This window comes from Massilia violaceinigra, from assembly GCF_002752675.1.
In the GTDB taxonomy this organism is placed as follows: domain Bacteria; phylum Pseudomonadota; class Gammaproteobacteria; order Burkholderiales; family Burkholderiaceae_D; genus Telluria_A; species Telluria_A violaceinigra.
Genome location: NZ_CP024608.1, coordinates 4194515 through 4252185 on the forward strand (window position 1 = coordinate 4194515; position 57671 = coordinate 4252185).

The following is a 57671-nucleotide window of genomic DNA, read 5'->3' on the forward strand; positions in this document are numbered from 1 at the left end:
ATGCCGCGCTCGTGCGACAGACGCACCAGGTCGGCGCCCGGATCGGCCACCGCCGGCACGCCCGCTTCCGAGATGAGGCCGGCGTCGCGCCCGGCCAGCAGCGGTTCCAGCAAGCCGGCCAGCGCTTGCGCCGGGGTGTTCACGTTCAGTTCAGCAATCTCGATTTCCTGCAATGTTTTCGCTAATGGATGCCGCTGCGCAATCAGCTTCAGGAAGCCGCGCGCGGTCTTGGCGTTTTCGGCGACAAAATAGTCGAGGCGCGCGGTCAGTGCCTGGACTTGCTCGGGAATGATGTGCGCGAGCGCGTCGGTGGCCGTGTCGGCGCCGAGGGTGTTGGGGATCAGATATAAAGTGCCGGACATGGTCTAAGTGCAGTGCTCACTGTTGAAAGAAGGAGAATCCGGCCTGGCGCAGCATGCCGGTCAGGGCGATCAGGGGCAGGCCGGTGAGGGCGGTCGGGTCGGTGCTGTCGATGCGTTCCAGGATGGCAATGCCGAGCGCTTCGTTCTTGGCGCTGCCGGCGCAGTCGTAGGGTTGCTCGATGCGCAGGTAGGCGTCGAGTTCGGCATCTGGCAGGTCGCGCACGGTGACGAACGTTTGCACGTTCTCCACCTGGGCCGTGCCGGTGCGGCCGTCCCACAGGCACAGCGCCGTGTGGAACACCACGCGCCGTCCGCGCATGGTCTGCAGCTGGGCCAGGGCATTGGCGTGGTTGCCCGGTTTGCCGATCTGCTCGCCGTCGAGCGTGGCGACCTGGTCGGAACCGATGACAACGCTGCCCGGCGCGCGCGCCGCGACCGCTTCGGCCTTGGCGCGCGCCAGGCGCAGCGCGGTCGCTTCGGGCAATTCGCCGGGCAGGGGCGTTTCATCGATATCGGGCACCAGCACGTCGAACGGCAGGCGCAGGCGTTCGAGCAATTCGCGCCGATACGCGGAACTCGATGCAAGAATTAGCCGCGGTGCGGTGGAAGTTGGTATCATGTCGTACCTTGGTCCGGTTGGCTGTCCCTGTTAGCGGGCGCAGCGGGATTCATCTGGCGGGCACGGCGTGGTCGCGCCAGCAACAGCGCGCGGGTCCATGCCCAAATAATCGCGCTTAGTCTTTGACTCCACAGCGAGAAGCCTGTTATTATCGCAGGTTTTCCGGGGAAAATTTCTGCAATGAGTGCTTTTGTCATCGACGCTTTTGAGTTTTGTCGAAGCAACGGCCATCGCGAGGGCGTCACGCCTGTCGCTGAAATGAGCCGGTTGAACAAGGATTGCGCCGACCAGTCGGGCCAGATCGCCTGGACCATCGATGGGTCGACCAGCAAGCAGGGCTATCCGCAAATGACCTTGTCGGTATCCGGCACGGTCCAGCTGGTATGCCAGCGTTGCCTGGCCCCGTTCGCTTACGAGATGGATTCGTCCACCGTGCTGATGCTCGGCAAGGATGACGAGCATGCGGACGAGATCGAGGAAGTATTGAACGACGAGAGCATCGACGTCATCGTCGGCAGCCGCGAATGCGATGTGCGCGATCTGTTCGAGGATGAGGCCTTGCTGGCCCTGCCGCAAGTGCCGAAGCACGACGCATGTCCGGACAGCAAGCTGCTCGACGCGGTCAAGTCCGACAAGCCGTCGCCGTTTGCGGGGCTCAAGAATCTCAAGCCGGAATAGTCGCTGTGCGGCTGGCGGCTGAAATACAGAACAAGCAAGTGTAATGAACGTGTCAAACGCGTGTTGTAGTCGAGTATGGCATTGGTAGTAAAGGTAGGACGGCGTTAAACATGTCGGTAAAGAAATTTTGCCGCTGGGATACTCGATTCGCATGTATTTGCTGATCGATTGTGTTAGAATTTTAGAACTTATGTATTAGGAGTCATCATGGCAGTTCAGCAAAACAAGAAATCCCCTTCGAAGCGCGGTATGCACCGTTCGCACGACTTCCTGGTCGCGCCACAACTGGGCATCGAGCCAACCACCGGTGAAACGCATCTGCGTCACCACATCAGCCCTAACGGCTTTTACCGTGGTCGCAAAGTTCTCAAAACCAAAAACGACGAGTAATCGACGTTTTAGTTTGAGTAAGATGAAAGCGGTGCAACGACTTTTTTGTGCGTCGCACCGCTTTTTCTTTGTCACCGGCTGCAAACCACCTTTGCACACCGTCATTTCGAATTACGCAGACTCTGCTTGGCGCTCGCCCACTTCCAGATCGCATCCTGCCGCCACACGCTGTTGAGTCGCGGTACGAATCCACAAAATGACAATTAAAATTTCCATTGACTGCATGGGCGGCGATCATGGCCCCTCAGTTACTATCCCCGCAGCACTCTCTTTCCTCAGCAGCGAACCCGAAGCAGAATTGATTCTGGTCGGCCTGCAGGACGAGTTGCGCGCAGAACTCAAAAAACACAAAGCCGACAGCCATCCGCGCCTGTCCATCCTGCATGCGTCCGAAGTGGTGACGATGGATGATCCCATCGAAATCGCCCTGCGCCGCAAGAAGGATTCGTCGATGCGCGTGGCGATCGAGCTGGTCAAGGACGGCAAGGCCCAGGCCTGTGTGTCCGCCGGCAATACCGGCGCCCTGATGGCGGTGTCGCGCTATGTGCTCAAGACCATGGCCGGGGTCGACCGTCCCGCCATTTGCTCGATCCTTCCCAACCAGAAAGACGGCCCGACCTATATGCTGGACCTGGGCGCGAACGTCGACTGCGAGCCGCATCACCTGCACCAGTTCGCCATCATGGGCTCGGTGCTGGTCTCGGCCATGGAAGGCATCAAGCGCCCCACCATCGGCTTGCTCAATGTCGGCACCGAAGAAATCAAGGGCAATGAAGTGGTCAAGGCCACCGGCAAGCTGCTGCGCGAAGACCATGAGCGCGGCGCCCTGAATTTCTACGGCAACGTCGAAGGCAACGATATTTTCAAGGGCACCACCGACATCGTGGTGTGCGACGGTTTCGTCGGCAACGTCACGCTCAAGGCGGCCGAGGGACTGGGCCGCTTCGTCAAGGATGCCCTGACCACCGAGTTCAAGCGCAATCCGCTGACCATGCTCGGGGCCATCATCGGACGCGGCGCCCTGAAGAAATTCTCCAACCGTTTCAATCCGTCGCGCTACAACGGCGCCAGCCTGCTCGGTTTGCGCGGCCTGGTGTTCAAGAGCCACGGCGGCGCCGATGCCTACTCGTATGAGTGGGCGATCAAACGCGCCTTCGACGCGGCAAAATACAATGTGCAGGAGCAGCTCTCGGCCATGATCGCCGAGTTGATGCCCCGTACGCCTGACCCGGAAGTGCCAGGAATAACCCACTCGTAGGACGGCTAGCAATGACCTTGTACAGCAAAATTATCGGCACCGGCAGCTATCTGCCGGCCAAGCGCGTCTCCAACGGCGACCTGACCGAGCAACTGGCGGCCAAGGGCATCGAAACGTCGGACGAGTGGATCGTCTCCCGCAGCGGTATTTCGAACCGGCATTACGCAGCGCCGGACGAGCTGTCGTCGGACCTGGCCGTGGCGGCCGCCCGCAAGGCGCTCGAGATGGCCGGCAAGCATCCCGAGGAAATCGACCTCGTCATCGTGGCCAGCTCGACCCCCGATTTCCATGGCAGTTTTCCCAGCACCGCCTGCATCGTCCAGCGCAAGCTCGGCATGCACAACAACAGCGCCGCCTTCGATGTGCAAGCCGTCTGCAGCGGCTTCGTGTATGCGGTGTCGGTGGCGGACGCCTTCATCAAGTCGGGCGCGCACAAGAACGTGCTGGTGATCGGCGCGGAAGTGTTTTCGCGCATTCTCGATTTCAACGACCGCACCACCTGCGTGCTGTTCGGCGATGGCGCCGGGGCCATTGTCCTGACCGCCTCGGAAGAGCCGGGCATTCTGGCATGCAAACTGCATGCCGATGGGCGCTATTCCGACATCCTCAGCGTGCCGGGCACCCTGGCCGGCGGCGCGATCGCCGGCAGCGCTTTCCTGTACATGGATGGCCCTGCAGTGTTCAAGCTGGCCGTCACCGTGCTCGAGCAGGTGGCCAATGAGGTGCTCGAACACGCGCACATGACCGCCGGCCAGCTCGACTGGCTGGTGCCGCACCAGGCCAATATCCGCATCATGAAAAGCACGGCGAAAAAGCTCGGCTTGCCGCTCGATAAAATGGTGGTCACGGTCGACCAGCATGGCAATACCTCGGCCGCCTCGATTCCGCTGGCGCTCGATATCGCCATGCGCGATGGCCGCATCAAGGCGGGCGACAACGTCATGATGGAAGGCGTCGGCGGCGGCTTCACCTGGGGCGCCGTGCTGGTGCGCATGTGATTGGTTCTGGCGCGGCGGCGCCCGGCGCGGCGGCGCCCGGCGCGGTGGCGCCCGCGAGCTCCGCCGTTGCCTTCGCCATTTCCTTTGCCGATTCTTTCGCCGTTTATTTAATTCTTGCCCGCATCAGTCCTTGATGCGGATGCCGCCATAAAAACAAAACAGGAGGACATCATTCCATGAGTAAATTCGCGTTCGTATTTCCCGGCCAGGGTTCGCAGGCCATCGGCATGCTGGGCGGCTTCGCCGGCAACCCCGTGGTCGCGCAAACCGTTGCCGAAGCCAACGAAGCGCTCGGCTTCGACCTGGGCAAACTGATCGCCGACGGTCCCAAGGAAGACCTGGACCTGACCACCAATACCCAGCCTGTCATGCTGACCGCCTCGGTCGCCGTTTACCGCGCCTGGATCGCGGCCGGCGGCGCCGTGCCGGCGGTGGTGGCCGGCCACAGCGTGGGCGAATATTCGGCCCTGGTGGCGGCCGGCGTGATCGCCTTCAAGGATGCGGTGCCGCTGGTGCGCTTCCGCGCCCAGGCCATGCAGGAAGCGGTGCCGGTGGGGCAGGGCGGCATGGCCGTCATCCTCGGCCTGCCGGCCGACGAGGTGCGCGCGATTTGCGCCGAAGCGGCAGCCGTAACGGACGCCGCCAATCCGGCCGAAGTGGTCGAGGCGGTGAATTTCAACGAGCTGACCCAGATCGTGATCGCCGGCCATAATGGCGCCGTCGAACGCGCCTGCGAACTGGCCAAGGCCAAGGGCGCCAAGCGCGCCATGAAGCTGGCGGTGTCGGCGCCGTTCCATTCCTCTTTGCTGAAACCGGCCTCGGACCGCCTGCGCGACTATCTGAAGGATGTGCCGTTCGCGGCGCCGCGGATCGACTTGATCAACAACGTCGACGTGGCTATCCTGAACGATCCCGAAGCGATCAAGGATGCGCTGGTGCGCCAGGCGGCCGGTGCGGTGCGCTGGGTCGAAACCATGCAGATGATGGCGGCCGGCGGCGTCACCCAGGTGATCGAATCGGCGCCGAGCAAGGTGCTGATCGGCATGGCCAAGCGCATCGATGCGCAACTGGTGGGCGAGGCGCTGGTGGACCAGGCTTCGCTGGAGCGCGTATTGAGCAGCCTCAATCAGGCGTAAGCCAGTTGGCGCAGTATCGCAGGGCATCGCAGAATATTAGAACAAAAGGACATCAATGAAACTGGAAAATCAAGTCGCCCTGGTCACGGGCGCGTCGCGCGGCATCGGCAAGGCCATCGCACTCGAACTGGCCCGCCAGGGCGCGAAAGTGGTCGGCACCGCCACCACCGAGAGCGGCGCAGAGGCGATTTCCGCCTATCTGGCCGAATTCGGCGGCAAGGGCGCGGTCCTGAACGTGACCGATGCGCCCGCCTGCAGCGCCGTCGTCGACGATGTGCAAAAGGGTTTCGGCAGCCTGTCGATCCTGGTCAACAATGCCGGCATCACGCAAGACCAGCTGGCCATGCGCATGAAGGACGAGGAATGGGACAGTGTCATCGCCACCAACCTGTCGGCGGTGGGGCGCCTGTCGCGCGCGGTCCTGCGCGGCATGATGAAAGCGAAGCATGGGCGTATTATTAACATCACCTCGGTGGTCGGTTCGGCCGGCAATGCGGGGCAGATGAATTACGCGGCCGCCAAGGCCGGCGTGGCCGGCATGAGCCGGGCGCTGGCGCGCGAGATCGGCAGCCGCAATATCACGGTCAACTGCATCGCTCCCGGTTTCATCGATACCGATATGACCAAGGCATTAAGTGCCGAGCAGCACACCGGCTTGCTGACGCAAATTCCGCTGGGGCGCCTGGGCGCGCCGGAAGACATCGCCCACGCCGTCGCCTTCCTGGCGGGGCCGCAAGCGGCGTACATCACGGGCACGACCCTGCACGTGAACGGCGGAATGTATATGAATTGATGTTGAGTGCCTTGCCTGATCCCATTTGCGGCCCTGCGCACGGATCAGATAAGGGGAATTCTCGTCATTTAGCAGTACGTTCGGTGGAATTTGCGGCAGACACCGAAATTAGTTTTTCACCGCGCAAACCTGATAAAATGCGCGCACTTTCCGTAACACACACAATGGAGCCATAACATGTCGGATATCGAACAACGCGTTAAAAAAATCGTCGCTGAGCAACTGGGCGTTGCAGAAGTAGACATCAAAATCGAATCTTCGTTCGTTGACGACCTCGGTGCGGATTCCCTCGACACCGTCGAACTGGTGATGGCACTGGAAGACGAATTCGAAATGGAAATCCCTGACGAACAAGCTGAAAAGATCACCACCGTGAAACAGGCAATCGACTACGCTACGGCGCACGTCAAGGCCTAAGTTTTACAATTTTTCTCGGGAGAATCGCTTGAGCCGTTCACGAAATCGTCGTGTCGTCATCACCGGGCTGGGCTGCGTTTCACCAATCGGCAACACGGTTGCCGAGACGTGGAGCGCGGCGCTGGCCGGCAAGTCGGGCATTGCCAACATCACCAAGTTTGATGCGCAGCCCTTTTCGACCCACTTCGCGGGCGAAGTCAAGGGTTTCAATATCGAGGATTACATCCCTGCCAAGGATGCCCGCCACATGGATACGTTTATCCATTACGGCATGGCGGCGGGTATCCAGGCAATGCAGGATTGCGGACTGGTCGTCACCGAAGACAATGCCGACCGCATCGGCGTGATCATCGGTTCCGGCATCGGCGGCTTGCCGCTGATCGAAGACACCAAGGAAGAATACGCCAAGCGCGGCCCGCGCCGCATTTCCCCCTTTTTCGTGCCGGCCTCGATCATTAATATGATTTCGGGCAACCTGTCGATCAAGTACGGCTTGCGCGGTCCGAACCTGGCCATCGTCACGGCCTGCACCACCGGCCTGCACAGCATCGGCGCGGCTGGCCGCCTGATCGAGTACGGCGACGCCGACGTGATGATTGCGGGCGGTGCCGAAGCGACCATTTCGCCGCTGGGCCTGGGCGGTTTCGCCTCGGCACGCGCGCTGTCTTCGCGCAACGACGATCCGGCCACCGCCTCGCGTCCGTGGGACGTCGACCGCGACGGCTTCGTGCTGGGCGAGGGTGCCGGCGTGATGGTGCTCGAAGAGTACGAGCACGCCAAGGCGCGCGGCGCCAGGATCTATGCCGAACTGCTGGGCTTCGGCATGAGTGCCGACGCCTACCACATGACGGCGCCGGTCGAAGACGGCAGTGGTGCGAGCCGCTGCATGCAATCGGCCCTGACCAATGCCGGCATCAATGCCGACCAGGTCAATTACGTCAACGCGCACGGTACCTCGACCCCGCAGGGCGATGTGGCCGAAGTGCAGGGATTGAAGAAGACCTTCGGCGCGCACGCCGGCAAGCTGGTGGTCAACTCGACCAAGTCGATGACCGGCCACCTGCTGGGCGGCGCCGGCGGCCTGGAAGCCGTGTTCACCGTGCTGGCGATGCATCACCAGATCTCGCCGCCGACGATCAACATCTTCAACCAGGACCCCGCTTGCGACCTGGACTTCTGCGCCAATACGGCGCGCGAGATGAAGATCGACATCGCGGTGAAGAACTCGTTCGGCTTCGGTGGCACCAACGGCACCTTGGTATTCGGCAAGGCATTCGGCAAGGCATTCGGCAAGGCCTGAACCCCGGCGTCGCTAAAACAATCCTTGGTGCAATGACGCGCAGGAAAAATTTTCGCGTCGCAGCATGAACTTTCGGCGTCCGCACTTGTCTCAAGTGTGGGCGTCGATGAAACGCCGGCGGCTCTCGCCGGGGTCCGATTTGCCCAGTGCACCATCACGCACTGGCGCCCCGCAGCACCTTTCCTACTGATTATGTCGATTGCGGTTTCCGCCTGCATCAGGCCGTCGCGTTCCTTGCGTCTGGTTCTGCTGTGCTATGCCGCGCTCAATCTGACCGTGGCTCTTGCGCTCGTCGGGCGCTGGGCTGCGGGCATTGGCGCGGCCAGCGTTTTGCCGGCATGGTGTGCTGGGGCTTGCGCCTTGGCAGCAATGCTTGCATGGAGGGCATCGGCACAGGGGGAAATGCGGCGCAGGATTGATATTTCTGGACTCGGCGAGATTCGCCTGACGGTACAACAGAGCTTGGGCGCAGTACCGGCCGAAGCAGATGTGCTGCAATTGCTTCCCGGATCGACTATCTGGCCGCACAGCCTGCTCCTGCTGCTGGGCTCATCCGGTGGCAAGCTCGTCAGTGTGCTGCTCATCTGGCCGGACAGTTTGGCTCGCGAGCAATTCCGGGGTTTGTCGGTGGCCCTCAGGGCCATTGCCGGGCGGGACAATAAATTTGTCGGAAATAACAAAATACTTTGAACTTATTGCAAGCGGCCAACTCTATAGACATAGGGACGGGCCGCTGCTGCAGCCAAGAGGGCAGGGTCAGTGACGACAGAACGCGAGTGTGATCAACTGCTGGTTGAGCGCGTCCAGGCTGGCGACAGGCAGGCGTTCGACCTGCTGGTCAGTAAATATCAGCGCAGGCTGATGCGGCTTGTTTCGCGCCTGGTGCATGATCCGGCCGAGGCCGAGGACGTGGTACAGGAAACATTCATCAAGGCGTATCGGGCCTTGCGGCATTTCAGGGGGGATTCCGCTTTCTATACGTGGCTCTACAGAATCGGGATCAATACGGCGAAGAATTTTCTCGTCACGCAGGGCAGGCGCGCACCGACCTCGACCGAGTCCGATGCGGAGCGCGCCGAAGCGTTTGACGATGCGGACAGCTTGCGTGACATCAACACCCCGGAATCGGTGTTGGCAAGCAAGCAGATCGCTTATACGGTCAATGCCGCGATGGAGGCGCTGCCGCACGAATTGCGCAACGCGATTGTCCTGCGCGAAATTGAAGGGTTGAGCTACGAAGAAATAGCGGAAGTGATGTCATGTCCCATCGGCACGGTGCGCAGCCGGATTTTCCGGGCGCGCGAAGTGATCGCCGAAAAGTTGAGGCCCTTGCTCGACATGCCAGTTGACAAACGACGCTAAAGGTAGCGATGATCGCTCTAATCGGTTAACTTTTGGTCACACTTACAGTGATGGAAATACTGATGGACACCCCGAAAAAAGTCCGGGAGCAGATCTCGGCGTTCAGCGACCACGAACTGTCGCCGTCCACGTTTCCTGACGCGGCCCTGCATTCGGCCGACGGCCAGCACGCGTGGGACCTGTACCACCGCATCCGCGACGCCATGCGCGACCCGGGCGGGCCCGACGTATCCGACGCATTCGCCGGCAAACTGGCGGCGCGCCTGGCGGCCGAGCCGCCGCCGGGCAAGCGCGTGCTGCGCGCATCGAGCGCGGCCCTGTCGCGGCGCGCGCCGCCCATTCCCCCGGCCGCCGTGGCCGCCGGCGCGGCCGGGCCGGTCACCGGCATCAGCGAGGCGGCGGTGACCGGCAGCGCCGGCCCCGTGAGCGGCAGCGATGCGCCCGATGCGCCGGACGCGATAGCCGTCGCCGAACCGGTGAACGAGGCCATCACCGAACCGCGGGCCGAGGGCGCGACCGGAAGCCGGGACGCCAAGGCCGATGGCGCGGCCGACAGCATCGCCGATGGCAGGGCCGATGGCATGGCCGATCCCAAGCCGGTCAGCATGGCCAAGCCGGCCATCGCCTCGATTTCCTGATCCACCCTCGTCATCCGCGCCGTGCTTGCCTGGCAGGCATGCCGTGGCCGCCCGCCGGGCGCCGCCCTGGCGCGGGGCGCCCCCGCCATTGACGGCGCCATCGCGCCGCGGCCGGGCCGGCGACGAGCGGCGCGACAAGGAGGGCGTTTTGGCTTACCATAACGTCAATCTTTATCCGATTCCCCCTACCCGATCACCATGACACTTTCCGTTGGCAGCAAGCTCTTCTCCGCTTTGTTCATCGCCGCTGCCGCCCTGGGCGCGGCCCCGCAGGCGGGGGCCGCCACACCGGTGGGCGCGCCGCTGGTCACCGGCCTGCCCGATTTCACCGACCTGATCGACAAGGTCGGGCCGGCGGTGGTCGATATCCGCACCACCGAAAAGCTCAAGCCGGGCGAGCGCGCGCCCACCGAGGAAGAAGTGCTGGACCTGCTGCGCCGCTTCTACGGCGCGCAGGACCCGCGCGGCAGGCGCGCTCCCCAGCCGCAGTTGCCGCCCCAGGCCCCGTCCCAGGAAGATGAGCTGCAGCGCGGCGTCGGGTCCGGCTTTCTGATTTCGGCCGACGGCTTCGTGCTCACCAACGCCCATGTCGTCGACGGCGCCGACGAAGTGCTGGTCACCCTGACCGACCGGCGCGAATTCAAGGCCCGCGTGCTCGGTTCCGACAAGCGCTCGGACGTGGCCCTGCTCAAGCTCGACGCCCAACAGTTGCCCAGCCTGACCATCGGCGACTCAGGCAAGATCCGCGTGGGCGAATGGGTGATCGCCATCGGCTCGCCCTTTAACCTGAACAATACGGTCACGGCCGGCATCATTTCGGCCAAGTCGCGCGATACCGGCGACTTCCTGCCGCTGATCCAGAGCGATGTGGCGGTCAATCCCGGCAACTCGGGCGGCCCCCTGATCAATATGCGCGGCGAAGTCATCGGCATCAATTCCCAGATCGCGACCCTCTCCGGCGGCTACAACGGCATTTCCTTTGCCGTGCCGATCGATGAAGTGATGCGCGTTGCCGACCAGCTCAAGAAGAGCGGCAAGGTCACGCGCGGGCGCCTCGGGGTCGAAATCGACGAACTGACCAAGGACGTGGCCGAGGCGCTGGGCCTGGGCCAGGCGCGCGGCGTCGAAGTGGTGCGGGTGGAGGCGGGCGGTCCGGCCGACAAGGATGGCATCAAGGTCGGCGACATCATCCTCAAGTTCAACGGCAAGGAAATCGAGCGCAGCGGCGATTTGCCGCGCCTGGTGGGCGCCACGGCCGTGGGCAGCAAGGCCGTGGTCACGGTCTGGCGCCAGGGCCAGCAGAAAGACATTACGGTCAACATCGTCACGCTCGACGACGACAAGGCCGCGCGCAAGCCGGGTCCCAAGAAGCCGGGCCCCGAGCAGCGTCCCAACGCGCTGGGCCTGCATGTGTCGGACCTGAGCGAGGTGCAGCGCAAGCAATTGCAGATCGACGGCGGCGTGCTGGTCGATGCCAGCGAAGCGCTGGCGGCACGTGCCGGCCTGCGTCCGGGCGACCTGATCCTGCAATTGAACAATATCGAAATCAAGGATGCCAAACAGTTCAACGCCCTGGTCGCCCGGCTCGATCCCCGCAAAAATGCCCTGGTGCTGGTGCGGCGCGACGACACCGCCCAATACGTGGTGATCCATCCCCAAACAAGGTAAGCCCTGAGCGGCAAACCAGCCATCGCCGGCGCCCCCTGGCCGCCGGCTTTTCCTTTTTGATAACGCGATGCCATGATCCGATTCACCCTGTATTCCCGCAGCTACTGCCACCTGTGCGACGACCTGCTCGACGCCCTCAATGCCCTGCAAACCGAGACCGTGCGCTTCGCCGTCGAGGTGATCGACGTCGATGCCGACCCGGCCCTGGTCGAGCGCTTCGACGAACTGGTGCCGGTGTTGTTCGGCGACCCGGCCGGCCCCGAGCTGTGCCACTACTTCCTCGACGAAGCGGCCGTGCGTGCCTACCTGGCGGCATCGCCTGTGTCGATTTAACAATGTTTACACGGAATTCGGCAATAGACCGGCTTTCTACCCTGAAATCCGGTAAAATGCGGGGGTCGGAATTAGCTTCTGTTCTGAGCTTGACAGCTTCTCTCGCTTGACAAGGCGCTCGCCTGGGGATAGCCATGCCCCCCACGGAGCGCTTTTTTCGTATGGGGGCGGCGTCGCCCCGATACGGCAAGCCGGCACAGCAAGCTGACGCAGCAAGCTGGAGCACCAAAGCCCGCGCGACCACCCCGAATGTCGTCCTTCCCTACTTGGTTTTGAATTGCATTAATGAACAACATACGTAACTTTTCCATCATCGCCCACATCGATCACGGCAAATCGACCCTCGCCGACCGTATCATCCAGATCTGCGGCGGCTTGTCCGACCGCGACATGGAAGCCCAGGTGCTCGATTCGATGGACCTGGAGCGCGAGCGCGGCATCACCATCAAGGCCCAGACCGCGGCCCTGCATTACAAGGCGCGCGACGGCCAGGTGTACAACCTGAACCTGATCGACACGCCCGGCCACGTCGACTTCAGCTATGAAGTGTCGCGTTCGCTGTCGGCGTGCGAAGGCGCGCTGCTGGTGGTCGATGCTTCCCAGGGCGTGGAAGCGCAGACGGTGGCGAACTGCTACACCGCGCTCGACCTGGGCGTGGAAGTGGTGCCGGTTCTTAACAAGATCGACTTGCCGCACGCCGATCCGGCCAACGCGATTGCCGAGATCGAAGACGTGATCGGGATCGATGCGACCGACGCCGTCAAGTGCTCGGCCAAGAGCGGCCTGGGCGTGGAAGACGTGCTCGAATCGCTGATCGCCCGGGTGCCGCCGCCAAAGGGCGATCCGGAGGCGCCGCTGCAGGCGCTGATCGTCGACTCGTGGTTCGATAACTACGTCGGCGTGGTGATGCTGGTGCGCGTGATCAACGGCACCCTGAAACCGAAAGAAAAAATCCTGCTGATGGCGTCCGAATCGGTGCAGCTGGTCGAGAGCGTGGGCGTGTTCAGCCCGAAATCGCAATCCCTGCCGCAGATTTCCGCCGGCCAGGTCGGCTTTGTCATCGCCGGCATCAAGGAACTCAAGGCCGCCAAGGTCGGCGACACGGTGACCCACGCGGCCAAGCCGGCTAGCGCGCCCCTGCCGGGCTTCAAGGAAGTCCAGCCGCAGGTGTTCGCCGGCCTGTTCCCGGTCGAAGCGAACCAGTACGATGCGCTGCGCGACTCGCTCGAAAAGCTCAAGCTCAACGACGCGGCCCTGATGTACGAGCCGGAAGTATCGCAGGCGCTGGGCTTTGGCTTTCGCTGCGGCTTCCTGGGCCTGCTGCACATGGAAATCGTGCAGGAACGCCTGGAGCGCGAATTCGACATGGACCTCATCACCACGGCGCCGACCGTGGTGTACGAAGTGATCATGCGCGACGGCTCCCTGATCCGGGTCGACAATCCATCCAAGATGCCCGATCCGTCCAAGATCGAGGAAGTGCGCGAGCCGATCGTCACGGTCAATCTGTACATGCCGCAGGAATACGTGGGCTCGGTCATCACCCTGTGCATCGGCAAGCGCGGCGTGCAGATGGACATGAGCTACCACGGCCGCCAGGTCAAGCTGATCTACGAAATGCCGATGGCCGAGATCGTTCTCGACTTCTTCGATCGCCTCAAGTCGACCTCGCGCGGCTACGCCTCGATGGATTACGAGTTCAAGGAATACCGGGCTGCGGACGTGGTCAAGGTCGACATGCTGATCAACAGCGAAAAAGTCGATGCGCTGGCCATCATCGTGCACCGCGCCAACAGCCAGTTCCGCGGCCGCCAGGTCGCCGCCAAGATGCGCGAACTGATTCCACGCCAGATGTTCGACGTGGCGATCCAGGCCGCCATCGGCGCCACCGTCATTTCGCGCGAAAACGTCAAGGCGCTGCGCAAGAACGTGCTGGCCAAGTGCTACGGTGGCGATATCAGCCGCAAGAAGAAATTGCTCGAGAAGCAGAAGGCCGGTAAGAAGCGCATGAAGCAGGTTGGCTCGGTGGAAATTCCACAAGAAGCATTCCTGGCAATTTTACAAGTGGACGATAAATGAACCTGCAGTTTATCTTAGGGAATTTTGCACTGATCCTGTTCGTGGCGATGGTCCTCACGGGCATCGTCTGGTGTCTGGATGTGTTTTATTTCGCGCGCCAGCGGCGTGCCGCGGCCGATGCGGCCCTGGCCGCCTTCGACGCGCGCAACGCCAAGCTGAGCACCGAGGGCATCAAGGTCGACAACACCAGCCGCCAGTCGATCGAAGCGGCCATCCTGCGCCAGCCGACCTGGATCGAGTACTCGGGCAGCTTCTTCCCGGTGATTGCGCTGGTGTTCATCCTGCGCTCCTTCCTGTACGAGCCGTTCAAGATTCCCTCGGGTTCGATGGTGCCGACCCTGGTCATCGGCGACCTGATCCTGGTGAACAAGTTCACCTACGGCATCCGCCTGCCGGTGCTGAACCAGAAAATCATCGACGTCAACGACCCCCAGCGCGGCGACGTGATGGTGTTCAAATATCCCGACGATATGGCGCAGGATTACATCAAACGGGTGGTCGGCATTCCCGGTGATAAAATCACGTATGAAAACAAGCGCCTGACCGTCAACGGCCAGGAAGTGAAGTACACGGCGCTCCCCGATTTCCTCGACGAGGAATCACCCGTGTACCATAAGCAATACATGGAAGGCCTGACCGGCGTGCCGCACCGCATCCTCAACGATGAGGGCAAGGCGGTGATCAACATCGACCAGGTCAAGAACTTCCCGCACCGGGAAGGTTGCACGTATACCGTCGATAAATTTACTTGTATCGTACCTCCGGGCAATTACTTTATGATGGGCGATAATCGGGACAACAGCTCCGACAGCCGTTATTGGGGCTTCGTCCCGAATAAGAATATCGTGGGCAAGGCGTTTTTTGTCTGGATGAACCTGGGTAGTCTTGGCCGCATCGGCAGCATTCATTAAAGTCAAAGGGATTTACTATGTACGGATCGAAACCCGTCAATCTGGCGAAACAGCAGGGTGTGTCCTTGTCAGGCCTGATTTTCTTGCTGGCAATCATTACCTTTATTGCCATGTTCGCCATGAAAGTCTTTCCGACCTTTCTCGAATACCGCTCGGTCAAGGCCGGCATCATCGCCGCCAAGAAGATCGACGGCACGGTGCGCGACATTCAGCTGTCCTTCGACAAGCACGCCGACATCAACAGCATTAAAACGATCAAGGGCACCGACCTGATCATCACCAAGGATACCGGCGAGACCCAGGTGGCATTCGCCTACACCTCGCGCATTCCGCTGATCACCAATGTCACGCTGCTGATCGACTACTCGGGTACCACCGACCCGAGCGGCGTCATTCCTGAAAAACCGGCAGACCCCATCCGTTAAGGCAGTCCAACCAAGAAATCCGACACATGAATCTTCAGTTATTGCAAACGCGCTTAGGGTATACGTTCCAGGATGCTGGCCTGTTGCAGCAAGCCTTGACGCACCGCAGCCACAGCAGTTTGCATAACGAGCGCCTGGAGTTTCTCGGCGATTCGGTCCTGAACTGCGTGGTGGCGTCGGTGCTGTACGAGCGTTTTACCGCCATCGACGAGGGCGACCTGTCGCGCCTGCGCGCCAACCTGGTCAAGCAGCAGTCGCTCTACGAGATCGCCCAGAAGCTGGAATTGTCGCAATTCCTGCGCCTGGGCGAGGGCGAGCTCAAGTCCGGCGGCTTTCGCCGGCCTTCGATCCTGGCCGACACGCTCGAAGCGCTGCTGGGCGCGATTTTCCTCGACGCCGGCTTCAATGCCGCGCGCGACGTGATCCGTGCCTTCTACATCCCGATTCTCGACTCGGTCGACCCGCGCACCCTCGGCAAGGATGCCAAGACCTTGCTCCAGGAATTTTTGCAAAGTAAGAAAATCTCGCTGCCGACCTATAACGTGGTGGCCACCCATGGCGCCGCGCACAGCCAGGAATTCGAGATCGAATGCCTGGTGCCCAAGCTCGGCATCCAGGTCTACGGCCGTGGCGGCAGCCGCCGCGCCGGCGAACAGGCCGCCGCCAAGCTCGCGCTCGAAGTGGCCGAGCAAGCCTTGCTGAAGACCCCGCCGGCCGGCCGCAAGGCCAAGCCGCGCGCCGCCCAGCTCAAGCTGGCCGGCATCGCTACCATCCAGAGCGACGCCGAGCCCGACGCCGACGACGACAGCACGCTGCCGGTCGACGCCAAAACCCCTAAACACCCGCCTCCAGAAACGAAATCTGCATGAACGCCACAACTACCCCAGAAAACTTCCGTTGTGGCTATATCGCCATCGTCGGCCGCCCCAACGTGGGCAAATCGACCCTGATGAACGTGCTGATCGGCGCCAAGGTCTCGATCACCTCGCGCAAGGCCCAGACCACGCGCCACCGCATCACCGGCATCCAGACCGTGGACGACGCCCAGTTCATCTACGTGGACACGCCGGGCTTCCAGACGCGCCACTCGAATGCGCTCAACAAGACGCTCAACAAGACCGTCACCAATACGCTCATTTCGGCCGACGTGATCCTGTACCTGATCGAAGCGGGCACCTTCGGCCCGGCCGACCAGCAGGTGATCGACCTGCTGCCCACGGACGTGCCGTGCATCCTGGTCATCAACAAGTCGGACCGGGTCAAGGACAAGGCGGCCCTGATGCCGTTCGCCCAGCAGATCGCGGCCAAGCATGATTTCGCCGCCATCGTGCCTGTCTCGGCCAAGCTCAAGTTTCAGCTCGACGGCCTGCAAAACGAGATCAAGCGCCTCCTGCCCGAGAACGCGCCCGTGTTCGGCCCGGACGACATCACCGACCGCAGCGAAAAATTCCTCGCTTCCGAAATCGTGCGCGAAAAGCTGTTCCGCCTCGTCGGTGACGAACTGCCGTACACCAGCACCGTCCTGATCGAAAAATTCGAGCAGGAAGGCGACCTGCGGCGCGTGTTCGCCGCCATCCTGGTCGAGCGCGACACGCACAAGTCGATGGTCATCGGGAACAAGGGCGCGCGTCTGAAGGAAGTATCGACCCAGTCGCGGCTCGACATGGAAAAGCTGTTCGGCGGTCCGGTGTACCTGGAGATCTGGGTCAAGGTCAAATCCGGCTGGGCCGACAATGAAGCGGGCCTGCGCGCCTACGGTTACGAGTAAGCGCGGAGCAGCGCCGCCACCCGCATGCCCACCAACGACGCCGACCTGACCGTCGCCGTAGCGGCCAGCGCGCCTGCCGCGGCGCAGGCACAGTCGGCACCCTCCTTGGAGGCCGCCTTGGCGCCCTCCCTGGCGTCCGCCCCGGCGCCAGCGAAGCGGCGCGTCCCCCAGCGCGGCGAGCGAGTCAGCGAGCAGCCATCGTTCGTGCTGCACAGTTATCCGTACAAGGAAACGAGCCTGATCGTCGACATGTTCACGCGCGACTTCGGCCGCGTGGGACTGGTCGCCAAGGGCGCCAAGCGGCCGCTGTCGAAGCTGCGCGGCGTGCTGCAGACCTTCCAGCCACTGCAGGCCGCGTGGAGCGGCAAGTCCGAACTGCGCACCCTGATCGACGCCGAGTGGGTGGGCGGCATGCTCCCCCTGGAGAAGACCGCGCTGCTGTGCGGCTTCTACCTCAACGAACTGCTGGTCAAGCTGATCGCGCGCGACGACCCGCACCCGGCCCTGTTCGACCACTACGTCTCGACCCTGAACCAGCTGGCCCACAACGAACCGGCGCCGATCGTCTTGCGAAAATTCGAACGGGCCTTACTTAAAGAGACAGGCGTGGCCGCCGACCTGACGCGCTGCACCAGCGCCCGCACGGCGGTCGAGCCGGATGGCCAGTACGTGGTCGACCCCGAGCGCGGCGCGCGCCCGGCACGCGACGCCGACAGCTGGCCGGCGGTGAGCGGCAAGACCCTGCTCGACATGGAACGCGAAGACTACAGCGACCCGGTGACCCAGGCGCAGAGCAAAGTGCTGATGCGCTTCCTGCTGGCCCACCAGCTGGGCGGATCGCCCCTGAACACGCGCCAGATCCTGATCGACCTGATGCAGTTATAAATTATCCACGCACCCGAGCAACCATCATGAGCTTCCTCCAACCGAATGGCCCGGTCATCGACCTGGGCGTGAATATCGACCATGTGGCGACCCTGCGCAATGCGCGCGGCACCGTGTATCCGGACCCGCTGCGCGCGGCCATGCTGGCCGAGCAGGCCGGCGCCGACGTGATCACCCTGCACCTGCGCGAAGACCGGCGCCACATCAAGGACGCCGACGTGATCGCCCTGCGCCCGCAGCTGATGACGCGCATGAACCTGGAAGCGGCCGTCACGCGCGAGATGATCGACTTCGCTTGTTCCGTGCGGCCCCAGGACGTATGCCTGGTGCCCGAGCGGCGCGAAGAAGTGACCACCGAAGGCGGCCTCGATGTGATCCGCTACTACAAGGAAGTCGAAGCGGCCGTCAAACAGCTGCAAGGGGAGGGCATTCGCGTGAGCCTGTTCATCGACGCCGACGAAGCGCAGATCGGCGCGGCCGCCGACTTGAACGTGCCGGTGATTGAACTGCACACCGGGCGCTATGCCGAAGCCGGCGAGGGCGAACTGGCGCATGAACTGGAGCGCATCCGGCTCGGGGCCCGCTTTGGCGTCTCGCGCGGCCTGAAGGTCAACGCCGGCCACGGCCTGCACTACCAGAACGTGCAGGCCATCGCGGCCATCGCCGATATCGGCGAACTCAATATCGGCCACGCAATCGTCGCCCATGCGCTGTTTGCCGGATTTGAAAACGCGGTGCGCGAGATGAAGGCCATCATGGTCGCCGCGCGCCTGGCCGCGCGCGTGTCGGCTTAACCGGCGCCGCGCCGATGATCTACGGGATCGGCACCGACATCGTGCAGATCGCGCGCATCGAGGCGGCGCTGGCGCGCAGCGAGCGCTTCGCAACGAAGATTTTGGGTGACGACGAACTGGCGGTGTTCCGCCAGCGCCGCGAGCAGAACGCGGTGCGCGGCATGCGCTACCTGGCCACGCGTTTCGCGGCCAAGGAAGCGTTCTCGAAAGCGATCGGCCTGGGCCTGTGCCTGCCGATGGCATGGCGCAGCGCGCAGATGCTCAACACGCCGGCCGGCCAGCCCGTCATGGTGTGCAGTGGCGCGCTTGACGCCTTTATGCGGCAAAATGGGCTCAGTGCCCAGGTGACGGTGAGCGATGAAGCCGAGTACGGCGTCGCCTTCGTGATCGTCACCCGGCAAGCCTGATTTAATTGACCCGGATTGATGCTGCAATGACCGATGTAATTTCCAACGCCAACCCCGACGCACAACCTGCCATCACGCCCGCGGCCGAGCGTGGCCCGGCCGATCGTGGCCCGGCCGATCGTGGCCCGGCCGATCGCGGCCCGGCCGATCCCGGCGCCGCCGCCGCGCGCGAACAGGTGCTCGCCACCGTTGCCAAGCTGCCCAACCTGCCGGGCGTGTACCGCTATTTCGACGAAGCCGATGCGGTCCTGTACGTGGGCAAGGCGCGCGACCTCAAGAAGCGCGTGTCGAGCTACTTCCAGAAGAACCTGGCCAGCCCGCGCATCGCCATGATGGTCGAGCGCATCGCGCGCCTCGAGACCACCGTCACGCACAGCGAGGCCGAAGCGCTGATCCTCGAAAATAACCTGATCAAGACGCTCAAGCCGCGTTTTAACATCCTGTTCCGCGACGATAAGTCGTATCCCTATCTGAAGATCACCGGGCAGGACGTGCCGCGCATGGCTTACTACCGCGGCGCGGTCGACAAGAAGAACCAGTATTTCGGGCCGTTCCCGAGCGCGTGGGCGGTCAAGGAATCGATGCAGATCCTGCAGAAGGTGTTCATGCTGCGCACCTGCGAGGACAGCGTGTTCTCGAACCGCACGCGCCCCTGCCTGCTGCACCAGATCGGCCGCTGCAGCGGTCCCTGCGTGGACCTGATCACGCGCGACGACTACAAGATTGACGTCGACAACGCCGCCAGGTTCCTGCGCGGGCGCCAGAGCGAGGTGATGGCCGACCTGGAAGCGAAGATGCACGCGTTCGCGGGCGAACTCAAATTCGAGCAGGCCGCCGCGGTGCGCAACCAGATCCAGTCGCTGGCGCGCGTGCTGCACCAGCAAAGCATGGAAACCGGCGGCGACGCCGACGTCGACATCATCGCCGTGGTGGTGCAGGGCGGGCGCGCCTGCGTCAACCTGGCGATGGTGCGCGGCGGGCGCCACCTGGGTGACCGTGCCTACTTTCCGACCCAGGTCAGCGACGCCGCAGCGATTGCCGAAGGCTCGATCGAAGTCGAAGTGCTGGCGGCCTTTCTGGCGCAGCACTACAGCGAAAAATTCATCCCCGGGGTGCTGATCCTGAATATCGAATTCGACCAGCCGGCGTTGATGGTGGCGCTCACCGAGCAGTGCGGACACCGCATCAACCTGATTTTCCAGCCGCAGGGGCAGCGCCGCCAGTGGCTGGAAATGGCGCACAAGGGCGCCGAGATTTCGCTGGCGCGCCTGCTGTCCGAACAGGGTTCGCAGCAATCGCGCACGCGCGCGCTGGCCGAAGCGCTGGCACTCGATGCGACCGACCTCGATGCCCTGCGCATCGAGTGCTTCGACATCAGCCACACGCAGGGCGAGGCGACCCAGGCCTCGTGCGTGGTATTCCATCACCACGCCATGCAGAACGGCGAATACCGGCGCTACAACATCAACGGCATCACGCCGGGCGACGATTACGCGGCCATGCGCCAGGTGCTGATGCGCCGTTACGAAAAGGTCGCCAATGGCGACGGTGTCATGCCCGACGTGGTGCTGATCGACGGCGGCAAGGGCCAGATCGAAATGGCGCGCCAGGTGTTCGCCGAACTGGGTCTGGATATCTCGCTGATCGTCGGCGTGGCCAAAGGGGAGGGGCGCCGGGTCGGCCTGGAGACGCTGATGTTCGTCGACGGGCGCGCCGCGCAGGAGCTGGGCAAGGAATCGGCGGCGCTGATGCTGGTCGCCCTGATCCGCGACGAAGCGCACCGCTTTGCGATCACCGGCATGCGCGCCAAGCGCGCCAAGACGCGCCAGACCTCGCGCCTGGAAGAGATCGAGGGCATCGGCGCCAAGCGCCGCCAGAAGCTGCTGGCGCGCTTCGGCGGCCTGCGTGGCGTGGTCGACGCCAGCGTCGAAGACCTGATGTCGGTGGAAGGTATTTCGACCCAGCTGGCCGAAGAGATTTACAAGCAGCTGCATTGACCGGCATGATGCGACCGTGTGTGCGGCATGCCCCGCGCACGGTCCAAACTGGTTAAAAGATCATTAGCAAGGTAGACTAGCGGCGCAAGCATCTATCAACGCTTAACCAGTGCGCCCGCCTCTATGCCCTTTAATATCCCGATTCTCCTGACCTGGTTACGTGTAGCCCTGATTCCCCTCGTTGTGGGCGTGTACTACCTGCCCGCCCACTGGCTGCCGCGCTCCGACCAGGACACGGCGGCCACCCTGGTGTTCGTCATCGCCGCCATCACCGACTGGTTCGACGGCTTCCTGGCGCGGCGCTGGAACCAGACCTCCGCCTTCGGCGCCTTTCTCGATCCGGTGGCCGACAAATTGATGGTGGCCGGCGCGCTGCTGGTGCTGGTGCACCTGGACCGGGTCGAACACTTCATCGCCTTCATCATCATCGGCCGCGAGATCGCCATTTCCGCGCTGCGCGAATGGATGGCGCAGATCGGCGCATCGCGTTCGGTGGCGGTCAGCTCGATCGGCAAGATCAAGACCGCCGCGCAGATGACCGCCATTCCGCTGCTGCTGTGGCACGACATGCTGTTCCGCGTCGTCGACACCCAGCGCCTGGGCGAATACCTGATGTACCTGGCCGCCGTGCTGACCGTCTGGTCGATGTTCTACTACATGCGCCTGGCCTGGCCCCTGATCAAGGAAAAGGGCGGCATGATGGATTGATGGAAGTAATGGCCTGTCGAACCTTGACAGGCTGTCCAGATCATCTATAATGCCGCCCTGTTGTGACGATGTTGTAACGATGTTGTAACCAAGCGGGAGTAGCTCAGTTGGTAGAGCGCAACCTTGCCAAGGTTGAGGTCGAGAGTTCGAGACTCTTCTCCCGCTCCAGATACTTGGAGAAAACGTCGTCAGGTTATCCTTGAAATGTTGCTTGGTTTCTGCGATAATCATGGTCTTGAAAAAATGCGGGAGTAGCTCAGTTGGTAGAGCGCAACCTTGCCAAGGTTGAGGTCGAGAGTTCGAGACTCTTCTCCCGCTCCAGTTTCTGGATCTGGCTTTAAGTGGCGGTAAGTAGTAGAATGCAGGACTCCAATGCGGGAGTAGCTCAGTTGGTAGAGCGCAACCTTGCCAAGGTTGAGGTCGAGAGTTCGAGACTCTTCTCCCGCTCCAGTTGTTGTGGATCCGGTTGTAGTAAATAGTAAGATGAAAGCTCCAATGCGGGAGTAGCTCAGTTGGTAGAGCGCAACCTTGCCAAGGTTGAGGTCGAGAGTTCGAGACTCTTCTCCCGCTCCAGAATTCGAAAGGGAAGCATCGCTTCCTTTTTTTGTAACCCTCCCGGGGGTTGCGCAGCAAGTCTCTGGCGAGGTAGCAAAGAGGTTATGCAGCGGCCTGCAAAGCCGTTTAGACGGGTTCGATTCCCGTCCTCGCCTCCAGAAAATCAAGGACTTAGTGGATGTTTCGCTAGTTCGAGCAAGCGTCGACCTCTTGAAAAAAGAGGTCGACCACACTTCAAAACGGCCTGCAAACGGCCTGCATTCCCTTGACACCCTGACCGACCATGCGCCCAAATGCGTGCATGGCTACGATCAAAGTCCTGGGGAGTGGGGCGTTCCAGATCCGTGTCGTCAACAAACTCCTTCCCAAACCGTTCTATGCGACCTTCGATACAAGGGAGCAGGCTGTTGCGTTCAGCGACCATTTGACGTCGCTTCTCGCGCAAGGGATCGTGCCCGCCACGCTGGCGCAAGATAAAGGCGTCGCGCGCACGCCTTGGACTGTTCAGCGATGCATCGCCGAGTACCTGCGTAGCGAGTCGGTCCCGGTCTCAGACGAGAAGCTTCTCGAGACCGTCAGGAGCCGCGTCGCCGATATCAACACCAACGACTTGTACTACGACTGGGCTGATGCGTGGGTCCGCGGCATGAAGCAAGTCGACAACCTGTCTCCGAGCACGATCGGGCACCGCCACGGCGCGCTTGCCAGGTGCCTCGACTGGGTATGCCGGCGACATCCACAGATCCTCCCGGCCACCCCTCCTACGGCTCCTGAAGCATGGCTTCGCGACATATACCAAGGAAGACGAAAAGCTTGCCGTGGCCAATGGGGGCAAAGCGAAGACCGACGTCGAACGCGACCGGCGTCTGGATGAAGATGAAGAGGAGCGCATTCTCGCCTGTCTGGTGGCGATGCCGGAGGCGCGCGCGTTCTTCGTGCTCGCGCTCGAAACAGCGATGCGGATGCGCGAGTGTTATACGCTGGAGCTCGAACAAGTCGGTCTTGCCAAAAAAACGATCCACCTCGACCGCAGCAAGAACGGCGATGGCCGCGAAGTGCCACTGTCGTCGACAATCGGGAAGCTCCTTGGTGAATATATCAAAGTACATGCTGACGATATCAAGGCCCGGGGAGGGCGGCTATTCTCGTTCTGGGAGGGAGATCGATCGGTGCGGGCGCTCGATGCCGCCACCGTCGACGTTTCCTTGATGTTCAAGGACATCTTCGCGTCGGCCGCGGTGAAGGACTTCTACCAGAGCCATGGCGATTCACCCATCCAAGGTCCTACGACGCATAGCTAAAGAGGCAACGGAAGGATATGCCAAAGAATTTCCATTCATTCTTTGAAGCTTTCGCAACCGATTGTGCTTACACCAAATTTTGTGATGCCACCTTTGCAAGCAAAATTTGTTCACACTTTTACTTCGCATTTTTCACAAATTTTCCTCGATTGAGGATTGAGGAAACTTGCTGCCACGTTTGCATTATGATATACTAGCTTAAAATTCAATCTTGGTTCTAAATTAAGTACAGGCTTGCGAGAGTCCTATGCTTTCCTCAGGCTTTTGCACCGGCGAATTATGATCGAATACATAGAGATTACGAAAGTTGTCGGATATGCCGCACCCTACAGCGGGATGCTACGTCGTTGGCGGCGCCGTGACAAGCCAGTGATCGCTCAAGCGGCTGGAGTGGCTATTCTCGGTGCAGGCTAGCGGAGTATATGCGCTGCGCAATTTCGAATCCCTTCGTGAAATTGGGCATGCCTAAGATGGTGGCGTGTGCTTGGAGTCCGTTCTGCACAAGGACAGTTCGATCCAACCTTGCGCTATCCAACAGATCACTTTAAAGACCACAATAGAAAGTATTAAGCAACTATGGACGTGTTTGCTCGTAAGACATTGGTGTCTGAATATCTATGCAAGGCTGCTGGCCAGCAAAATCTGAATGAGACAGTTGATATTTTTGAGGCCGGTCTGGTCAATTCTCTGGCGACTATCCAGCTGATCGCCTTTCTTGAGAAGAACTTCAAGATCAAGGTCGGGCTCGACGATCTGGATCGGGCCAACTTCAATAGCATTCAGGCCGTATGTGACTTTCTGGATAGGAAGGTCGCTGTAAGTGCTTAATCGTTTTCTGTCCCCCTTACAAAACGAGCGCTTCCAGGCGTTTGAGCAATTTGCCACCACCGAGGTCACTCCATATGCCGATGAATGGGACCTGCAGGAGGCCACGCCGCTTCCGATTGTACGCAAGCTGGCCCATAGTGGCTGGCTAGGTGGGCTGGCAAACCAAGACAGTGGCGGCCTAGGTTTTGATGCCACGACCTTCGGCCTTTTGAATTTGGCGATCGGCGCCGGCAGTGGATCATTGACCGGCCTGCTCAATGTTCATTCAATGGTGTTGAAAACCATTGAGGACTGGGGCACTCCCGATCAGAAGCAGCGTTTTCTGGCTCCACTGGTATGTGGAGACATCATCGGTGCCTTTGCGCAGACCGAAGTGTCTGCTGGAGGAGACTCGAAGAACCTGTCGACCAGGTTTGAAGAACATGGCGATGAACTAAGTGTCACGGGGCAAAAAACATGGATCACTTTCGCGCAGATTGCTGACTTGTTTTTGGTGTTCGGCAAGTTGCACGGTCTGGATACCGCCGTGCTGATCCCAAGGGATATACCGGGTTTCACCATCACGCCCAAGAAGAATATGCTTGGCTTTAAGAGCGCCTACCTTGGGGTGCTCGACTTTGCCGATTGTCGTATCCCCAAGGCGAACATCGTCGCTAAGCCCGGATTTGGACAAAGCCTGGTGTCGACCGGCGCACTGGACTATGGTCGCATTAGCGTAGCCTGGGCTGCGCTCGGCATCCAGCAGGCGGCCCTTGCAGCATCAGCCCGCAGAGCAAATTCCCGTTCGACTTTTGGCACCTTGCTGGCAGATCAGGGAATAGTTCGTGCCTATCTTGCCGAGATGTCCGGGAATTTGCTGGCATCGCAGCTGGTTTGTCTGTCAGCAACTATGGCTAAGGAAAGCAAGGAAGAAGATGCTCTAGAACAGATCCTCCAGGCTAAGTTGTTTGCTTCCCAGCATGCTGGGGATGCGGCAGCAAAGGCCGTGCAGATCCACGGCGGACATGGCTGCGACGAGGCGAATGGTGTCAGCCGGTTGTATCGGGATGCAAAGATTCTGCAAGTGGTAGAAGGCAGCAACGAACTGCAGAAAATGCTGATCGGTCGAGCCGTATGTGAGCGCTACTAATGCAGCACCGGAATCATCATTTCAAAAGTGTTTTTTCCAATCATTGCCCACATCTTGGGGCGCACCTCCCGCCCGGTCGCGCTGTTAGTGCTGGGCGTGGATGTCATCGCCATGCCGGACGTGGCTACGCCTGAGACGCTCAATACGCTCCCAGACTGCTGCGTACGTAGGTAATCGCCGGTAGGACACGGTCCTTTCGAGGGGCGTCGACTTGGCGCGATGTCGTGCCAGGGCGGAGGCTTGCCTGCCGTTTTCTCGCTATGCCAAATGCGGCGCCACTGCGGGGAACAATAAAGCTTGAACGAAGAGGACTGTAACGTCATGAGAATCAGCTCACCCATCATTACCGAATATTTCGAACGCACGGCTAAAGACAACCCAAATCCCGCGATACGTTGGGGCAAGGGGAATATCCTGTCGTGGCAGGCGCTATATACCAAAGCCCGACATCTTGCCCAGTACCTGGTGCATGAGCGTGATATCAGCCCTGGAGAATGTGTCGCTATTTGCATGGAGCGCAGCCCGGAGTTCCTCGTTGCCGCTTATGCCGTGTTGCTGGCTGGAGGTGTCTATTTTCCGGTCGATGCGAAAACGCCGGTGGCTCGCCTGGCTTCAATGCTGACAACGGCACGCTGCCGTCTTGCTTTCTGTAGCGAAGCACAGACAGGCACGCTACTGAAGGCGGGGATGGGCCTTGAATTGATTTTGCAGGAACAGCTCCACGAGATCGAGCGTTTGCATTCCGATGGCGCCACGGCTGAGTCGCTGCCCCCGGTTGTAGCAGCCGATCCAGCCTATCTGATTTTTACTTCTGGCAGCACGGGAGCTCCTAAGGGTGTGTTGGTCAACCACGGCGCCTTCATCAACCGGCTAGCCTGGCACCAGGCCCATAGTGCAATGACCGCGGTTGACATCATCTTGCAGAGAACGGCGCTGACATTCGATGTGTCGCTGTGGGAGCTTTTTCTGCCGACGCTCAACGGCGGTAGCCACTACCTCCTGCAGCCGCGGTTTGAGTCCTTTCCGAAAGCCGTTGCGGCTGCACTGGAGAGTGAAGGAATCACCCTAGTTCACTTCGTGCCCAGCCTGCTCAAACCGGTATTGCAGGAACTGCACAGTATCCCGTCATCCTCCCTGGCAGCCTTGCGCAAGGTTTATGTCAGCGGCGAGTCCCTGTCGGCCAGCCTGGTGCAGCAGTTCCAGCAGCAATTCGGCATGCGGTGCCTACTGACGAATCTATACGGCCCGACTGAAGCGGCCATCGACGTCAGCTACTACGACTGCCTCGAGCCAGCGCCAGCAGCTATTCCTATCGGTCAACCGCTGACCGGTTGCGATCTGTATATCGTCGATCCCGAGACCCGCACGCTGAAAGACGAGGGCGCGATCGGCGAGATCGCCATCGGCGGGATCTGTCTAGCCGAAGGCTACTACAACCGGCCCGACCTCACTGGCGAGGCATTCATCGTTCATCCCCAACTTGGCGAGCGCATCTATTTGACGGGTGATCTGGGCTGGTACCAGGAGGGGCGCGGGTTCTTCTGCCAAGGCCGCAAGGATACGCAAGTGAAGCTGCGCGGGCTGCGCATTGAGCTGGGCGAGATCGAGCATCATCTACTTAGCCACCCGGCCGTTACCGAAGCGGTAGCCTGTGTGGTCGAGGACGACGCGGCCGAGCAGTGGCTGGTTGCGGCCATCGTGGGTAGCGCGCCACTCGATCCGCAGGCGCTGCGGCAGTACCTGGCAGCCCAAATGCCGGTCTATATGCTGCCGGCGCGCTACTGGCAAACCGGGCAGCTACCAAGAAGCAGCTCAGGCAAGCTCGACCGCAAGACCATCGCCGCGACCATGCGGGCGCAGTTCTTTTCCGAGATGGTGGCGTGACCGATGGATAAGCAGAGGTTTGAGCTGTCGCGGTCCCAGCAGGCCGTCTTCACGATGGAAGCGTTCCAGCTGTCGGGTCATCACTTCTATCTTGGTGGCGTTGCCCGCCTGCGTGGCGCAGTAACGCTGGAGCAGCTTGCGCAGGCAGTTGCGCTCGTGCGCGACAGTCACGATGTTTTCCGCATCGGCTTTATCGTCGACGCCGTAGGCGCATGGCATGGCATCCGTCAAGACCGGCCGCACAGCCAGATTGAACAGGTGGACTTCAGCTGTCACGCCGATCCGGAGCAGGCGTTTTCTGGCTGGGCCGAGCGCCAGCTGTTGCTGGAAGAAGATCTGGAACTGGCCCCGATACGCATCTTTGTCGTGCGTTTCAACGGCGAACAGGCCGGCTGGTTTGTGAAGGCCCATCACGCGGCGGCAGATGGCGCAGCGCTGGCGTTGGTGATGGAGCATCTGTCCAGCGCGCTGGAATCGGGCCGTTGTGCGGCCTCGCCAGCATTCACCCTTCTTGCTTGTGGCGAGCGCGACTACGAAGGCTCGGATCGTTTCCGGCGTGACGCCCAATACTGGCGCCAGTTGTTCGGCGACGTGGCGCAGGCCGCCGGGCCATCGCTGCGCGCCAGGGCCCCTATTGGCGACTACCGTGCGCGATCGGCCCGCTCGATGCGCATCCGGTTCGCGTTGAGCGATGTCCAAAACGATACCTTGCACCGCTTTAAACAGGTTGGCGGCTCGGTATTCCGGCTCTTCTTTGCCGCGGTCGCGTACGCCCAGATGGTGGTGGAAGACAGCGATGGCGCCCTGCTGCAAGCGCCCATGCTCAACCGGTGGAGCGACGACGAGAAGCAGGCCGTGGCGATGGGGGTCGCCCCCGTGCTGGTGCCCGTGTCGCGCGCTGCCGGCGAGTCGGCGACAGAGTGTTATCGAACACTCAAGCAAGCATTGCAAAAGGCTGTTGTGCATTCGCGCTTTGCGCCCGGCGCCCGCTGGAGCGAATTCGCTTCGCCAGCCTGGAGAAAGGCGGTGCCCGCATTCGGGGTGTCCTACCAGACCGGCGTTTTTCGGGAAACCGTTTCTGGCGCCGAGGTGGATATCGACCATCTGCAGGCTGTCGAGGCTTTGTTCGCCACTATCCACATCCACGACCGCTTCGATGGCGGGCGTTTCCGTCTCGAAGCCGATTTTCGGCAGCAGTGGTCGGCTGCACAGTGCGAAGCCTTTCTTGCAGCGGTAGTCAATCATGCCATGGCGGTGGCGGCCGAGATACTGGAAGAGCCGAACGGTATGGCAGAGGCGCAGGCCGCCAGCTTGGTTGAACCGATTGGCGTCCATCTGCAAGCCGCCTTCGAACGCTATGCCGATCACTGCATGTTCAAGCACGCTCAATCGGCCAGTAGTGTGACCTATCGCGAGGGCTGGAACTGGATTCGCCATTTTGGCGAGCAACTGCGGCGCTACAGTAGACAGGCCGGCCCCAATGCGCCGGTCCTGATTCTGGGCCGGCGATTGCCCGAAACCACGCTGGCCTATCTGGCCTGCTTGATCGACAACGTGACCGTCGTGCCGGTGTGTCCGACCACGCCCGCCGCCAGGCTGCAGACAATCGTTCGCAATTCCGGCGCCGGGTTGTGCATTTTCTCCTCCACTGACCGGCAACTAGCCGAGTCGTTCGGACTGCCACTTCTGCAAGTAGCGCTCGATCGAGCGATGTTCCAGCGCCAGGCAGCTCCCGCGCCCGCAGTGGCGGACACGGGACGGCCGGCCTATATTCTTTACACATCCGGCTCGACCGGGGAACCCAAGGGCGTAGCGATTTCACCGGTCGCGCTCGCCCACTACGCGCTGGCGGCAACGGCTGCCTATTCCGGGGACGGCCCTTTCAGCACGCCCCTGTTCACATCCTTCGGCTTCGACCTGACCCAGACCAGCATTCTCGTGCCAGTGTTGTCGGGTGGCTTCATCCAGGCTTGGGATCAGGACCTCCGAGACGAGCCCGGAATGCTGCGGGCGCTGCTAACCGATGAAGCGCTGACGGCGGTCAAGTGCACGCCCTCGCATCTGTCGCTGCTGACCGAGCATGGCCAGCCCAGGCGCAACCCGCTGACCTTCGTGGTCGGTGGGGAAAACCTCTCTGCCGCGCTGGTGAACAAAGCGCTGTCCTTCTTCCCGCCGGGTAGCCGGGTGATCAATGAATACGGACCGACCGAAACCACGGTCGGGTGTTGCATCTATACCGTCAACCGGCCGAACGAAGACCGTACGCCAGCCGGAACGATTACGCCGATCGGCGAGGCGCTGGGCGCCGCCTGCATGTCGATCCGTGATAGTTGGGGAGAACTGGTCCCCTTGGGGTTCAAGGGAGAGATATGGATTGGCGGCCCGGTGCTGGCGGACGGTTATGTCGGCAATGCGACCCAGACAGCGGCCAAATTCGTGGCGGGACCTGATGGGCGCGGGCGCTGGTATCGCACCGGCGACTTGGGCGTGCAGGACGAACAGGGCCAGTTCCACTGTCTTGGCCGCGTTGACGACGAATTCAAGCTGCGAGGCCACCGGATTCATCCAGCCGAAATCGAGAAGGCGGTCGAAGGCGCGCTGGCTCGCTGCGGCGGCGTGTCCCAGCGCTGGGAATTGAAGGCGCTGAAACTGACGGTGGCAGGCGAGGATGCCATTGTCCTGTGCAGCAGTGAGCCGTTACCGGAGCACCACCCTCACTTCCAGGCCCACTTGAGTGCCGAGTTGCCCGAGGCTTGGCGGCCGAGCCGCTATTGCCCAGTGAAGCCTTGGCCCGTCAACGCCAACGGCAAGGTCGATTCGGCGGCGCTGGCCGCCGCCGTGGCATCGCAGGTGGCAGCTACCGACGCACTCGGCAGCGGCGCAGGTTCGGTCTCGACCCGCCACCGGACCTACCAGATGCCCGAATGGCTCGATGAGGCCTTTCTGCGGCCGATCTGGCCCCAGGTGGTGAACTGGCATGGCTCTTTTCTGGAGCAGGGAGGCGATTCGATCAAGGCAATCCGCTTGGCCGGATTGCTGGCCCGGCACGGTGTCAGGATTGGCGCGGCCGAACTGCTCACCAGCCGTGCGTTGGGCGCCGTGCTGGAAGCGGCGTGCGCCGCCGCCCAGACCACGACTGGCGCGAGCGAGGCAGCAGAGCAGGCCGTCGACGCCGGCTGGATCAGCCATCTGCCGGCCGCGCGCTGGTTCCATCAGCAAAGATTCGAACACGGCGACCGGTTGCAGCAAGGTATCGTACTGACCTTGCCGGCATCCCTGTCGGCCGAGCGCATCCACGCCGCCGTCGAAGCCGTCAAGGCCAGGCATGGCGTATTCTCGCTGCGAGTCGATCCTGTCAGCGGCGCCTGGCGCTTGGCGCCCGCGACCGCGCAAGCCTTGCGTGTGCACGCGCTGCCGCAAGACGGGCGGCTCGAAAGCCGGTTGCAAAACCTGCAGGCCGAAGTCAGCCTGGGCGAGCGGCCCAGCGTTCACGAGATCGTGACCGTGGCCGGCGCCGATAGCCGCCATCTGCTCTGGGTCTGCCATCACCTGTTATGCGATGTGCATTCCTGGATCTACCTGCTCGATGAACTGGACCAGGCGCTTGGCCAGACGCCGCTGGCGGCGGCCCGTGCCGAGCACGGCGTTTTTCTATGGGGGAAATGGCTGCATGAGCTTGGGGTGGTGCCGGCATCCGTGCCGCCAGCCGCGGCCGAGCCGCTGCCCACCGGGGCGACGGCCAGCCTGGCCCTGACGGCGAGCGCGGCGGACCTGCAATGGCTGACGCAACGCCTCAAGGCTGACCGTGCCGAGTTGATCGCAGCTGCCATGCTGGACCTGGCGCGCGAGGACGGAATGTTGCCGCCGCAGCCGCTCGTATTGTTTGAAAACCCCGGTCGTCCGTTTGCTGAAGCCGGGGTGCCGGCCGGCTGGCGAGGCATGTTGGATCAGGCCGTCGGCTGGTTTACCGGCTTCGAGCTGGTGCCCGTGGTTCCCGGGGCCGGAGTGGATTTTTTGCGTCTGCTAAAGACCGCTCGCAACGCCACAAGGCATGACTGGGGCAGCCGCCTGGGCCTGGAGAACGGCGGGGTGGCGCCGCTGCTTTGCATCAATGACATCGGACTCGGCCTTGGCGGCCGGACCGCCTGGCACCACTTCAGCCTGGATCCGGCCCTGTCTGGCGGTTATCGCCATCCAGCCGAAACCGGCGTCGCCAGCTTCGATCTGCAAGTGGGCGATAGCCATTGGGAAGGCAAAGAGCGGGTCACCGTGCTGCTAACGGTGGCAGGCGCCAGGGACGATATGGTTCGCCGCTACCTGTCCCGGCTGGACGTCAGGCTGCTGTCTCTAGGTAACGCCGTGCGCCAAGGCATGGACGACCCGCTCGCACGCCAGGCGCTGCTGCCTTCGGATTTCCCACTTTGTCAGCTCTCGCAGTTTGAGCTGGATCTCATCCTCAATGGAGCTACAGTATGAGCGCCTACATCGATTCTGCGAAAACCGCTTTCCTGTTTCCCGGCGTGGGAGCCCAGCAGCCGGACATGTTTGCCGCGTTCCGGACTTACCCCGAATACCGGGCCTGCCTGGAAGAGGTGTCGGATCTGTCCGGAGTCGATCTGGATGACGTCATCTACGGCGCGGGCCGCCACGCCCTGAATCAGGTGCGCATTGCCCAGCTGGCCTTGACGGCGACCACGGTGGCTATTGCTCGGATACTGCGCGATTACTGTGGACTAGTGCCCGACTTCGTGATGGGGCACAGTCTTGGCCAGTTTCCGGCGCTGTGCGCCGCCGGTTATCTGGATCTGGCGACAACCACCAAGGTGGTCAACCTGCGTTCGGAGGCAGTCGAAGCCTGTGCCCGTACTTACGAACAAGGCGAAATGTGCTGGGTATTGCATGTACCTGCAGAACTCGTGGCACGGCAGGTAGAGCAGACCCGGCAAGACGAAGGAGTGAAGGTATATGTGTCCGCCATCGACGCCTTCGATCAGGTCACGGTATCGGGCGAAATGTCCGAGATCCGCCGTTTCGCCCCCCGCATCGAAGCCCTGGGCGGACTGGTTTATCCTCTGAAGATCGGCGGTCCCTTCCATTCGCCCTTGATGGCGACGGCCCAGGCACAGCTTGTGGAGGCATTGCACTTCCTGCCCCAGCCCGACGATAGCCGGCTACTTTCCCGCCTCGTCTGTAACGTGAGCGCCGTTAAGTTGCCGGCGGCCGAATTGAAGACCTCTATTCTCCAGCATTTGATTTCGCCGGTGCAATGGCTGCGCAGCATGCAGTATCTAGCGGGGCAGGGCGTGACGCATTACCTCGAAATCTCGCCCAAGTCGGTCCTGGGCTACCTGGTGCAGCGGACCAGCCTGCCGCTGCAGCCACTGTACGAGCCGCAGGAATTGTTGGGTTGCGTGGAGTCTCTGAACACACCGGAACAGCGGCTGGAACGACTTTGGCGCCGCTGTTGCTTCCATCTTTACAGCGAGCCGCTGCCAGGCATTGACCGGGGCGCGGCCCTTCAGCAACTGCGTGAGATTCGCAACGAGATCCGGCAGCGGATGCCAGCGGCGCCGGTCGCACCATCCGAGCGTGACTTTCTCTACCAGCGCACCCGGCAATGGCTCGACATCATTGAAGTCGAGGGAGGTCAGTCCCTGTCAACGGCGCAGCTCAGGCTGCAGAGCCTGTACCAGGCGGCGGGGCGGTGAGCATGGCACAACGGAATTACATCGAAGAACTGCTGCAGGCAACACCCCAGGCGAGCGGGCTGCTGTTTCACGCCCTGAAGGATGGCAATAGCGCGTATCACATCGGCGTGGCGTTTCGCATGCGGGCGCAGGCGTCTCTGGACCGGATCCACGATACTTGGCATCGCATCCAGATGGCGCAGCCGGCCTTGCGCTCGGTTTTTGCTTGGCGGCGGCTGCGCACGCCCCACCAACTGATCCATGCCGTGCCGCGTATCGCGCTCGACTATGTCGCCACGACTTTGGATGCCGACATGGCGTCGGTCGGGCCGCGCTGCCTGGACTGGCTGGCGCAATCGAAAGCTGCGCCATTTGCGCTCGATCGTGAAGTTTTCCGCATCGTCTGCTTTCATGATGCCGATGCCGGCTTGCTCGATATTGCTTTTTCATTCCATCACATCCTGATGGATGGCTGGAGCAGCTCGCTACTGATCTCGCATTGGGTACAGGGATTGCGTGGACAACAGATTGCCGGACTCGAAGCACGGCAGTACCCGCAGCAGTTATGGCAAGGCTTGGACCCGCAATCGCTGCAGAAAAGCCGCGACCACTGGGAAGCGACTTTCCAGCGCATGTCCGATACCGGAGCGGCAGCGGGCACCCTGTTGCTGGTTGAACCCCTGTTCCGCCGCGCCGCCGACATCGATGCAAACCAGCGACCGCAGCCGGCCAGGGCCGGCAGTTGCTGGAATGTGGAACGCAAGCGGGGGGTCGAGGCCCTGTGCCACCAGGCCGGGGTGACGCCGGCCAGCTTCTTCTACTTGTGCTGGGCGCTGACACTGGCCAAACTCACCTTCCAGCAGAGTGTGACTTTCGGCTGCGCCTTTTCCGGGCGCGAGGCGGCGCTGGCGCACGATGCCGACCGGCAGCCGCTCGGCCTGTTCACCAATACAGTACCAATGATCGTCGAGCTGGACGGCAGTTGGAGCGTGCAGGCCGCGTTGCGCGCCGTGTTCCAGACCCTGCAGCAGACCCAGCACCATGAAAAAACCCCACCGCTAACCGTGCGTGAAGCGGCCGGTCAACGTGGCGAGCTGTACGATTCGCTCGTCGTATTCGACAACTACCCGATCGACTCCGGCTTGCAAGACGCCGCCGGCGGAGCCCACCTGTTGTCGCTGCACAGCGAGGAGAGCACCCACTTCGGCTTGACGCTGACGGTGTCCGGTATCGACAGCTGGCGCGTCGAGCTGGGGGCCGGCGAGCAGTATCAGGGCCGGCCAGAGGCCATCCAGGCGGCATTTCATGCCTTCGAAGGATTGGCGGCAGACCTTTTGGCAATGCCGGTCGCGGCGACGATCGGCGACATCAGCCTGAAACTAGCCTGTGCGGATCCGGCAGCGCCGGTCGTAGGGAGGACAAACTTGCAAGTGCCCGACATCAACGCCGTGTTGGCCGGCATGCATCGGCGCTTGATCGACTCGCCGGAAGCGGTTTTCCTCATCGACGGCGAACGACGCATCGTCAACGGCGAACTCGCCATCGGCATTTGCGCAATCCAGGCCAGGTTGCGGCAAGCCGGCTTCGTGGCCGGCGACCGGGTGGCCGTGCATCTGGAGAAGGGCTTGCTGTCGACCCAGGCAATCCTGGCCATCCTGTTTAACGGTGGCAGCTATGTCTATCTCAACCCGAAGGATCCGCCGCAACGCAAGCAGACGCTGCTGGCGTTGGCAAGGTGCGGTATCGTGCTCGACGGCGCATCGCTGCGCGATGAACTTGGCGCGGACGCAAACCGCTACCTGCTGCTCGATGCCGCGGTCGGCACTGCGCCGGCCCCGGCGACGGCAGAGCCGGTCTTGTGGCGTAGTCGCCGTCCGGCGGACGAGTTCTATTTCATCTTTACCTCGGGCACCACGGGTACGCCAAAGGGCATCTCGATCCGCAACGCGTCGGTGGCAAACCTGCTTGACTGGTTCGTCAACGAAACCGGCCTGACTCCGGCCGACCGGGTGCTAGGGCTGACCGACCTCAATTTCGACCCCAGCGTGGAAGACCTGTTCGGCAGCTTGGCCGCCGGCGCTACCTTGATCTATCCGCCGTCGCATGTCTTGCAGGAACGGCAGTCGTTCATCGAACTGATGCAGTGCGAGGCGGTGTCCATGGTCAACTTCATTCCCGGCGCCATTGCAGAGCTGATCCGGGGCGCCCCATTCCTGCCCGCCATGCGCATGTGGATTTTCGGCGGCGAGGAGCTGCCGCTGCGATTGCGCGACGAACTCCTGCAGCAGGGCTATGCAGTCCGCAACCACTATGGCCCCAGCGAAACCACGGTGGACTGCCTGTGTGCCGTTCAGTCGGTCGAACACGAGATCGCCATCGGTTGGCCGGTCCAGAATTCAGTGGCTTACTGCGCCGACGTGTTCGGTCAGCCCCTGCCTGCCGGCGTTCGCGGTGAACTGCGGGTCGGCGGCCTGCCGGTGGCGCACGGCTACGCCACCAATGCGGCCGAGTCGGCCCGCTGTTTCGTAGAGCGTAACGGCGATCTCTTCTACCGCACGGGCGATGCCGTGATCTTCTCGTCCGACCTGGGCTTCCGGTACTTGGGGCGGCTGGACGACCAGGCCAAGGTCAACGGTGTCCGCATCGAGCCGAGGGAATTGGAGCGGGTGATGGAGTTGCTGGCCGAGGTCAACACCAGCTGCCTGCTGCCGACCGTGACTGGCGCTGGCAAGCGCCAGTGGCAACTGTTCGTCGATAGCTCGGCCGCGTCCGACCAGTTGATGCCAAGGCTGCGAGAACACATTCGCCGGCATTTGCCCGAGGCATGGATGCCGGCACGAATCGTGGTCGTCGACGGCTTTCCCCGCACTGTCACCGGCAAGATAGACCGCAAGCGGCTGCTGGAGCTGGCCGCACAAGCGACCCAATCGCCGGCAAGCCAGCCGGTGGCGGCAGACGCGGTTCAAGCCAAGATACATGCCATCTGGAGCGAAGTGCTGGACGGCGCGATGGTGGCGACCAATGTCAACTTCTTCGATGCAGGCGGCAACTCGATCAAGATCATCGCGCTGCAGTCGCAGCTGCAGCAGGCATTTGGCCGGGAGATCGGCGTGGCCGTGCTATTCGAGCATTCGACCATCGCCGCCTTCGCCAACTGGGTCCGGCACGCTGACGGCATAGGCGCCAGCGCCGGTACGGCGCCGCACATAAAAATTTCCCAAGAACAACATCTGTCCTCAGCTAGAACCGGCAAGGACCGGCTGGCGAACAGGCGGCAGAAAGCACAAAGAGCTCAGTATCATGAATCGTGAATATACCGGCAGTGAAATTGCCATCATCGGCATCGCGTGCCGTTTTCCTCAAAGCCCGGACTGGCGCATTTTCTGGCGCAACCTGCTGCAAGGGCGCGAGTTAGTGTCGTTTTTCTCGCGGGATGCCCTGCTGGCCGCTGGTGTGCCGGCCGACATGGTGGACCGGCCCAACTATGTGCCGGCCAAGGCGGCGCTCGAAGATGCCGATCGCTTCGATTACGGATTTTTTGGCTACTCACAGCGCGAGGCCCAGAAGATGGACCCGCAACTAAGAGTGCTGCATGAAGTTTGCTACAACGCCTTGCTCGATGCGGGCATGAAACCCGGCCAGGAAATGCTGAACGCTGGCGTGTTTCTTGGCTCCACGCTTAACCTGGAGCGGCTGCAGCAATTTACGGGCGCGAGCAGCGATATTGCCGAGATGTTCGATGTCGGCAACTACAATGACCCGGCCGTGTTCGCCACTCAGATCGCCTACCGCATGAAGCTGAACGGGCCGGCCATCCATGTGCAGACGGCCTGCTCGACGTCGCTGGCAGCCGTGCATCTGGCGTGCAAGTCCCTGCTGGCAGGCGAGTGCCGGATGGCGCTGGCCGGAGGCGCCTGCATCACCGACCCGGTGGCGGGCGGCTATCTGTACCAGGACGGTATGATTCTGTCGCCAGACGGCCATTGCAAGACCTTCTCCGATCAAGGGCATGGCACTGTGAACGGTAACGGGGCCGGAGTAGTATTGCTCAAGCTGCTCGACGACGCACTGGCTGACGGCGACCCTATCCATGCCGTGATCGTCGAGTCGGGCATGAACAACGACGCGGACCGCAAGGTGAGCTTCGAGGCCCCGAGCGTGTTAGGGCAAGCCGAGGTGATTTCGCGGGTGTACCAGTTGGCCGGGGTGCCGTTTTCGTCGCTGGGCCTGATCGAAGCCCACGGCACCGCCACCGTACTTGGCGATCCCATCGAAATCGAGGCGCTGAACAAGGTCGCCACCGAGTTGCTGTCGCCCGAGGAATTGGACGGCTTCCGCTGTGCCATTGGCAGCGTCAAGTCGAACATGGGGCACCTCGACGCCGCTGCCGGCATCGCCGGACTGATCAAGGCCACGCTGAGCGTGCGTTTTGGCAAGATTCCACCTTCACTTCATTTTTCCCGACCCAACCCGCATCTTGCTCTGGACAAGACGCCGTTTTGGGTGCCGACCCAGGCCGAAGAGTGGCCTTCACGGCAGCCGGTTCGGCGTGCCGCCGTCAGTTCCTTCGGCATCGGCGGCACGAATGTCCATGTCCTGCTGGAGCAGGCGCCGGACCATGAGCCGGCCGCGTCCTCTGCCAGCCAGACGGCGCCGCAGGTCCTGCCGCTTTCCGCGGCCACCCCGGCGGCACTTGCCAGTCTGGTGGAAACCTGGTCGGCGCACCTGGATGTCGATCCGTCCGGCATGGCCGATTTGGCCACCGCTGCCGCTCAGCTGGCGCAGAACCGCGATGAATACCGCTGCCGCGCCGCCTTTGTCGCGGCCTCCAGCGCCAACTGGAAGCGGCAACTCGATGCGTGGGCGCTGCTGGACGGCGCCCGGCCAGTTCGCGACAGCCAGGTCTGGCTATTTCCCGGCCAGGGTTCGCAATCGCCAGAGATGGGTTTGCAACTGGCTGCCAGCTATCCGGAATTCGGCGAGCTGTATCAACGCCTGCTGGCACAGGCCGAACAACTGCTGGCGTTGGCGCCGGGCTATCTGACCGACTGCGTACGGCGTCCCGAGCAGCTGTCCACCCTCCATCTGCAGCCGATCCTGTATGCCTTGAACACGGCGCTTGGCATCTGGCTATCTCGCCTGGTCGGGCAGCCGGCGGGCGTATGCGGCTTCAGCCTTGGCGAGTTCGCGGCGGCCGCGGTCGCCGGGGTCTTCAGTCCCGAAACTGGCATGGAGCTGGTGGTGGCGCGCGCCCGGCTGATGGAAGCCATGCCCAGAGGCGCGGTCTTCGCAGCCAGCCGCAAGAAGGGTTTCGATGGCAACTTTCCACCGATGTTGTGGCGCGTTTCGGAACTCAGCCCCGGTACCTGGACGCTGGCATCGGCGCAAGAACACGCGGCCGAGGTCGAAGCTTGGCTGAACCGGGAAGGATTTGCCTTTAAACGTGTTGCCGTCTCCCACGCGTTCCATACCCCGCTGATCGAGCCCGCCGCGCGTGCGTTTGGCGAGCTGTTGCGCGGCTATGAACTGCGCGCCGCGCAGTGCGCGATCTACTCAACCGCCCTGGGCCGCAAGCTCTCGTCCGATGAAATGAGCGATCCGGATTACTGGGTCGGGCAGATGCTGTCCCCGGTCTTGCTCGGGCCGGCCCTGCAGCAAGCCGAAGCCGACCATCCGAGCGCGCTTTACCTGCAGGCCGGGGCCGGCGCCGACCTGCTGCAGCATGCACGCAAGTGGCTGGGGTTGGAGGCCAACCGGCTGGTCCCGACCTTGGGCAATGGCGGCGTCGGGCAGGAAGTGGACGCGATCCTGCAATGCCTGGCCACCGTCTGGGAGCACGGCGGCAAGCTGGAATGGCCGTTGCTGCAAGCAACTGCAGGGGTGAGCCCCGACCTGCCTCGAACCCATTTGCCAGGGCATGCCTTCAACCGTCGCGCCTGTCTGCCCTTGAACAACGGCCAGAGCGGCGCCGGCCAGACGGTGGCGTCACTGTTCTTCGGATCTCATATGTACAGCAAGGAGTGGGAGCAAGTCGATGCGCCGGTTGACGAAGACATGCGGCTGGAAGCCGCACCGGCGACTTGGATACTCTGTCGAGAGATAAGCGACCGGGAACGCGCACTGGCCGCCGCGCTCGGGCGCGAAGCGGATTGCCGCTTCATCGCGTGCGCGAACTGGGAGGGCGACTTCGATCGTATCGACGCCGAATTGCAGGACTGGCTCTCGCAGCAGGGGTTGCAGGCGTCCGCCGCGATGGATGTCATCGTTACCAGTCTGCTCGATGAGCTCGATGCGCGCCAGGCTCAGTTCTGGGCGTTCTGGTTGCCGGTCACTTTGGCGCGCTGGAGTTCAGCCCAGCAGCCGGCGCCTAGATTGCGCCTGCTGTTCCCCGCCACGCAAATGGCGGCAATACAGGGCAACGAGCCCTTGAATGCCGAGAAGAGCCTGCTGCAGGGGCCCTTACTGATCGCGCCCGAGGAATACACCGACATTGCCACACTATGCGTCGATCTGGACAGCGCCACAGTCGCCGACATCGCCGGCGCGTTGCAACCCTGGCTCGAACATGGCTGGCGTGGCGGCCAGTTCTGCGCTTTCCGGCAAGGGGCTTACTGGCGCCAGCGTGTGAGCGCGCAAGTACAAAAGCAGCCGCTCGAGCGCACGTTGCCGCAGATTGACCGCAACAGCTCGGTCTTGGTGACCGGCGCCAACGGCGGCATGGGGACGGCTATTGCGCGCCATCTTGCACACGTCTACCGTTGTAATCTGCTGCTGCAGGTACGCAAGCCACTGCCGCCACGAGCGGACTGGCCGGCGCACATCGCCGGCAATGGTCCTGACGCCGCTTTCCTGCGGCATGTGATCGCGCTGGAGGGTGAAGGTAGCCGGGTCAACGTGCTGGTGGCTGATCTTGGCGACGAAGCAGCGCTGTCAAAGGCGTTTGGGCCCGTTTTCCAGTTGGCGCAGTGCGGCGGCCGGATCGATTATGTGTTCCACACCGCTGGCCGGGGCGAGGGCGCCATGATGCAAATGCGCAGCGAAGCCGAGTCAATCCGCACACTGGCTCCCAAGGTCGCCGGCACGCGCTTCCTGTGCCGCAATCTGGACAAGCTCGGAAATCCGACTTTGCTACTGTTCTCCAGCCTTGGCAACCTGCTGCCCAAGGAGAAGGTTGGCCAGGTCGCCTATGTTGCCGCAAACGCCTGCCTCGAAGCCTATGCCGCGCTGGTTCGCAGCCAGGGAAGGCGGGCACTGGCCATTGCCTGGGATGACTGGGCCGAATCCGGCATGGCCACACGCTCGGCGCAGCAGCTGGACCAGGCGCTCGGCCAGCCGGGTGCGCTGTCCTCTGATGGCGTTATCTGGCGCAGCAGTCTCGATGCAAAGGGGGATTGGTGGCTGGACGAACACCGGATGGATGACTCGACCACCGTGATGCCGGCAATGGGCATGGTGGCGCTGGTACACAAGGCGCTGCGGGCGTCCCGCGGGGATGCCGGCGCCTTCTCACTGAAGAATATCGCGATCGAGCAGCCGCTGGTCGCCGTTGACGGGGCCGAGCCCGACGCGGTAGTGGCGTTTGCCGCCGACTTCAACGCGTTTGAACTGTTTTCAGGCACAGGCGAATTCTCCCGCGAGAGCTGGCGCCGGCATGCCACCGGCAAGATCCGTCCGGCCGATCAGGCACCTGCATCGCCGGGTGTGTCGGCCGCAGGCAGCAGCCTGTTCCGTGCGGTCGACGGCATCGGCGTTAGCCCCAAGGCAGCGTTGACCTTCGGCCCCCGCTGGCGCAACGTGGTCGCCGTCGACCGGTTGGCGCCGGATACGATCGTCAGCCAATTGCAGTTGCCTGACGCCTACCACGGCGAGGCAACGGCCAACGGACTGCATGTCGCTCTGCTCGACACCGCCAGCCTGATCGGCTCACCGCTGGAGGAAGACATCCAGCTCGCTCCCGTGTCGATCGGCGCGTTCACTGGCTTCGCGCCGATGACCGACCACGTCCGCAGCCACGTGCACATCACCGACCTTGGCGGCAGTAAGTTGCTGCAGGTTCGAATCTGTTCGGAAGCAGGTGAGTTGTTGGTGGCAATCGATGACCTGCTGCTGGTCGATGCGTCGGCGGCACTGCAGGACGGCGAAGTCAGACGTCACAGCGTGATGCGCCTTGCCGATGAGGCCACGCAGCGGGCCAACTTTGCCTTTGTCACCCGGATGGAGCCGCGCAAGGTCCCAGGTCCGCAAGAAGTCGAAATCGAAGTCAAGGCTGCCGGGCTCAATTTCAAGGATGTGCTCATTGCGTTGGGCGTCCTGCCGGCGCCGGCCGACCCGAGCATGACCTTCGGCCAGGAAGCGGCTGGCGTCGTAACCCGTGTTGGCAGCGAAGTGACGGAGATTAAGATCGGCGACCGGGTGATGTGCGCCGGCCATAGCTGCCTTGCCGAACATGTGATCATGCCGCAGCGCGTGGTGGCAAACATGCCGCCGACCCTGGGATTCCGGCAGGCAGCCGGGGTGCCGGTGGCCTTCACTACCGCCTGGATCGCCCTGCGCCACGCCGCCAATCTCAAGCGGGGCGAGCGCATCCTGATCCATTCCGCTGCGGGTGGCGTAGGGATGGCGGCGCTGCAGATCGCGCTTCACCTGGGCGCCGAGGTGTGGGTGACGGCCGGCACCGAGGAAAAGCGCCAGTTGCTGCTCGGTATGGGAGCCAAGGGAGCCGCCAATTCCCGGAGCCGTGAGTTCGGCGAGGCATTCCGCCGCGAGCTCGGCGATCGGCCTTTCGACGTGGTTCTCAACGCACTGGCCGGCGAACTGCTGGAGGAGAGCGTGTCGCTGCTGGCGCCGCAAGGCCGGTTTCTGGAGCTGGGCCTGCGCGACATTTTGCAGAACTGGAAGCTGGGGCTGTCGATCTTTGCCGAAGGCGGCAGTTTCCACGCCGTGCAAGCGGGGGCCGACCATCCGGCCTACCGCCAGGCTTGGGCGGAAGTGGTCGACCTGCTGGCGCAGGAGGCGCTCAGGCCCCTGCCGACCCGGACTTACCCGGCCAGCGAGATTGGCGAGGCATTCCGCTTCATGGCGCAGGGGCGGCATGTCGGCAAGATCGTGATCGCCATGGAAGAACGTGGCGAGGCACGCGGCTTTGCCGCCAAGTTGCGCGCAGAGGGCCTGTCCGATGCCGAGGGGGCGCGGATCGCAATGGCGATGGCGGCGCTCGCAAGGCAATCGCCAGCACCCTTTGTCGCTGTTTCCAAGCTGCCGATCGGGGTGGTGCTCGAGAAGCAGGCCAGTACCCAACAAATGCTGTTCAGTGCCGGCGCCCGGCTGGCTGGCGCGGAAACCGGCGCAACTCCGGCTGCCGATTCGCTGCAGGACGCCGACGCTGAGACCTTGCTGCAGGCAATGCGGGCGATGCTCGAGGGTTTTCTCGGTGTCGAGGGTTTGGATATTGATGCCAGTTTCTTCGCTTTGGGAGCGACCTCGCTCGATCTCATTCAGTTCGCCAAGCGGCTGGAGCACCGCATGGGCCGCGATATTCCGGTGGCATTGCTGTTCAAGGCCGCTTCCCTGCGCGAGTTGAGCCGGGAGTTGGCGCCGCAGCCGGCAGCCGGCACGGCAGCCCCGGGCGTCCAACCCATGCTCGATGATAAACGGCGCGCATTGCAGACCCGTCGCAAGCTGCGGGGTACCAGTGCAAGCTAGGAAAGCGAAATCAATGAATAAGGTCGGATTGTCGCGCTTTGTCGCAGTTGTCATCAGCCTGTGCCTCAACCTGAGCGTTTACGCCGCCCCGGCGGCCAACCCCCGGCCCAATCTGAACCAGATGATTGGCGAGCTACGCCAGCGCTGGGACTCATCGCAAGTACCCACCGGCGGCTTGAGTGTGGTGGTCGGCAACGAGGTACATACCCTGCGCTTGGGCAAGGCAGAGCCCGGTGCGTTTGAGCTGGCTTCGTGTTCAAAAGCCGTCACCGGCCTGCTGATCGCGATGCTGGAACGCGAAGGCCGCCTGAGCCGGGATGACGCGATCACCCGCTGGGTGCCGGAGCTGGCGGAAAATCCCAAGACCGGCTATGCGGCGGTACGCCTTAGCAACTTGCTGTCCCATACCAGCGGCTTGTCTGCGGACACGCTCGATCTCCTACGCCCCGACAGCGGGGGCGATGCGCTGGCACGCTTGCCCTTGTTACTCAAGGATGTGCCGCTCGCGCATGCGGTCGGCAGCCGGGAAGAGTACGCGACCTTGAACTACAGCCTGTTGGGCCTGGTGGCGGAGCGGGCAACCGGCAAGCCGTTCGCTGTCTTGCTGCGGGAAAGGATCTTTCAGCCGCTGGGCATGCGGCACACCTTTGTCGACGGCGATCCGGCACCCGAAGCGCTGGAACGCGTCCCTGGCTACAAGATCGGTTTTGCCAGCGCCCGGTCCTATGCGGCTCCGCGCTACCGTCAAAACACACCGGCCGGGTATGTGATCAGCACGCCGGAAGACATGGCCCGATGGTTGCAGTTCCTGCTCCGGCCGACGCCGGCGGCCGGAAGCGATGAGCGGCTGGCGGCGCTGTATGCCGCGAGGGAGGTGGCCAAACGGCCCAGTGCTGTCGGATATGCCTATGGCTGGGACGTGGAAACAGGCAAGACCACAAGCTGGAGTCATCCAGGCCAGAATCCGAACGGTTCGGCCTATGTGGCGTTCGATCCCCAGAGCGGGGTAGGCGTTTCGCTGCTCGGTAATAGCAACAGCCCGCAGGTCGTGGATCTTGGCCGGGCTGTATTCGAGCATCTGCGCAATACCACCCCCCGGCCACTGCCACACCGGCAGGTGGCTGACAGCGGGGATCTCGTTGCCAGTGGGCTGGCCGCGCTGTACTGGCTGGGCGGCTTGCTGCTGTTGCCGCTATGGCTACTGCGCGGCAGGTGGTCGGCGCCGACCGGCAGCAAAGACGGTGGCGAACTCGCCAGCCGGTTGGAAGCGACGATCATCCAGGAAAGCCTGGTGCAATCGGCCGAGAAAGAAAGCTGGCTTGCCTTTACCGGCCGGTTGCTAATCCGCAATCTAGCGCTGATCCTGATGCTGGTAACTGCGCCGACGCTCGCATTGGGGCTCAATTGGCCCAACCTGCTGGTATGGGGACCTCCGAGCCTGCCAATGGCGGCCGCCGGGTTGTTTTTTCTCGCCAATGCCATCAGTTTGTTTTTCTTCTTGGCAGCGCGCCACAGCGACAGTTTCGGCAGAAAAACTTTTTCGTCTCTCATGGTCGCTAAGGTCGTCGGGTTGACGGTGCTGTCCGGGCTTCTCAATTCCGCGCTGATCCTGTGCATCCTTCAGGCCATCGACGGCCGCTCTGCCGGCCTCCTGCCTAACGCCGGGCTGCTGCTGTGCTGCATCTACTTCTATATCGTTTCGCGCAAGGCTGCCGAGCAACAGATCATGCATTTTGGCCATGCCTTCGTCCAAGGTTGGCGGATGGAGATTATCCGCCGTCTGCTGGCAGCCGATTACCGTAGCTTGGAGCGGCTGTCGCCAGGCAAGATCCAGGCCGTGATTGGCGAGGACTCGCAGGAACTGGCCAAGAGCGTGCTGGCCTTTGTGCCGTTCTTCACCAACCTGTTGACCATCATCTTCCTGTTCGCCTATCTGATGGCGTTCAAGTCGATGGCGGCAACGGCGCTGCTGCTGGCCTGCACGCTGCCCATGATCGCCCTTTATTACTACGTTTCCGAACGGGCCGACCGCATCATGCCCCAGGCGCTGCAGAGCCGTAGCGAGTTCATGGATACCGTCGAAGACCTGCAGAAGGGCTACAAAGGGCTGCGGCGCGAAGTGGTAAGACGTGCCTTCTACCAGCATGCGCTAGCGGTGTCCGAGCGCTTCAAGCAGTTCCGGATCCGGTATGACCGCGGCTTCCTTGGCGCTTTCTTTGTCGGCGAGTCGCTGCTAACCACGCTGTTGGTCGCCGTGGCTCTGCTGTTCCCCTTTATGATCGCGGGCTTTGACAGCGTCATCGCCAAGGAGTACCTGATCATCCTGCTCTACCTGATCGGTCCGCTGAATGCGGTGATGGCGGCAGTGCCGGAACTTGTCCGGCTGCAAAGCTTGCGCCGCAGCATGGCCGAGTTCAGCCAGTCGATCCATCCCGCAGCGACCTCCCCGCTGGGGCCGATGCCAGCCAAGATAAGGACGCTGGAACTGTCGGCTGTGCGTTTTCGCTACCCGAGCGCGGGTAACGAGGGGGAGTGCTTTGGCATCGGCCCGGTTTCCCTGAAAGCGGAATGCGGCAAGGCGTACTTTCTGACCGGCGGCAACGGTTCAGGCAAGAGCACACTGGCCATGATCCTTGCTGGCCTGTATGCCCCTGAACAGGGAACGCTGAAGATCGATGGCGCCGTGGTGTCGTCGTGCCAGCTGCAGGAACTGACCAGGACCATCTTCAGTGACAACTGGCTATTGCGGCGGGTGTACGACCCGGCCTTGCTGCAGTTGCGGGCGGCGATCAATCACAACATCGCCGCACTGGGACTGGCCGACAAGACCGCGCTCAATGCCGACGGCACCTTCGACAACATCAGCCTCTCTACCGGCCAGCGCAAGCGCCTGTCTCTCGCCATGCTGCTGGCTGATCCAAGCCCGCTGGTGGTACTCGACGAGTGGGCTGCTGATCAGGACCCGCGCGCCAAGGCAGTCTTCTATCGCGAATGGCTTCCCCTGCTGCGAGCCCAGGGCCGCATCATTTTCGTGGTGACCCATGACGACGAGTATTTCGCCGAGGCCGATGCCCTGATCACCATGAAAAACGGACAACTGATTGAATCAAAAATAGGAAAAGTGGAAAGCCATGCGTATTGACTCTTTGCTGGAGAACCGTTTGGCCCATACGTGCCCTGACCGGACGACGCGGGACGCGGTGCCGGTGGCGGGGCGCTGGGTGCATGAGCAGATCGAGCTCCAGGCCGAAAAGGCCCCTGGCCGTGTCGCCGTTTCTTTCGGCGATCAAGTGCTTACCTACGGCGAGCTCAATGCGCGCAGCACCCGGCTGGCATCGCAGCTGCGTACGCTGGGTGTGAAGAAAAATGACCTCGTGGTCGTGCTGGCCGAGCGCTCGCTCGATATGGTGGTGGGCTTGCTCGGCGTGCTGAAGGCGGGCGCGGCCTATGTGCCGCTGGATCCCTCGCATCCTGCGGACAGGCTCGCATACGTGGTGCAGGACAGTGGCGCGCGCGTTCTTCTAACGCAGACAGCGTTGCGCAAACAGGCGCAGTCGCTTCTGGGTATGCCGAGTGACCCGGAACAGGCCGCCTCGGTGATGCTGATCGACGGCCCGATAGCGGCGTTGCACGAACCAGTGGAACCGGTGGCGATCGGCGGGGAAGACCTCGCTTACGTGATCTACACCTCTGGCAGCACGGGACGGCCCAAGGGCGTGATGGTTCCGCATCGAGCCCTGGCGAACTTCCTCCATTCCATAGCGCGCCGGCCCGGCTTCGATTCGAATGACGTGCTGCTGGCGGTGACGACGATCAGCTTCGACATCGCTGGCCTGGAGTTGTGGCTGCCGTTAGCGCAGGGCGCACGCTGCCACCTGGTCGCCCGAGCGACCGTACGTGATGCCGAACAGCTGATGCGCTGTATCGAACAAGTCAGGCCGACGGTCATGCAGGCGACGCCGGCATTATGGACCATGCTGTTCCTGGTTGGCTGGCGCAATGCCGAACGTTTGCGTGCATTGTGCGGCGGCGAGGCCATGCCGACATCGTTGAAGCAACACTTCGTCGAGACCGACACCCAGGCCTGGAACATGTACGGCCCTACCGAGACGACCATCTGGTCGACGGTTGCGCAAGTGCGCGCGGATCAGCCTGTATTCCTTGGCGATCCGATAGCCGAGACGAAGCTGCTCGTGCTCGACGAGCAGCTTCGCCCGGTGGCCGAGGGTAGCGAGGGCGAGCTGTGCATCGCTGGCGCCGGTGTAGCGCGAGGTTACTGGAACCGTCCGGAACTCACCGTGCAGAAGTTCATCGAGCACCCACTGGTCCCCGATGGCCGCGTGTATCGCACCGGCGACCGCGTGCGTCTGGGGCCAGGTAGTGCGTTGGAGTACATCGGGCGGATCGACTTTCAAGTCAAGATCAGGGGATACCGGGTGGAGCCGGGAGAGGTCGAAGCACTGCTGAAGCAACACCCGGCTGTACGCGATGCGGTCGTGGTGGCACAGGGCGAGGGCGCCGAGAACAAGCGCCTGGTTGCCTTTGTCATCGCGTTCGAGCAGGTGTTGCATCGCCAGACGGAAGGTAGCGTGCTGGACAGCATCCGGCGCTACATGCAGGAAAAGGCTCCTGATTACATGTGGCCGGCCGCCGTCGTTCTCGTCGATCACTTCCCCTTAACGGCCAACGGCAAGATCGATCGCCTGGCGTTTCCCGCGGTTGACTGCCAACTCTGGCAGGGACAGGACTTTGCACTGTCACAAACGCCGCAGGAACAGATGCTGGTCGACGTTTGGGCCGAGCAGCTCGGCATGACCGGCATCGGCCGAAACGCTCACTTCTTCAATTTGGGCGGACATTCGCTGCAGATCGTCAATGTCATGCTGGCCTTGCGGCGGCGCGGGATCGAGGTCGATGTGCATACCTTGTATCAATATCCGATCTTGTCCCAACTGGCCTTGCAATTGCCTCAGCTTGAACGGCTGCCGCAGGTGGCCGGGGCGCCCTCCATGCAAAGCGGCGATCCCGAGACATCCTTGGCGGCACTCGACTCGGCGCAGCGTGCGGTCTTGGCGGCGGCAGTACCGGGAGGGCTAGCCAATATCAAGGAGGTCGGACCGCTGGGGGGGGCGATTCAACAGGGCATGCTCTACCATATGCTTGCCCATCCAGAAGGCGATCCCTATGTGCTATGGCAAGTCATCCGCTTCGAGCGGGAAGATGTGCTGCATGCCTATCTCGATGCGCTGCGGGCCACGATTGCCCGTCACGACGCGTTGCGTGTCGGTATTGTGCACCAGGGGCTGACACAAGCGCTGCAGGTGCTCTGGCGCGAAGCCGAACTGGCGGTCGAAGCATTGACCGGCCATGAGCCGCTGGCCGAGCTCAAGCGGCGCTGCCGTCCCGATCGGCAAGGCTTCGACCTTGCGGTGGCGCCTCTGCAGCGTTGCACGTATTGCCAGGACAGTGCGACCGGCCAATGGGTATTGCTACACCAGTTGCATCATCTGACTGTGGATCACGTTTCCCTCGAGCGCATGCAGCGCGAGATCGAGGACAGGCTGCTTGGGCGCGAACCGGCGCCGCTCTTGCCCGTGTCGCCGTTGCAGATTCTGGCCAGCCTCGAACGCGGCCAGGACTTGGCGGGGCACAAGGCATTCTTCGATGCCATGCTGGTGGATTATGAGCCGGTCCCGGCCCCGCTGGGCATGGCACGGCCGCTGACCGGGAACACCGTCGTGGTCGATGCATGGCGTTCGCTGGCGGTGGATCTCGGCAGCCGGATACGACAGCAGGCGCGAGGACATGGTGTCAGCGTCGCCGCCATTTTCCATCTGGCTTGGGCCAAGGTCGTCGCTTGCCTCGGCGGGCGCGACGACGTGGTGTTCGGTACCGTGCTGGGGGGCCGCATGCAACTGGGCGAAGCCGCCCAGGAAGCGTTCGGTCTGTTCATCAATACCTTGCCGATCCGCCTGCGCATGGAGCAGCAATCGGTGCTCGAATGCTTGTGGCATACCCAAGACGCCCTGATGCAGCTGCTCAAGCACGAGCAGGCACCGCTGGCCTTGGCGCAGAAATCGGCGCAGCTGCCTGGCACGACGCCGCTGTTCACTACGCTGCTCAACTACCGCCACAGTAACATCAACCCCATGCCTTCGGCCGAGCCGTTCAAGGCCGACAAGCCGTCGGCCGTGGCTGGAATCGGCTACTCCGGCATCATCGAACGTACCACTTATCCGGTTGCCGTCAATGTCGACGACCTCGGCGACGGCTTCGCTTTCAATGCGCAGGTCGAGCAGGGCCAGGATCCCGAACGGATTTGCGATTATGTCGAGACGGCGCTGGAGGCCATCGTACGCGCCCTCGACACCGCGCCGAACAGCCGCGCCGGTCGTCTCATGGCGATGCCGATGGCTGAAAGGGAGCGCATCCTGCACCAGTGGAACCGGACGGATGCCGCCTTTCCCGACCAGGCTTGTCTCCATGAACTGATTGAAGCCCAGGTAAGGCGTACGCCGAATGCTGTCGCCGTCGAATTCGGCGGCAATTGCTTGACTTACGCCGAACTCAACCGCCAGGCCAACCGGCTGGCTCGCCATCTGGTGACCAGCTTCGGCGTCAAGCCGGATGCCGTCGTCGGCGTCTGCGCCGAACGCAGCCTGGAGATGGTCGTGGCCCTGCTGGCGGTATTGAAGGCCGGAGGCGCCTATGTGCCGCTGGACCCGCATTATCCCGACGAGCGGCTGTGCTACATGCTGCAAGACTCGGCGCCGACCGCCGTCTTGTCGCATGCGGCGATCCCAGCGACTGTTGCCGCTCTGCTGGCCGGCTATGCTGCCAAAACCGGCGCCACCGTGGTCGATCTTGAAGCCAGCCGGTCGCACTGGTCGGATGTCGACGAGGACGATCTGCCAGTGTCGGAAACCGGCGTGACCGCTTCCAGCCTTGCCTATGTGATCTATACCTCAGGCTCGACCGGCCGCCCGAAAGGGGTAATGAACGAGCATCGCGGCGTTGTCAACCGCTTGGTGTGGATGCAGAAAGCCTATCGGCTGACGGCAGACGACGCCGTGCTGCAGAAGACGCCGTTCAGCTTTGATGTGTCGGTCTGGGAGTTCTTCTGGCCGCTGATGTATGGCGCCCGACTCGTGGTGGCCAAGCCTGAAGGCCATAAGGACCCGCTCTACCTGAGCGGGCTGATCCAGACGTGCGGCATCACGACGATGCACTTCGTGCCGTCGATGCTGTCCGCCTTTCTCGACCACGCCGCGCCGCAAGCCGTTGACTGTTTGCGCCGGGTGTTCTGCAGTGGCGAGGCGTTGCCGGCTGCCAGCGTACGCCGCTTCCGCGAGCGCTTTCCCACGGTCGAATTGCACAATCTGTACGGGCCGACAGAGGCGGCGATCGACGTCACCGCCTGGGATTGTCGCGAAGAAACCGCTCGCGGAGTTATTCCGATCGGGCGGCCGATCGACAATATGCGTATCCACATACTCGATACCTACGGCCAACCCTGCCCGGTTGGCGTCGCGGGCGAGCTGCATATCGCCGGCGTCGGCGTGGCGCGCGGCTATTTAGGCCAGCCCGGCCTGACAGCGGAGAAATTTATCGAGGATTCTTTTCACGCGCAAGGCAGCAGGATGTACCGCACCGGAGATATTGCCCGCTATCTTCCCGCTGGCGAAATTGAGTATGTAGGCCGTAATGACTTCCAGGTGAAGCTGCGCGGCTTCCGGATCGAGCTGGGCGAGATCGAGGCGGCGCTGTCGTCCCACCCGGCCGTGAAGGAGTGTGTGGTGATGGTGCGCCAGGACGTCCCTGGAGATGCCCGGCTGGTGGCCTATCTCGTCGGGACCGCCACCGTTAGCGACGAAGCGTGCGCTCAGTCCCTGCGTGCGCACCTGCGGCGACGGCTGCCGGATTTCATGGCGTCGGCGAGCTTGGTATGGCTCGATGCCCTCCCACTGACCGCCAACGGCAAGCTCGATCGCAAGGCTCTGCCGTCGCCGGCCGATGTCAGCATGCCTATCCCCGCCGGCCAGCCGCTGGCCGATGGCACGCAAACCCGTCTGGCCCGTATTTGGTCGGTCCTGCTCAATCAGGCCGCAATTGGCCCCCAGACCCACTTCTACGAAGCCGGCGGCCATTCCCTGCTGGCGGTGACGCTGATGGCGCGCATCCGAGAGCAATTCGGTCTCAGCTTGCCGCTGAGCGCGATCGTTGCTCATCTCGACCTCGCATCGCAGGCGGCGCTCATCGATGCTGAGCTCGCACAGGGCTTGGCGTCCGCCGATTCGCCCGCACCCCTGCCGGCTGGCGGCCGGATTCGTGCGCTACCGGCACAGAAGGCTATCTATAAGGCAGTTCGGCTCAACCCATCCGACCTGAGCAACAACAGCTTCATCGCGCTGGCCTTCGATGCCGAACCAGACCTGAAGGTCCTGCGCAACCTGTTGCAGACGGTATGTGCTCGCCATGAGGCTCTGAGCGCACGCTTCGTGCTCGAAAACGACGACCTGTACCTGCAGCCGTCGCCCCGTGTCATGTTCCGGCTGGAGAAGCGGCAGACACTGGGTTCGCTCGAAGACGATCTGCGCGACTTTATGCGGCCGTTTTCGCTTGAAGACGGCATGAACGTGCGTGGCCGCTGGGTGACGGACGGGCCGAAACCCGTGCTGCTGCTGGATTTCTCCCACGCTGTTATTGATGGGGTGGGTTTGGCGCGCCTCATGGACGAACTGGCAGCCGGCAGCGACGACGCCCCGCTCAACACCAGCCTCGCTGTCTATTCCGAAGCATTCCACGGCGCCGAGTTTGCTGCCCTGCGCAATGATCACGCCGAGTACTGGCATCACCGGTTGCGGGGCTGGCTCCCGGCGCCGCAACCGGACACCGCTGCGGTTCAAACCCGCAGTTGGCAATTTGCCGTCGGCGCCGCGCAAAAGTCGCAGATCGAGGCACTGGCTGCGCAGCTCAGAATCAGCCTGCCCGAGTTCTTTATGGCGGTATTTCTCGGTCTCAAAGCCCAGCTGGAACGGCAACCCGATCAGCTCGTCTCGATGATCTTCCATGGCCGCGATCAGCTGGCACAGCAGGCGGTGATCGCGCCGCTGATGACCGTCCTGCCCGTACGGCTTGGGTTGCCCGCGGCAATGCTGAGTGCCGCCAGTCTGTGCGAAGTCAGCGCGGCAGTGCGTGCCGCGTGCCGGCATTACCTTTTCGAGGCCGACATGCTGGCCACCCGCTGGCCGGAATTGACGAGGCAGGCGCTGTTCGCGCCGGCTTTCTTCGGCTATTTCAAGCGCGAGGGCTTTACCGGCCGTATCGCCGGCCAGCCGTGCCTGCAACTCGAGACCCCGCTTATCGCCGGCGGCCAAGCGCACTGGAACCTCACTTGCGAGATCGCCGAGCATGCAACCGGCTTCGATGTACGGCTCGAAGCGCTTGCCTATCGCGCCGTGGATAGCACGGCCGATTGGGAGGCGCTGTTCAGGTCGCTACTCGAAGGCGCATTGACGGCAGAGCTCCCACAATCCTAGGCAGAAAAACGCACAAATGTTCATGAATGACCCTATTGCTCTGAATGCAAGAAAACAGGCGCTGAAAGACTACGTTCGCCAGCAGTCGGCAGCCGAGTATCGCGGCTGCCCCTTCTTCACCGTCAGCCGCCAGCCGGCTGGACTGGAACAGCCGGCAAGCCTGGTGTTCGCGCTGCCGCCAGCGCTCAACACGCGGATCTTTACGTTGGCGGCGGCATCCGCCATGCACCGGCAGGCACTGTTCTCGGCTTGCCTTAAGTATTTGGCCTATTTGCACTGCCGGGAGACGGAGGGCGTGCTGGCCTGGGCGCTGAATGTGCCAAGGAACGAAGGCACGCCGGCGGGGCAGCATTTGCTGCCCGCTCTTTGGCGCTTTGCCGAGACCGACTTGGCCCAGCCGGTCAAGTGCTTGTTCGGCGCCGAGCTGGCAGGCTGGAAGCAGGTGGCCGAGCTGACGGCCGACCTGCCGCCCGAGGCGGCGCAGGGAGAACTGTCGCCGTTATCCAAGGTGCTGGTCGCCTACTCCGAAACCGGTGACCCGTTCGATACAGTGGCGCCGACGGACTATCTGTTGGGTATTGGTATTCAGGCCAGGCCGGAAGGCACCAGCCTGCGGCTGCACTTTCCCGGCAAGCCGGTCGATGACGGACTGGCTGCTCTGCTGGCCGAGCGGTTCATGCTATTGCTGCAAAGCATGGTGTTCGAGCCCGGCGCTGCCCTGCGTTCGATGCCGTGGTTACCCGAGCTCGAGCAGCAGCGGATCGCAGCCTTGTCCGCTCCAGTGCCGGCCGGGCCTCTGCCGTTCCAGAATGTGGCGCAAGCCATTGCCGCGTCGTTGCGCGACAGACCCGCAAGGCCGTTCCTGGAGTGTGGTGAGCACGCTGTCACCTTTGCCGACCTCGCACACTACACTAACCGCCTGCTGAACGATTCTGCCTGGCCACAATGGGCCGACATGGGCCATTGCGTGCTGATCGTGGGCCTCAAGGGGGTGGAAACCACGCTAGCGGCCCTTGCTTGCATGCGCATAGGCAAACCATTCTGCCTGCAAGCGCACAACCAGCCCGAATCCCAACTCGACAGTGTGATGGCCTTGCACCAGACCAGGGTGGTCTTGCTGGAAGCGGACTGCCGTGACATGGCTGGCTTCTTTCAGGCCCGCGATTGCCAGGTAATCGTGTTGCCGAGGTATGACACATGCCTGCCAACCGAGGTACCGACGGCGCCGGCAGCCTGGCTGGAAAGCGGCGAAGCGTCCAAGCCCGATGACACCTTGTGCGTGGTAATGACATCGGGCAGTGAAGGCAAGCCCAAGGGTTGCATCGCCAGTCATCGTGCCCTGCTCAACCTGGCACAGGAAAAGCGTGCACTGTACGGTTCCGCCAGATCACGCGTCGCCTCGATGGCGAACCATGCTTTCGATTACTTTGTGCTGGAGTGTGTCGAGGCGATGATGCTCGACATTACACTGGTCCTGGTGCCGGAAGAAGCCCGCATCGATGCGCTCAAGTGTGTCCATTTCTTGAGCGAACACCAGATCGACCAGGTGTTTGTCACCACGGTGCTGGCCGAGGACATCATGGCGCAAGGCGACATTCTCAGCTTGAAGCAGCTGTTTTTCGGTGGCGAAAGTCTACGCAGCTTTCAGAAGCACAACTATCAACTGTTCCATGTGTATGGCCCCAGCGAGACCGGCGTGCTCACCACGTGGGCGCCGATTTACCACAACGGGCAGCGCATTAGCATCGGCAAGCCCTTCGGCGGCTATCAGTGCGCAGTGGTATTTTCTGGCACGGTCGAGCTTTGCCCCATCGGTGTGGCTGGAGAACTGCTGATCGGCGGAGTAGGGGTGGGTCTGGGTTATTTCAACCGACCAGACCTGACTGCAAAGGCGTTCATCGAACTCGACAACGGCAGTTTGCAAGGCCGCTTTTATCGCAGCGGCGATATCTGCTCCTGGAATGTCGACAGCGAGCTGGAAATCCAGGGGCGACGCGACCGGCAGCTGAAAGTGAACGGCTTTCGAGTCGAGCTCGACACTATCGAGAAGTGCCTGCGGGAGCTGCCCGGCATCGCCCAGGCCGCGGTGATCGGTCTGACCGACCAGCGCGGCCATGCCATTCTCGGCGCGCTCGTCGCCGCCGATGACGCCAGCCTGACCGAACAGGCCGTGCGGGATGCCTTGGTCAGCCGGATGCCAACCTATATGGTGCCCGGCCGGATCGCGCTGGTGGCTGCACTGCCGCTGACGCGCAACGGCAAGCTCGATCGCCGGCAGTTCAAGACCCTGCTCGATGACACAGTCGCCAGTGAGGTCGTGCCGCCGCAAGGCGCCACCCAACATTGGCTGGCGGCTTGCTGGGCACGTCACCTGGAACTCGATGCTGCAACCGTATCGGTGGACAGAAGCTTCTTTGCGCTAGGCGGGCACTCGTTGCGCGCGGCGCGCATGCTGGCCGACCTGCGGCAGGCATTGGGGGCGGAAGTGTCTTTACTGGAATTTTTCCGCCATGACAACATCGCGGGCCTGGCGCAACTGGTCGATTCCAGACTGGCTGATCCAGCCAGCGCCCACATTCTCAGCTTTCAGAGCCTGTTGACAACCCTGCCTGCAACCTCGCCAGCCCGAGGCCCGTTGTCGGCGCAGGAAGCGCGCTTGTATGCGCAGTACCGGCTATACCCGGAATCGCGGGCGTATCTGCTGGAGATGGACATTCCGTTGCCGGCCGGGGTGACGGACGAATCGGTGACGCGGGCATTGGAAGCGCTGCTGTCACGCCACGACATTTTACGCACCCGTTATCGGGTTGATCACGACGGCGACCCGTATGCAGAAGTGCTGCCATCCGTGCCGGTCGGGCAGGTGCTGCTGGCCCGTGATGACTGGCAGCGGCTGCGGACACGCGCCTTCATGCTGGAGCAAGGCCCATTGCTCAGGGCCTATTTTGAGGGCGATCCGGCCGACCGCTGCCTGCGACTGCAGATCCACCACATCCTGGTCGACGAACCGGCAACGGTTACCCTGCGCGATGAGTTCGAACGGCTGTTACGCCAGGAGCCTTTGCCGCCCGTCGACCGCGGCTACCGCCACTATGCCGCTGCCTTGGCTGAAGCCCGCCGGCTACCGCTGTGGACCTCGGCCCAGGCGTTCTGGATGGCGTATCTGGAAGGATTGGAGTTCGATCCTTTCGGACATGGCGCCGTGGAAGCCGGTGGCACCATGGCCAGTATCGATTGGCAGCTCACGTCCGACGAACTTGCCGGCGCTACACGGCTGTGTGCCATGCTGAACCTGTCTCCGGCGGTCTTCTTCCTGGCGCTGTGGGGCCTGGTCGTGGCGCGCGAAGGGAGCAGCGATGCATTCTCCGTCTCGGTCGCCAACGCCCACGGCGCCCGGCAGGGGCTCGATACGATTGGCATGTTTGTTTCTCTTGTGCCCTGCGCCTTCCGCTTGGGCCAGAATGGACAAACCTTCGACGAGTATGTCCGACAACTGGCCGATGACCAATGGGCGGTGATGGACAAGCTGTTCTTTCCGGTCGAGGAAGTGTTTCTCCTGCTGGAGCGCGATCCTCGGCGCTTCGGCAACAATCCATTGCTCAATATCGCCTACTCCTATCTGGAGTCACGCAATGTAGAAACAGCCGGCCAGCCTATGGGTGGAGTCGAGGCCCAGGGACCGCTGAGCCTGGCGGTCAACCAGGGCAAGCACGCTTGTGGGTTGGCTCTGGAATACCAGTGCGCCGCCTTCTCCGCGGCGCAGATCGACGCGATCGCCGCCAGTTACCGCGCTCTGCTGCAGCATGTGCTGGCCCAGCCTCCGGCAAACTGGCGTGTCGACACCTGGCTGGGCGCGGGTCAAGCATGGCAACCAGCGCAGCGGCAGGCATCCTATAGCCAGATCGACGCCATCTTGCGCCAGAACTTCCTCACCCTCGGCAACCAGCCGGCCGTGATCGACGACGCAGGTGAAGTGACTTGGCATGAATTTGCCGCCCTGACGGCGGCATATGCCCGACGCCTGAACACCCACGCCATCCGTCGCGCCCTGATCATGGGGCCAACGGGACGGCAAATGCAGGCCTTCCTGGCGGCTTGCTTCTTGACCAGGACCACCTATCTGGCCCTGGAAAGCGGCACTCCCGAAGCCCGGGTGGATGAAGTGCTGCGCCATGCCGGACCGGATCTCGTGATCGATACGTGCCGCGAGACCATCACGCCCGACCCACTGGACTGGCAGGCTTTCGCCAGCGTCAAGCGTTCCGACGACAACCCGATCGCCTGGATCTTGTACAGTTCAGGCACTACCGGCAAGCCCAAGGGCATTTGCGTTGCCGCAAAAACAGTGGCCCAGTACGTGAACTCGCTGACCGAGCGGCTGCAGTTGCAAACCGGGCTGCGGGTCACCCAGCAGTTCTCGCCCAGCTTCGATGGTTATCTTGAAGAAGTCCTGCTGGCCTGGGCCCTAAAGGGTACCAGCCTGGTGGCCGATCGCTATAGTCTGCTGGACGAGCGCAAGGCCCGGGCGTTCTTGACGAGCCGCCGTCCCGACGTCATCTCGGCGGCGCCGGCGCTGCTGGCAGCGTGGAACCGCATGCCGAACCTGGAGCCCCTGCCCAAGGTCTGCATCAGCGGCGGCGACTTCCTGGCCCCCGGCGACATCGGCCAACTGCGCCAGCACATGCAGATCTGGAACAGCTACGGCCCGACCGAAACCTGCATTGCGGCATCGATGGTCGACTGCAGCCAGGCCGCAGCCGGAACGGTCCTGCCGATCGGCTCGCCGTTCGCGCATGTGGCCTTCTCCGTGGTCAGCCCCGAAGGCCGCCGGCTCCGTCCCGGGCAATGGGGCGAGCTGCTGATCTACGGCGACTTTGCCCAACACAACTATCTGGATGACCCCGGACAGACGGCTGCCAGGTTTGGTCAGGACGAGAACGGGCCATTTTTCCGCACCGGCGACATGGCAATGGCCGGCAGGGACGGCCTGTTCTACCTCAAAGGCCGAATGGACGACAGCTGCAAGGTACGCGGCAACTTTATCGGCCTGGGAGAGCTGGAAGGCAAGGCCGGGCAGTATCCGGGCGTGATGGCGGCCGGTGCTGCCGTGGCCTGGGCCG

36 protein-coding genes and 5 tRNA genes (2 of these 41 running past the window's edge) are annotated in these 57671 nt (G+C 62.5%); 39 read left to right on the top strand and 2 right to left on the bottom strand.

What is annotated here, in order from left to right; genetic code table 11:
* On the bottom strand, positions 1-362 hold the 5' portion of the coding sequence (locus CR152_RS18765; protein ID WP_099877022.1) for an SAM-dependent methyltransferase. The gene continues 382 nt to the left of window position 1, outside the view; 362 of the gene's 744 nt are visible here — the first part of the coding sequence; the start codon lies at positions 360-362; the stop codon falls past the left edge of the window.
* Between the two features lie 16 nt (positions 363-378).
* Positions 379-981, bottom strand: a complete 603-nt coding sequence (locus CR152_RS18770; RefSeq protein ID WP_099877025.1) for a Maf family nucleotide pyrophosphatase — start codon at positions 979-981, stop codon at positions 379-381.
* A gap of 180 nt (positions 982-1161) precedes the next feature.
* On the opposite strand from CR152_RS18770, the gene CR152_RS18775 reads away from it, so the two are divergent.
* From CR152_RS18775 to CR152_RS18965, 39 genes are all read left to right on the top strand, one after another.
* A complete protein-coding gene (locus CR152_RS18775; RefSeq protein WP_099877028.1) occupies positions 1162-1659 on the top strand; it encodes a YceD family protein in 498 nt (165 codons plus the stop codon).
* 207 nt (positions 1660-1866) lie between these two features.
* Positions 1867-2049 (top strand): 50S ribosomal protein L32, encoded by a 183-nt coding sequence (gene rpmF, locus CR152_RS18780; protein WP_008449924.1) that lies wholly within the window; start codon positions 1867-1869, stop codon positions 2047-2049.
* 196 nt (positions 2050-2245) lie between these two features.
* Entirely contained in the window at positions 2246-3307 is a 1062-nt protein-coding gene (gene plsX, locus CR152_RS18785) for a phosphate acyltransferase PlsX (RefSeq protein WP_099877031.1), read from the top strand.
* Between the two features lie 11 nt (positions 3308-3318).
* The gene (locus CR152_RS18790; protein WP_099877034.1) at positions 3319-4305 is read left to right on the top strand and encodes a beta-ketoacyl-ACP synthase III; all 987 of its coding nucleotides are present in this window, start codon (positions 3319-3321) and stop codon (positions 4303-4305) included.
* 176 nt (positions 4306-4481) lie between these two features.
* Positions 4482-5441 carry an ACP S-malonyltransferase gene (gene fabD, locus CR152_RS18795; RefSeq protein WP_099877037.1) on the top strand — a complete coding sequence of 320 codons (960 nt, stop codon included), beginning with the start codon at positions 4482-4484 and terminating at the stop codon, positions 5439-5441.
* A 55-nt stretch (positions 5442-5496) separates the two neighbouring features.
* On the top strand, positions 5497-6234 hold the full coding sequence (gene fabG, locus CR152_RS18800) for a 3-oxoacyl-ACP reductase FabG (protein ID WP_099877040.1): 738 nt from the start codon (positions 5497-5499) through the stop codon (positions 6232-6234).
* 177 nt (positions 6235-6411) lie between these two features.
* Entirely contained in the window at positions 6412-6651 is a 240-nt protein-coding gene (gene acpP / locus CR152_RS18805; protein ID WP_018059410.1) for an acyl carrier protein, read from the top strand.
* A gap of 28 nt (positions 6652-6679) precedes the next feature.
* Entirely contained in the window at positions 6680-7951 is a 1272-nt protein-coding gene (fabF, locus tag CR152_RS18810; RefSeq protein ID WP_099877043.1) for a beta-ketoacyl-ACP synthase II, read from the top strand.
* A gap of 192 nt (positions 7952-8143) precedes the next feature.
* Positions 8144-8641: a protein YgfX gene (locus CR152_RS18815; protein ID WP_307718587.1), complete on the top strand. Its 498-nt coding sequence runs from the start codon at positions 8144-8146 to the stop codon at positions 8639-8641.
* Positions 8642-8710: 69 nt separating this feature from the next.
* Positions 8711-9313, top strand: a complete 603-nt coding sequence (rpoE, locus tag CR152_RS18820; RefSeq protein WP_054267245.1) for an RNA polymerase sigma factor RpoE — start codon at positions 8711-8713, stop codon at positions 9311-9313.
* A 62-nt stretch (positions 9314-9375) separates the two neighbouring features.
* Positions 9376-9951: a sigma-E factor negative regulatory protein gene (locus CR152_RS18825; protein WP_157778587.1), complete on the top strand. Its 576-nt coding sequence runs from the start codon at positions 9376-9378 to the stop codon at positions 9949-9951.
* A 198-nt stretch (positions 9952-10149) separates the two neighbouring features.
* Positions 10150-11619 carry a DegQ family serine endoprotease gene (locus CR152_RS18830; RefSeq protein ID WP_099877053.1) on the top strand — a complete coding sequence of 490 codons (1470 nt, stop codon included), beginning with the start codon at positions 10150-10152 and terminating at the stop codon, positions 11617-11619.
* 72 nt (positions 11620-11691) lie between these two features.
* Positions 11692-11952 carry a glutaredoxin family protein gene (locus CR152_RS18835; RefSeq protein WP_099877056.1) on the top strand — a complete coding sequence of 87 codons (261 nt, stop codon included), beginning with the start codon at positions 11692-11694 and terminating at the stop codon, positions 11950-11952.
* A 285-nt stretch (positions 11953-12237) separates the two neighbouring features.
* Positions 12238-14031, top strand: coding sequence for a translation elongation factor 4 (gene lepA, locus CR152_RS18840; protein ID WP_099877059.1), 1794 nt, complete (start codon positions 12238-12240; stop codon positions 14029-14031).
* Positions 14028-14942 carry a signal peptidase I gene (lepB, locus tag CR152_RS18845; RefSeq protein WP_099877061.1) on the top strand — a complete coding sequence of 305 codons (915 nt, stop codon included), beginning with the start codon at positions 14028-14030 and terminating at the stop codon, positions 14940-14942. The genes lepA and lepB overlap by 4 nt, the downstream gene beginning before the upstream one ends.
* 17 nt (positions 14943-14959) lie before the next feature.
* Entirely contained in the window at positions 14960-15367 is a 408-nt protein-coding gene (locus CR152_RS18850; protein WP_099877064.1) for a DUF4845 domain-containing protein, read from the top strand.
* A 26-nt stretch (positions 15368-15393) separates the two neighbouring features.
* Positions 15394-16236 carry a ribonuclease III gene (gene rnc / locus CR152_RS18855; protein WP_229413451.1) on the top strand — a complete coding sequence of 281 codons (843 nt, stop codon included), beginning with the start codon at positions 15394-15396 and terminating at the stop codon, positions 16234-16236.
* A complete protein-coding gene (era, locus tag CR152_RS18860; RefSeq protein ID WP_099877067.1) occupies positions 16233-17135 on the top strand; it encodes a GTPase Era in 903 nt (300 codons plus the stop codon). The genes rnc and era overlap by 4 nt, the downstream gene beginning before the upstream one ends.
* Positions 17136-17159: 24 nt before the next feature.
* Entirely contained in the window at positions 17160-18020 is an 861-nt protein-coding gene (gene recO / locus CR152_RS18865; RefSeq protein ID WP_099877069.1) for a DNA repair protein RecO, read from the top strand.
* A 26-nt stretch (positions 18021-18046) separates the two neighbouring features.
* Positions 18047-18814 (top strand): pyridoxine 5'-phosphate synthase, encoded by a 768-nt coding sequence (gene pdxJ, locus CR152_RS18870; protein ID WP_099877072.1) that lies wholly within the window; start codon positions 18047-18049, stop codon positions 18812-18814.
* A 14-nt stretch (positions 18815-18828) separates the two neighbouring features.
* Positions 18829-19221 (top strand): holo-ACP synthase, encoded by a 393-nt coding sequence (acpS, locus tag CR152_RS18875; RefSeq protein WP_099877075.1) that lies wholly within the window; start codon positions 18829-18831, stop codon positions 19219-19221.
* A 26-nt stretch (positions 19222-19247) separates the two neighbouring features.
* Positions 19248-21218 (top strand): excinuclease ABC subunit UvrC, encoded by a 1971-nt coding sequence (uvrC, locus tag CR152_RS18880; protein WP_167399918.1) that lies wholly within the window; start codon positions 19248-19250, stop codon positions 21216-21218.
* A 123-nt stretch (positions 21219-21341) separates the two neighbouring features.
* Positions 21342-21926 carry a CDP-diacylglycerol--glycerol-3-phosphate 3-phosphatidyltransferase gene (gene pgsA, locus CR152_RS18885; protein ID WP_099877078.1) on the top strand — a complete coding sequence of 195 codons (585 nt, stop codon included), beginning with the start codon at positions 21342-21344 and terminating at the stop codon, positions 21924-21926.
* Between the two features lie 92 nt (positions 21927-22018).
* Positions 22019-22094: transfer RNA gene (locus tag CR152_RS18890), tRNA-Gly, on the top strand.
* Positions 22095-22171: 77 nt separating this feature from the next.
* Positions 22172-22247, top strand: a tRNA-Gly gene (locus tag CR152_RS18895).
* A gap of 53 nt (positions 22248-22300) precedes the next feature.
* A tRNA-Gly gene (locus tag CR152_RS18900) sits at positions 22301-22376 on the top strand.
* 47 nt (positions 22377-22423) lie between these two features.
* Positions 22424-22499 (top strand) — tRNA-Gly (locus CR152_RS18905).
* A gap of 66 nt (positions 22500-22565) precedes the next feature.
* Positions 22566-22639 (top strand) — tRNA-Cys (locus CR152_RS18910).
* A 660-nt stretch (positions 22640-23299) separates the two neighbouring features.
* The gene (locus CR152_RS18915) at positions 23300-23782 is read left to right on the top strand and encodes a tyrosine-type recombinase/integrase (protein WP_157778588.1); all 483 of its coding nucleotides are present in this window, start codon (positions 23300-23302) and stop codon (positions 23780-23782) included.
* 582 nt (positions 23783-24364) lie between these two features.
* Positions 24365-24610, top strand: a complete 246-nt coding sequence (locus CR152_RS18920; protein ID WP_208640143.1) for a phosphopantetheine-binding protein — start codon at positions 24365-24367, stop codon at positions 24608-24610.
* On the top strand, positions 24603-25739 hold the full coding sequence (locus CR152_RS18925; RefSeq protein WP_099877086.1) for an acyl-CoA dehydrogenase family protein: 1137 nt from the start codon (positions 24603-24605) through the stop codon (positions 25737-25739). The genes CR152_RS18920 and CR152_RS18925 overlap by 8 nt, the downstream gene beginning before the upstream one ends.
* Positions 25740-26036: 297 nt before the next feature.
* Positions 26037-27623, top strand: a complete 1587-nt coding sequence (locus CR152_RS18930; RefSeq protein ID WP_208640144.1) for an amino acid adenylation domain-containing protein — start codon at positions 26037-26039, stop codon at positions 27621-27623.
* Positions 27624-27626: 3 nt separating this feature from the next.
* Positions 27627-32099 (top strand): AMP-binding protein, encoded by a 4473-nt coding sequence (locus tag CR152_RS18935; protein WP_099877092.1) that lies wholly within the window; start codon positions 27627-27629, stop codon positions 32097-32099.
* The gene (locus CR152_RS18940) at positions 32096-33331 is read left to right on the top strand and encodes an ACP S-malonyltransferase (RefSeq protein WP_099877095.1); all 1236 of its coding nucleotides are present in this window, start codon (positions 32096-32098) and stop codon (positions 33329-33331) included. The genes CR152_RS18935 and CR152_RS18940 overlap by 4 nt, the downstream gene beginning before the upstream one ends.
* A gap of 2 nt (positions 33332-33333) precedes the next feature.
* Complete coding sequence (locus tag CR152_RS18945) at positions 33334-36621, top strand: AMP-binding protein (RefSeq protein WP_099877097.1); 3288 nt, start codon at positions 33334-33336, stop codon at positions 36619-36621.
* On the top strand, positions 36611-43012 hold the full coding sequence (locus CR152_RS18950; protein ID WP_099877100.1) for a type I polyketide synthase: 6402 nt from the start codon (positions 36611-36613) through the stop codon (positions 43010-43012). The genes CR152_RS18945 and CR152_RS18950 overlap by 11 nt, the downstream gene beginning before the upstream one ends.
* A 13-nt stretch (positions 43013-43025) precedes the next feature.
* On the top strand, positions 43026-46154 hold the full coding sequence (locus CR152_RS18955; protein WP_099877103.1) for a serine hydrolase: 3129 nt from the start codon (positions 43026-43028) through the stop codon (positions 46152-46154).
* On the top strand, positions 46144-52551 hold the full coding sequence (locus tag CR152_RS18960; RefSeq protein WP_099877106.1) for a non-ribosomal peptide synthetase: 6408 nt from the start codon (positions 46144-46146) through the stop codon (positions 52549-52551). The genes CR152_RS18955 and CR152_RS18960 overlap by 11 nt, the downstream gene beginning before the upstream one ends.
* A 22-nt stretch (positions 52552-52573) precedes the next feature.
* Positions 52574-57671 carry the 5' portion of an AMP-binding protein gene (locus CR152_RS18965; RefSeq protein ID WP_208640145.1) on the top strand. 1286 nt of this gene lie beyond the right edge of the window, so only the first 5098 of its 6384 coding nucleotides appear in the window; its start codon is at positions 52574-52576; its stop codon lies off the right edge, out of view.

What these genes read in the sequence shown, in the direction of transcription:
- CR152_RS18955 (WP_099877103.1), top strand. Translation starts at nt 43,026, where the DNA reads ATGAATAAGGTCGGATTGTCGCGCTTTGTCGCAGTTGTCATCAGCCTG.
- CR152_RS18825 (WP_157778587.1), top strand. Translation starts at nt 9,376, where the DNA reads ATGGACACCCCGAAAAAAGTCCGGGAGCAGATCTCGGCGTTCAGCGAC.
- CR152_RS18815 (WP_307718587.1), top strand. Translation starts at nt 8,144, where the DNA reads ATGTCGATTGCGGTTTCCGCCTGCATCAGGCCGTCGCGTTCCTTGCGT.
- plsX (WP_099877031.1), top strand. Translation starts at nt 2,246, where the DNA reads ATGACAATTAAAATTTCCATTGACTGCATGGGCGGCGATCATGGCCCC.
- CR152_RS18830 (WP_099877053.1), top strand. Translation starts at nt 10,150, where the DNA reads ATGACACTTTCCGTTGGCAGCAAGCTCTTCTCCGCTTTGTTCATCGCC.
- CR152_RS18940 (WP_099877095.1), top strand. Translation starts at nt 32,096, where the DNA reads ATGAGCGCCTACATCGATTCTGCGAAAACCGCTTTCCTGTTTCCCGGC.
- pgsA (WP_099877078.1), top strand. Translation starts at nt 21,342, where the DNA reads ATGCCCTTTAATATCCCGATTCTCCTGACCTGGTTACGTGTAGCCCTG.
- CR152_RS18770 (WP_099877025.1), bottom strand. Translation starts at nt 981, where the DNA reads ATGATACCAACTTCCACCGCACCGCGGCTAATTCTTGCATCGAGTTCC.
- acpP (WP_018059410.1), top strand. Translation starts at nt 6,412, where the DNA reads ATGTCGGATATCGAACAACGCGTTAAAAAAATCGTCGCTGAGCAACTG.
- era (WP_099877067.1), top strand. Translation starts at nt 16,233, where the DNA reads ATGAACGCCACAACTACCCCAGAAAACTTCCGTTGTGGCTATATCGCC.
- CR152_RS18950 (WP_099877100.1), top strand. Translation starts at nt 36,611, where the DNA reads ATGAATCGTGAATATACCGGCAGTGAAATTGCCATCATCGGCATCGCG.
- uvrC (WP_167399918.1), top strand. Translation starts at nt 19,248, where the DNA reads ATGACCGATGTAATTTCCAACGCCAACCCCGACGCACAACCTGCCATC.
- CR152_RS18790 (WP_099877034.1), top strand. Translation starts at nt 3,319, where the DNA reads ATGACCTTGTACAGCAAAATTATCGGCACCGGCAGCTATCTGCCGGCC.
- CR152_RS18945 (WP_099877097.1), top strand. Translation starts at nt 33,334, where the DNA reads ATGGCACAACGGAATTACATCGAAGAACTGCTGCAGGCAACACCCCAG.
- fabG (WP_099877040.1), top strand. Translation starts at nt 5,497, where the DNA reads ATGAAACTGGAAAATCAAGTCGCCCTGGTCACGGGCGCGTCGCGCGGC.
- acpS (WP_099877075.1), top strand. Translation starts at nt 18,829, where the DNA reads ATGATCTACGGGATCGGCACCGACATCGTGCAGATCGCGCGCATCGAG.
- rnc (WP_229413451.1), top strand. Translation starts at nt 15,394, where the DNA reads ATGAATCTTCAGTTATTGCAAACGCGCTTAGGGTATACGTTCCAGGAT.
- CR152_RS18935 (WP_099877092.1), top strand. Translation starts at nt 27,627, where the DNA reads ATGGATAAGCAGAGGTTTGAGCTGTCGCGGTCCCAGCAGGCCGTCTTC.
- fabD (WP_099877037.1), top strand. Translation starts at nt 4,482, where the DNA reads ATGAGTAAATTCGCGTTCGTATTTCCCGGCCAGGGTTCGCAGGCCATC.
- CR152_RS18960 (WP_099877106.1), top strand. Translation starts at nt 46,144, where the DNA reads ATGCGTATTGACTCTTTGCTGGAGAACCGTTTGGCCCATACGTGCCCT.
- CR152_RS18850 (WP_099877064.1), top strand. Translation starts at nt 14,960, where the DNA reads ATGTACGGATCGAAACCCGTCAATCTGGCGAAACAGCAGGGTGTGTCC.
- lepA (WP_099877059.1), top strand. Translation starts at nt 12,238, where the DNA reads ATGAACAACATACGTAACTTTTCCATCATCGCCCACATCGATCACGGC.
- pdxJ (WP_099877072.1), top strand. Translation starts at nt 18,047, where the DNA reads ATGAGCTTCCTCCAACCGAATGGCCCGGTCATCGACCTGGGCGTGAAT.
- recO (WP_099877069.1), top strand. Translation starts at nt 17,160, where the DNA reads ATGCCCACCAACGACGCCGACCTGACCGTCGCCGTAGCGGCCAGCGCG.
- CR152_RS18835 (WP_099877056.1), top strand. Translation starts at nt 11,692, where the DNA reads ATGATCCGATTCACCCTGTATTCCCGCAGCTACTGCCACCTGTGCGAC.
- lepB (WP_099877061.1), top strand. Translation starts at nt 14,028, where the DNA reads ATGAACCTGCAGTTTATCTTAGGGAATTTTGCACTGATCCTGTTCGTG.
- rpmF (WP_008449924.1), top strand. Translation starts at nt 1,867, where the DNA reads ATGGCAGTTCAGCAAAACAAGAAATCCCCTTCGAAGCGCGGTATGCAC.
- CR152_RS18775 (WP_099877028.1), top strand. Translation starts at nt 1,162, where the DNA reads ATGAGTGCTTTTGTCATCGACGCTTTTGAGTTTTGTCGAAGCAACGGC.